This window comes from Gemmatimonadota bacterium, from assembly GCA_016712265.1.
Lineage (GTDB): Bacteria > Gemmatimonadota > Gemmatimonadetes > Gemmatimonadales > Gemmatimonadaceae > RBC101.
The window spans coordinates 288358-346028 of sequence record JADJRJ010000030.1 but is presented as its reverse complement, the minus strand read 5'-3'; the positions used below and the strand labels follow the sequence as shown (position 1 = coordinate 346028).

52 protein-coding genes and 1 tRNA gene (2 of these 53 only partly in view) are annotated in these 57671 nt (G+C 67.8%); 13 read left to right on the top strand and 40 right to left on the bottom strand.

The annotated features are described in order from the left end of the window. The 34 genes from IPK85_16775 to tilS all read right to left on the bottom strand — a co-directional run. A protein-coding gene (locus IPK85_16775; GenBank protein ID MBK8249033.1) for a UDP-N-acetylmuramoyl-tripeptide--D-alanyl-D-alanine ligase crosses the window boundary here: on the bottom strand, positions 1 to 620 show its 5' end (the start). The gene continues 760 nt to the left of window position 1, outside the view; only the first 620 of its 1380 coding nucleotides appear in the window; it begins with the start codon at positions 618 to 620; its stop codon lies off the left edge, out of view. Further along, positions 617 to 2083 carry a UDP-N-acetylmuramoyl-L-alanyl-D-glutamate--2,6-diaminopimelate ligase gene (locus IPK85_16770; GenBank protein ID MBK8249032.1) on the bottom strand — a complete coding sequence of 489 codons (1467 nt, stop codon included), beginning with the start codon at positions 2081 to 2083 and terminating at the stop codon, positions 617 to 619. Before IPK85_16770 ends, IPK85_16775 begins: the two co-directional genes overlap by 4 nt. Then, the gene (locus IPK85_16765; protein MBK8249031.1) at positions 2080 to 4110 is read right to left on the bottom strand and encodes a hypothetical protein; all 2031 of its coding nucleotides are present in this window, start codon (positions 4108 to 4110) and stop codon (positions 2080 to 2082) included. The genes IPK85_16770 and IPK85_16765 overlap by 4 nt, the downstream gene beginning before the upstream one ends. Then, positions 4100 to 4411 (bottom strand): hypothetical protein, encoded by a 312-nt coding sequence (locus IPK85_16760; protein MBK8249030.1) that lies wholly within the window; start codon positions 4409 to 4411, stop codon positions 4100 to 4102. Before IPK85_16760 ends, IPK85_16765 begins: the two co-directional genes overlap by 11 nt. Beyond that, entirely contained in the window at positions 4393 to 5304 is a 912-nt protein-coding gene (gene rsmH, locus IPK85_16755) for a 16S rRNA (cytosine(1402)-N(4))-methyltransferase RsmH (protein ID MBK8249029.1), read from the bottom strand. Before rsmH ends, IPK85_16760 begins: the two co-directional genes overlap by 19 nt. Positions 5305 to 5497: 193 nt before the next feature. Continuing rightward, a complete protein-coding gene (locus IPK85_16750) occupies positions 5498 to 7201 on the bottom strand; it encodes a tetratricopeptide repeat protein (GenBank protein MBK8249028.1) in 1704 nt (567 codons plus the stop codon). A gap of 61 nt (positions 7202 to 7262) precedes the next feature. Continuing rightward, a tRNA-Val gene (locus IPK85_16745) sits at positions 7263 to 7336 on the bottom strand. A 68-nt stretch (positions 7337 to 7404) separates the two neighbouring features. After that, positions 7405 to 7572 carry a hypothetical protein gene (locus tag IPK85_16740; GenBank protein ID MBK8249027.1) on the bottom strand — a complete coding sequence of 56 codons (168 nt, stop codon included), beginning with the start codon at positions 7570 to 7572 and terminating at the stop codon, positions 7405 to 7407. 76 nt (positions 7573 to 7648) lie between these two features. Then, positions 7649 to 8650, bottom strand: coding sequence for a hypothetical protein (locus tag IPK85_16735; protein MBK8249026.1), 1002 nt, complete (start codon positions 8648 to 8650; stop codon positions 7649 to 7651). Then, a complete protein-coding gene (locus IPK85_16730; GenBank protein ID MBK8249025.1) occupies positions 8587 to 9453 on the bottom strand; it encodes a tetratricopeptide repeat protein in 867 nt (288 codons plus the stop codon). The genes IPK85_16735 and IPK85_16730 overlap by 64 nt, the downstream gene beginning before the upstream one ends. After that, the gene (locus tag IPK85_16725) at positions 9450 to 9911 is read right to left on the bottom strand and encodes a purine-binding chemotaxis protein CheW (protein MBK8249024.1); all 462 of its coding nucleotides are present in this window, start codon (positions 9909 to 9911) and stop codon (positions 9450 to 9452) included. Before IPK85_16725 ends, IPK85_16730 begins: the two co-directional genes overlap by 4 nt. Beyond that, on the bottom strand, positions 9911 to 10417 hold the full coding sequence (locus tag IPK85_16720) for a chemotaxis protein CheW (protein MBK8249023.1): 507 nt from the start codon (positions 10415 to 10417) through the stop codon (positions 9911 to 9913). The genes IPK85_16725 and IPK85_16720 overlap by 1 nt, the downstream gene beginning before the upstream one ends. Positions 10418 to 10466: 49 nt before the next feature. After that, positions 10467 to 11558, bottom strand: a complete 1092-nt coding sequence (locus IPK85_16715; protein MBK8249022.1) for a response regulator — start codon at positions 11556 to 11558, stop codon at positions 10467 to 10469. After that, complete coding sequence (locus IPK85_16710; GenBank protein MBK8249021.1) at positions 11548 to 12033, bottom strand: chemotaxis protein CheD; 486 nt, start codon at positions 12031 to 12033, stop codon at positions 11548 to 11550. Before IPK85_16710 ends, IPK85_16715 begins: the two co-directional genes overlap by 11 nt. 3 nt (positions 12034 to 12036) lie before the next feature. Next, positions 12037 to 13644 carry a DUF4388 domain-containing protein gene (locus tag IPK85_16705; protein ID MBK8249020.1) on the bottom strand — a complete coding sequence of 536 codons (1608 nt, stop codon included), beginning with the start codon at positions 13642 to 13644 and terminating at the stop codon, positions 12037 to 12039. Beyond that, positions 13644 to 15425, bottom strand: coding sequence for an ATP-binding protein (locus IPK85_16700; protein MBK8249019.1), 1782 nt, complete (start codon positions 15423 to 15425; stop codon positions 13644 to 13646). The genes IPK85_16705 and IPK85_16700 overlap by 1 nt, the downstream gene beginning before the upstream one ends. Before the next feature lie 5 nt (positions 15426 to 15430). Continuing rightward, positions 15431 to 16039: a GTPase domain-containing protein gene (locus tag IPK85_16695; GenBank protein MBK8249018.1), complete on the bottom strand. Its 609-nt coding sequence runs from the start codon at positions 16037 to 16039 to the stop codon at positions 15431 to 15433. A 27-nt stretch (positions 16040 to 16066) separates the two neighbouring features. Further along, positions 16067 to 17212: a DUF4388 domain-containing protein gene (locus IPK85_16690; GenBank protein MBK8249017.1), complete on the bottom strand. Its 1146-nt coding sequence runs from the start codon at positions 17210 to 17212 to the stop codon at positions 16067 to 16069. After that, a complete protein-coding gene (locus tag IPK85_16685) occupies positions 17212 to 19911 on the bottom strand; it encodes a tetratricopeptide repeat protein (protein MBK8249016.1) in 2700 nt (899 codons plus the stop codon). Before IPK85_16685 ends, IPK85_16690 begins: the two co-directional genes overlap by 1 nt. Positions 19912 to 19919: 8 nt before the next feature. Next, entirely contained in the window at positions 19920 to 20540 is a 621-nt protein-coding gene (locus IPK85_16680; protein ID MBK8249015.1) for a chemotaxis protein CheC, read from the bottom strand. Continuing rightward, the gene (locus IPK85_16675; GenBank protein MBK8249014.1) at positions 20540 to 22402 is read right to left on the bottom strand and encodes a chemotaxis protein CheA; all 1863 of its coding nucleotides are present in this window, start codon (positions 22400 to 22402) and stop codon (positions 20540 to 20542) included. The genes IPK85_16680 and IPK85_16675 overlap by 1 nt, the downstream gene beginning before the upstream one ends. A gap of 14 nt (positions 22403 to 22416) precedes the next feature. Next, a complete protein-coding gene (locus tag IPK85_16670; GenBank protein MBK8249013.1) occupies positions 22417 to 22779 on the bottom strand; it encodes a response regulator in 363 nt (120 codons plus the stop codon). A gap of 39 nt (positions 22780 to 22818) precedes the next feature. Then, entirely contained in the window at positions 22819 to 23247 is a 429-nt protein-coding gene (locus tag IPK85_16665) for a purine-binding chemotaxis protein CheW (protein ID MBK8249012.1), read from the bottom strand. Beyond that, complete coding sequence (locus IPK85_16660) at positions 23244 to 24302, bottom strand: RluA family pseudouridine synthase (protein ID MBK8249011.1); 1059 nt, start codon at positions 24300 to 24302, stop codon at positions 23244 to 23246. Before IPK85_16660 ends, IPK85_16665 begins: the two co-directional genes overlap by 4 nt. Further along, positions 24299 to 24820 carry a signal peptidase II gene (gene lspA / locus IPK85_16655; protein MBK8249010.1) on the bottom strand — a complete coding sequence of 174 codons (522 nt, stop codon included), beginning with the start codon at positions 24818 to 24820 and terminating at the stop codon, positions 24299 to 24301. The genes IPK85_16660 and lspA overlap by 4 nt, the downstream gene beginning before the upstream one ends. Next, the gene (locus IPK85_16650) at positions 24807 to 25223 is read right to left on the bottom strand and encodes a TraR/DksA C4-type zinc finger protein (protein MBK8249009.1); all 417 of its coding nucleotides are present in this window, start codon (positions 25221 to 25223) and stop codon (positions 24807 to 24809) included. The genes lspA and IPK85_16650 overlap by 14 nt, the downstream gene beginning before the upstream one ends. A 2-nt stretch (positions 25224 to 25225) precedes the next feature. After that, positions 25226 to 28441 carry an isoleucine--tRNA ligase gene (locus IPK85_16645; protein MBK8249008.1) on the bottom strand — a complete coding sequence of 1072 codons (3216 nt, stop codon included), beginning with the start codon at positions 28439 to 28441 and terminating at the stop codon, positions 25226 to 25228. Continuing rightward, positions 28438 to 29268 (bottom strand): purine-nucleoside phosphorylase, encoded by an 831-nt coding sequence (locus IPK85_16640; GenBank protein ID MBK8249007.1) that lies wholly within the window; start codon positions 29266 to 29268, stop codon positions 28438 to 28440. Before IPK85_16640 ends, IPK85_16645 begins: the two co-directional genes overlap by 4 nt. Positions 29269 to 29285: 17 nt before the next feature. Beyond that, the gene (locus IPK85_16635) at positions 29286 to 29834 is read right to left on the bottom strand and encodes a DivIVA domain-containing protein (protein MBK8249006.1); all 549 of its coding nucleotides are present in this window, start codon (positions 29832 to 29834) and stop codon (positions 29286 to 29288) included. Then, positions 29834 to 30514, bottom strand: a complete 681-nt coding sequence (locus tag IPK85_16630; GenBank protein MBK8249005.1) for a YggS family pyridoxal phosphate-dependent enzyme — start codon at positions 30512 to 30514, stop codon at positions 29834 to 29836. The genes IPK85_16635 and IPK85_16630 overlap by 1 nt, the downstream gene beginning before the upstream one ends. 11 nt (positions 30515 to 30525) lie before the next feature. Next, a complete protein-coding gene (locus IPK85_16625; GenBank protein ID MBK8249004.1) occupies positions 30526 to 32412 on the bottom strand; it encodes a DUF2723 domain-containing protein in 1887 nt (628 codons plus the stop codon). A gap of 121 nt (positions 32413 to 32533) precedes the next feature. Then, positions 32534 to 34507 carry an ATP-dependent zinc metalloprotease FtsH gene (ftsH, locus tag IPK85_16620; GenBank protein MBK8249003.1) on the bottom strand — a complete coding sequence of 658 codons (1974 nt, stop codon included), beginning with the start codon at positions 34505 to 34507 and terminating at the stop codon, positions 32534 to 32536. A gap of 15 nt (positions 34508 to 34522) precedes the next feature. After that, positions 34523 to 35044 (bottom strand): hypoxanthine phosphoribosyltransferase, encoded by a 522-nt coding sequence (hpt, locus tag IPK85_16615; protein ID MBK8249002.1) that lies wholly within the window; start codon positions 35042 to 35044, stop codon positions 34523 to 34525. Between the two features lie 10 nt (positions 35045 to 35054). Then, positions 35055 to 36368, bottom strand: coding sequence for a tRNA lysidine(34) synthetase TilS (tilS, locus tag IPK85_16610; GenBank protein MBK8249001.1), 1314 nt, complete (start codon positions 36366 to 36368; stop codon positions 35055 to 35057). A gap of 86 nt (positions 36369 to 36454) precedes the next feature. Between tilS and IPK85_16605 the strand changes: the two genes are divergently transcribed. Next, positions 36455 to 36628, top strand: coding sequence for a hypothetical protein (locus IPK85_16605; GenBank protein ID MBK8249000.1), 174 nt, complete (start codon positions 36455 to 36457; stop codon positions 36626 to 36628). A gap of 159 nt (positions 36629 to 36787) precedes the next feature. Further along, positions 36788 to 39667, top strand: coding sequence for a hypothetical protein (locus IPK85_16600; protein MBK8248999.1), 2880 nt, complete (start codon positions 36788 to 36790; stop codon positions 39665 to 39667). A gap of 10 nt (positions 39668 to 39677) precedes the next feature. Here the strand turns inward: IPK85_16600 and cysN are convergent, their stop codons facing one another. Together cysN and cysD are read right to left on the bottom strand one after the other, a co-directional pair. Continuing rightward, on the bottom strand, positions 39678 to 41585 hold the full coding sequence (gene cysN / locus IPK85_16595; GenBank protein ID MBK8248998.1) for a sulfate adenylyltransferase subunit CysN: 1908 nt from the start codon (positions 41583 to 41585) through the stop codon (positions 39678 to 39680). Next, positions 41585 to 42484: a sulfate adenylyltransferase subunit CysD gene (gene cysD / locus IPK85_16590; protein MBK8248997.1), complete on the bottom strand. Its 900-nt coding sequence runs from the start codon at positions 42482 to 42484 to the stop codon at positions 41585 to 41587. Before cysD ends, cysN begins: the two co-directional genes overlap by 1 nt. Before the next feature lie 141 nt (positions 42485 to 42625). On the opposite strand from cysD, the gene cysQ reads away from it, so the two are divergent. Further along, complete coding sequence (cysQ, locus tag IPK85_16585; protein ID MBK8248996.1) at positions 42626 to 43405, top strand: 3'(2'),5'-bisphosphate nucleotidase CysQ; 780 nt, start codon at positions 42626 to 42628, stop codon at positions 43403 to 43405. Between the two features lie 22 nt (positions 43406 to 43427). On the opposite strand, the gene IPK85_16580 is transcribed toward cysQ, so the two are convergent. Then, positions 43428 to 44651: an aminoacetone oxidase family FAD-binding enzyme gene (locus IPK85_16580; GenBank protein ID MBK8248995.1), complete on the bottom strand. Its 1224-nt coding sequence runs from the start codon at positions 44649 to 44651 to the stop codon at positions 43428 to 43430. A gap of 166 nt (positions 44652 to 44817) precedes the next feature. Here IPK85_16580 and IPK85_16575 point away from each other — a divergent pair, with 166 nt between their 5' ends. The 5 genes from IPK85_16575 to IPK85_16555 all read left to right on the top strand — a co-directional run bounded on the left by IPK85_16575 (position 44818) and on the right by IPK85_16555 (position 49826). Beyond that, positions 44818 to 45378, top strand: a complete 561-nt coding sequence (locus IPK85_16575; GenBank protein MBK8248994.1) for a hypothetical protein — start codon at positions 44818 to 44820, stop codon at positions 45376 to 45378. Positions 45379 to 45486: 108 nt separating this feature from the next. Next, positions 45487 to 46590 (top strand): Re/Si-specific NAD(P)(+) transhydrogenase subunit alpha, encoded by a 1104-nt coding sequence (locus IPK85_16570; GenBank protein MBK8248993.1) that lies wholly within the window; start codon positions 45487 to 45489, stop codon positions 46588 to 46590. Positions 46591 to 46617: 27 nt separating this feature from the next. Next, the gene (locus IPK85_16565; protein MBK8248992.1) at positions 46618 to 46908 is read left to right on the top strand and encodes an NAD(P) transhydrogenase subunit alpha; all 291 of its coding nucleotides are present in this window, start codon (positions 46618 to 46620) and stop codon (positions 46906 to 46908) included. Between the two features lie 30 nt (positions 46909 to 46938). Next, complete coding sequence (locus tag IPK85_16560; GenBank protein ID MBK8248991.1) at positions 46939 to 48297, top strand: NAD(P)(+) transhydrogenase (Re/Si-specific) subunit beta; 1359 nt, start codon at positions 46939 to 46941, stop codon at positions 48295 to 48297. A gap of 44 nt (positions 48298 to 48341) precedes the next feature. After that, positions 48342 to 49826: a hypothetical protein gene (locus tag IPK85_16555; protein ID MBK8248990.1), complete on the top strand. Its 1485-nt coding sequence runs from the start codon at positions 48342 to 48344 to the stop codon at positions 49824 to 49826. Here IPK85_16555 and IPK85_16550 read toward each other — a convergent pair. Continuing rightward, positions 49823 to 51064, bottom strand: a complete 1242-nt coding sequence (locus IPK85_16550) for a glycosyltransferase (protein ID MBK8248989.1) — start codon at positions 51062 to 51064, stop codon at positions 49823 to 49825. The genes IPK85_16555 and IPK85_16550 overlap by 4 nt on opposite strands. Further along, positions 50967 to 53099 (bottom strand): S9 family peptidase, encoded by a 2133-nt coding sequence (locus tag IPK85_16545; protein ID MBK8248988.1) that lies wholly within the window; start codon positions 53097 to 53099, stop codon positions 50967 to 50969. Before IPK85_16545 ends, IPK85_16550 begins: the two co-directional genes overlap by 98 nt. 57 nt (positions 53100 to 53156) lie before the next feature. Between IPK85_16545 and IPK85_16540 the strand changes: the two genes are divergently transcribed. The 4 genes from IPK85_16540 to IPK85_16525 all read left to right on the top strand — a co-directional run bounded on the left by IPK85_16540 (position 53157) and on the right by IPK85_16525 (position 56596). Then, positions 53157 to 53957, top strand: a complete 801-nt coding sequence (locus tag IPK85_16540; protein ID MBK8248987.1) for an AAA family ATPase — start codon at positions 53157 to 53159, stop codon at positions 53955 to 53957. A 65-nt stretch (positions 53958 to 54022) separates the two neighbouring features. Then, entirely contained in the window at positions 54023 to 54961 is a 939-nt protein-coding gene (locus IPK85_16535) for a nitronate monooxygenase (protein ID MBK8248986.1), read from the top strand. Further along, positions 54958 to 56274: an amidohydrolase family protein gene (locus IPK85_16530; protein MBK8248985.1), complete on the top strand. Its 1317-nt coding sequence runs from the start codon at positions 54958 to 54960 to the stop codon at positions 56272 to 56274. The genes IPK85_16535 and IPK85_16530 overlap by 4 nt, the downstream gene beginning before the upstream one ends. Before the next feature lie 28 nt (positions 56275 to 56302). Beyond that, complete coding sequence (locus tag IPK85_16525) at positions 56303 to 56596, top strand: hypothetical protein (GenBank protein ID MBK8248984.1); 294 nt, start codon at positions 56303 to 56305, stop codon at positions 56594 to 56596. Here IPK85_16525 and IPK85_16520 read toward each other — a convergent pair. Continuing rightward, on the bottom strand, positions 56593 to 57384 hold the full coding sequence (locus IPK85_16520) for a helix-turn-helix domain-containing protein (GenBank protein ID MBK8248983.1): 792 nt from the start codon (positions 57382 to 57384) through the stop codon (positions 56593 to 56595). The two genes, IPK85_16525 and IPK85_16520, sit on opposite strands and share 4 nt — an antisense overlap. 132 nt (positions 57385 to 57516) lie before the next feature. Here IPK85_16520 and IPK85_16515 point away from each other — a divergent pair, with 132 nt between their 5' ends. Next, positions 57517 to 57671: the 5' portion of a hypothetical protein gene (locus tag IPK85_16515; GenBank protein MBK8248982.1), read on the top strand. The gene runs 22 nt beyond the window's last position; the window shows 155 of its 177 coding nt (coding positions 1-155); it begins with the start codon at positions 57517 to 57519; its stop codon lies off the right edge, out of view.

The window sequence follows — 57671 nt, the reverse complement described above, 5'->3', positions numbered from 1 at the left end:
TGCAGGACGCCGGCGAGGGAACCGAACCCCTCGAGGTGCTCCTCCCCGATCGACGTGATGACCGCCACGTCCGGTTCGACCAGGTCACGCAGGGCCGCGACCTCACCGGGGTGGTTCGTCCCCACCTCAACGACCGCGAGGTCGGCTTCAGGTGGAATTGAGAGCAACGTCAACGGGACGCCCACCTGGTTGTTGAGGTTGCCGACGGTCGCGTGGACGCGCAACTGCTGGCCCAGGACGGCCGCGAGCATCCCCTTGGTGCTCGTCTTGCCATTGGACCCCGCCACGGCAACCACACGCCCCCCCCAGGTCCGGCGCCACCAGCGACCCAGTGCGCCTAACGCGGCGGTCGTGTCCTCGACCACGAAGACCGGTACTCCGGCGCCCGCGGCGGCACGCGGGTCACTGACGACAAGCGCGGCCGCCCCGGCCTCTACCGCCTGGTCCACGAAGGCATGGCCATCAAACCGCTCGCCCACGAGCGCCACGAACAGGTCGCCTGCGCCGAGCGATCGGGTGTCCGTCGATACCGAGCGGAGCGGCGTGCCCCCTGCCGGCCTCGCGCCGATCAACAGCGGGCCGAGTGCCGCAACGACACGGTCAAGGCTCCAGATGCTCATGTGTGCCCCGCCAGTTCCCGGGTGATCACGGCTTCGTCGAACGGCAGCTTCTCCGTCCCGCGAATCTGGTAGGTCTCATGCCCCTTGCCCGCGAGTATCACGACGTCCCCATCCCCCGCGAGGGTCAGGGCGCGTGCGATGGCCGCGCGCCGATCTTCGATGCGCTCGTGGCGCCCCGGGGTCATCCCTGCCTCGATCTCCGCGAGAATCTGGTGGGGATCCTCGGTGCGAGGGTTGTCGCTCGTCAGGATCACCACGCCGGCAAGCCGCTCGGCGATCCCACCCATGATGGGACGTTTCCCTCGGTCTCGGTCCCCACCACATCCGAACACCACGATCAGCTTCCCGGGACAGAACGGCCGCACTGCCTGCAGGGCCCGCTCCAGTGCGTCTGGTTTGTGGGCATAATCGCGCAACACCACGGGCGACGTGAGGATGCGCTCAAGGCGGCCGGGCACCTGCGGGAGGGTAGACAACCGACCGGCGACGACGGCCGGGGACAGGCCGAGCCCCATGGCCACCGCCGCAGCGCCTAACGCATTGCTCACGTTGAAGTCCCCAATGAGCGGCAGCCGCACCGGCACGCGTTCCCCACCGGCCACCAGCGTCCACGCCGATCCCTCGGGCCCTGTGGCCAGCGCTTCCGCACGCACCTCGGCGTCCCCCGCCTGCAGGCCAAATCGCAGTACGCGCGGCGCCGGAGGAAGGTCGCGCCATTCCGCCGCATCCGCGTTCACGGCGGAGACGCCGTCCGGGGCAAGGAGCGCGACGAGTCGCGCCTTGGCGGCCAGGTACTGTGCCATCGAGCCGTGGTAGTCCAGATGGTCGCGACTCAGGTTGGTGAACACCGCCCCAGCAAAGGCAACCGCGTCCACGCGATGCTGGTCCAGTGCGTGTGAGGACGTCTCCATCGCCACCCAACGCACCCCGCGGTCCACGAGCGCCCGGCAGACCTCTTGCAGCTCGACCGGTCCCGGTGTCGTGAGCCCTGCGCCACCGGGCAGCGGTTCCCCCACGCTGCCCAGCAGCACCCCCAACGTCCCGATCGACGCCGCCGGGTGATCGGGGCAGTCGAGCAGGTGGCGCAGCATGGCCACCGTCGTGGTCTTGCCGGAGGTGCCCGTGACACCAACCATCCGCAGCGACCGCGCGGGATGCCCCCACGCGGCGGCGGCCGCGAGTGCCACCGCCCGGCGGGAGTCCCGCACGACGATCGCGGGAACGGTGAGCCCGGTCGCGTCTTCCACGAGCGCCAGTGCCATCCCGGCTGCGGTGGCCGCCGCCAGGTAGCTGTGTCCGTCCCCGGCGTGCCCACGCACCGCGGCGAAGGCGCCTCCGGCACACACACGGCGACTATCGTCGGTGAAGGCGGTGATGGTCGCCGGCAGTTCCCCGACAACCTCATGCACCAGACCCGCCGCGCCTAACGCGTCGAGGATCTCCGCGACAGGCCGAAGGGTCATGGCCGCGACAGGGCGACCTGCGTCCCGGGCGCGACCCGGGTGCCGGCCGCCGGCGTGACGCCTGCCGTTCCCCGTGCGAGGCGCACGACCAGCCCCGCACGATGCAGGCGTCGCACGGCCGCCCGCGTGTCGAGCCCTTCCACATCAGGCACCACAACATCCCCGCGCGGACGCGCGGGCGGGTCGATCGGCGCCGCAAGCCGGAACCGCGTGGTGACGGGCACCGTGTCCGGCGCTGCATCCGGGGCACCAACGGGTGCCGGCGCGTCTCCCCCCGCGGTGGCCACCTGCCCGGCGGCCGAAACCGTCTCCGGCGCCGGGCGTTGCGCGATCGCCACGCGTTGCTGTTGTGGGAGGAGGGCCGCCCAATCGAGGGACGCGTCCCGCGCCGCGAGCGCCCCCTCAATTACCGCCTTGGCGACCGGAGCGGCCACCTTGCCGCCGTAGATCGACTCCTCGCGCGGGTTGTCGATCTTGGCCAGCACGACCAACTGGGGATCGCGCGCTGGGAACAGGCCAACAAACGATGAGGTGTATGTGAAGGTCCCGTACTTCCCGTTCACCGTCCGGCGGGCGGTGCCCGACTTTCCCGCCAGGGGGAAGCTCTCGAGGCCGGCGTCTACGGCCGTGCCGCTGTCGACGACGCTCTCCAGCAGGGGCGTCAGCCGCGCGGCCGTACCGGGCGCGAAGACCCGACGCACCACGCGTGGTACGTGGCGCCACGCCACGCCACCATCCGGGGTCCGCACCTCACTTACCAGCGCGGGTGCCACCAACACGCCGTCGTTGGCCAACGTCGCGTACGCGAGGGCCAGCTGCATCGGGGTCACGGCGATCTCGTAGCCCATCGCCAGGGAGGCCCGAGACTGCGACGTCCAGCGCGACGGCTCCCGCAGGGTCCCCGTCGCTTCTCCCGGATAGGGTGCCCCCGTGGCTGTACCGAAGCCCAGGTCACGCAACAACTCGTACACCGTGCCATCGTCCAGGCGCGAGGCAAACTGCACCATGCCGATGTTGCTGGAGAACCGGATCACATCACGGAGGGTCATCACCCGCTCCTTGTGGGTGTCCGTGATCACCCGCCCGTGATGTTCCCACCGCCCATTGAAGGTCTCCACGACGTCATCGGGCTTTGCCTTGCCCTGCTCGAGCAGTCGCGCCGCAAAAAACGGCTTGAGGGTGGAGCCCGGCTCGTAGGGTTCCACCAGCGCCGTGGCGCCCCCATAGGCGTCGCCCGGCCGCCGACCCGACACACACAACACCTCGCCGGTCCGCGGTCGCAGCACCACCACGTCGCCGCCATCTGCACGCAACCGCTTGACGGCATCGGCCAGGGCCTTGTCGCAGATCGCCTGCAGCACCGCGTTGACGGTGAGGCGCAACGTGTGCCCGCGCCGGACGGTGGCGTCAAGCATTTCCGGCGCCTCAAAGAAGTGCCCACCCTTCCCGACCACGACGCGTGAGCGATCGGCCTCGCCTTGCAGCAGGGAGTCGAACATCGCCTCCAACCCGGCCCGCCCGCGACCATCCCGCCCCACGAGGCCCACCAACTGCCGCACCCCGGGCGATGGCAGGAACTCACGATCTGCGACGCGCACCTGCTTGACCCCATAGTGGCGGATCACCGGCGCCACCTTCGCCGGCAGGTACACCCCGCGCAACTCGATGTCGTTGGTGCCCGGCCCAATCGCCCGACGCACCTCGCGTTCCGGAATGCCGGCAGCGCGCATGGCCACGCCTAACGCCTTCAGGTCGCGTCGCTGCTTCTTGGCGACCGACAGCCGGACCAGCTCACGGCTATACGCCACCGGTACCCCCGTCGCGTCCTCGATATCGCCGCGCGGTGCAGGTTCGGCCACCTCCTTCACCTGATGGCGACGCGCCAACTGCACCCAGTGGTCGTTCTGAAAGAGCTGCACGCGCGCCGCCTGCCCAATGAGGGCCAGCGCGAACACCATGAGCACGGCGTGCAACAGGCGAATGCGTCCGGGGAGCGGTGGCAGTGTGGGGGTCGACTCAGGGATCACGGCGCACCTCACGCGGCAAGCGGATCAATTGGCCGTCCGACGGGCGACGCATCCCCAGGCGCTGGGCCACGATCGGCTCGAGCTGCGACAGACTTGTCGCTGCCCCAATGGCCGAGACCAGGCGCGCACGTTCGGCCACGAGACTCGCCCGCTTGCGGCTCAATTCCAGGAGCTCCCGTGCATTCCCCGCCCCCATGGTCCGACGCATGATCACGGCGCTCGCGACCAGGACGAAGGTCACGAGGATGACAGCGACACGAAAGCGGCCGCGCGGGCCGCCGGCTACGCGGCGCGCTGCCATGCCCGGAGTCGCGCACTGCGCGCACGAGGGTTCGCGGCGACCTCGCCATCGGACGCGGTGATCGCCTTGCGCATCGCCAGACCGCCGAGCGCCACCCCGCCGCAAGTACAGATGGGGTGCCGCGGCGGACAGGTGCACGCTCGACTCCACTCGGCGAACGCGCGCTTCACGATCCGATCCTCGCCCGAGTGATAGGTGATGACCAGGAACCGTCCACCGGGGGTCAGCCGATCTCTCAAGCTGGGGAGGGCCTCTTCCAGGCCGTCCAGTTCGTTGTTGATCGCGATCCGTATTCCCTGGAAGATCCGAGCGAAGTCGTTCGGCCCGGCCGTGGGGCCGAGGACCGCCCGGATGGCCCCAACGAGATCGTCGCTCACTCGGAAGGGGGCGCTGTCGCGACGGCGGACGATTTCCCGGGCAAGTCGACGCGCTCTGGGTTCGTCGGCAAAACGTCGCAACGCATCCTCGATCGCTCGTTCGTCCGCGTTGTTGAGGAAGTCTGCCGCCGACTCGTCGGCCCCTGGGGACATCCGCATGTCGAGCGGCGCGCCACGGCGAAAAGTGAAGCCGCGCTCCTCGGCGTCCAGCTGGTGCGAAGAGACGCCGAGGTCGAGGAGGATCCCGTCGAACGCTACCCCGTCGAGTGCGGGAATCAGGTCGAGATCGGCGTAGTTGCCGAGATGACAATCCAGGTTGGAGCCGAGTCGGGCGGTGGCGGACGCGATGGCGTCCGGATCGCGGTCGATCGCCGTCACCCGGACTCCTTGAGAGAGGAGGGCCGCGGTGTGCCCTCCCCCGCCCAATGTGCCATCGAGGACGTGCGTCGCGTTGCCCAACAGTTCCAGGACCTCTCGCGCGAGGACCGGCGCATGGTAGGTCGTCTCCCAGGTCATGCTCGCCGGTGTCGGTTCGCGGGCATGATAAGGCTTGTTAGGCGAACGCGTCAAGTGTGTGTGGGAGCAGGAGTTATGCACATGGGGTGCCTTGCCTGCAGACGCGCCACAGCCGGAAAACAGTCGAGCCCGCCGGATGCCGGCGGGCTCGACCTTGCTGCGTGTGCTACCGCCCGACAACCGGGCGCTACGGCTACTTGCAGTACGCCTTGATCATCTGGTCCGGATACGCGCTCAACTGCTGGAGCGACGGGAGGATCTGAGCGAGCTGCTCGGCGAACTGCCGCCCACCCTTCGGGAGGTTGATCTCGGCATCAACGATGTAGTTCTTTGCTTCCTTCGATCCATCGCAGCTCTTGGCGGTGTTGGCCTCCTGTAGCACCGCCGAGCCGATCTGGAACTGGACGTAGCCCATCAGGAAGTAGATGGCCTCGGAGGGCTGGATGGACTCCGCCAACTTGAGGATCTCGATGGCCCTGAGCCCGGTCTCCTTGTTCTTATCGGCTTCGAACTGCTTGCGGATCTTGTCGGCGATCGAGGTGGCGATGCCCGAGGTGGCCGTCTTGTCGTCGCCGGCTTCCTGCGCCGCCTTGACGGATTCGAGCGCCTTGTCGGTTTCGCCTTGCTCGCTCAGGATGCGAGCGATCTGCAGATTGACCGCCGGCGTCTTCGGGTTGATCGCGAGGAGCTTCTGGTACGCGTTCAACGCGACGGGCATCTGACCGGTCTGGCGAGCGAACTGGGCGATAAGTTGCCAGAAGGTCTCGTTGCTCGGGTACTTCGCCGCGCCACGCGAGGCGGCCTCGAGGGCCTTCGCCGTGTCGTTCGCTGCCTGGTACGCACCGATCTGCCGCTGGAAGAAGCCGGTGTCGGCCGCTGCCGTGTCGGTCTTGATCATCTCTTCGCCGATCGCCGCCGCCTGGGCGTAATCCTTGATGGCGATGTAGACGCGGTACTGCAGGCGAATGAGGTTGGGGTCGCCCGGGTTCTGCTTGACCGCTTCGTCGATGATCGGCTTCGCCACGGCAAACTGCCCGGTGCGCGCGATCGCCTCGACGGTGATCTCGATGAGGCGCACGTTCGTCGGGTCCGAGGCCAAGAGCTTGGTCAGCGTCCCGATGTACTTCTCGTCCAGCTTCTTCTCGTCGTACGCCGCGGAGAGCAGGAGCAGAGCCCGGCGGTTGTCCGGGTGGAGCTTCACGATTTCCTCACCGATCGCCATGATGGAGTCGGCGCCCCACTTCTGGGAATTGGCGAGCTCCAGTCGGCAGACCCGCGCCATGACGGAGTTGGGGTAGTCCTTGAGCCCCTTCGCCGCATCGGCCAGGGCGCCAGGATACTGATTCTGACGCCACTTGAGGACACAGCTCTTGACCTCATCTACCGGCTTGCGAGCAGCGTCGATGGCGTTGGACACGAGCTTGGCGACGTCGCCGAGCTTGGGCCCGGAGACCTTCGGGAGCGGCTGCACCATCCCGTCACCGCGGACGAGCTGGTAGAAGCCCTCGAACTCGTACCCGGCGTCGGTCTTGTTGATTGTGCCCTCGACGTACTCCTCGGCACGGATCAGGTTGGCCAGCTGCTTGGAGTCGTTCGGATTGAGTGGCTCGGTCTTGGAGTACCCGGACTGCTCAAGGGCATTGTCGATGTCGCTCTTGACGATGACCCAGAGCGTCCGGCCCATGAAGTCGCCACCCATGCGCTCGCGAAGCTGGTCCGCGAACTGCCATCCCATGTTGCGCTCGTTGCTGCGGAACACCGGCACCATGAACCGGGGGCCCGGCGTCTGGCCGCGCTGAAGCTGCTGTTGCTGGGCGGGAAGAACGTTCGCCGCGCCGAGCAGGACCAGCCCTGCCAGGACCCTCGACGACGTTGCCGCAAGCTGCCGTGCCTTCACGTTCAGACCTCCGAAGGGTTGGGTATCGTACACCGGGTCTTCCCGGTGGGGTCCAGCGAGGTGGGCGAAGAGGGACTCGAACCCCCGACATCCTGCTTGTAAGGCAGGCGCTCTAACCAACTGAGCTATTCGCCCCCGCACAGAGTCCGGGTACAGCTAAATGCGCACGTGCACCTGCCCCCACCCATGCCGCCCCGTGAGAATCACTTCAGGATGGCCAACGGCACCAGGACACAGTAGCCGATGACCAGCAGGATCGGGGCGATCGTCTGCCCCCCCCGCCATAAATCCGCAAACCCCAACAGGATCGCCGCGGCGGCGAGCCCCCAAAACAAAAGCGGCCGCGAACGCGGCACGTCTGACTGAGCCATGGCGGGGAACGATACGGCGCGTTTCCGCGACGTGTCAAGCACCCGCCTCACGTGCAAGCCCTGATGTCACATTAAGTTACGATGAATGCGGCCCGTCACCCGGACGCTCGCTCACCGAGGCCAGCAGGGCCTCGATTACGGCCTCCCGCTCCCGCCGCGCCGCCTCGGCCTCGGCCGCCACCAAGGCCGCCATTCGCGCTCGGTCCCGCCGACGCCTGACCACCCACAGTGGGCCGACCAGCAGCAGCAGCATGGTCACCCCGACCGTCACGTCCGCAAACAGCGCCACTGCCCCATACCGTCGTCGCGTGTTCTTCGCCCAAAGCGTCTCGAAGGACCCGGTCGTCAGCCCGTGCGCCGCTCGAAGGGCCCGATCGAACGACCCGGACTCCTTCCAACGGGCCATGAACGGTGCCAGTCCGCGGCCTGGATCGATCGCCGCCAACTCCGCAACTGCCCGAAATGAAAGAGCATACGCCGCGTCGGCGGATCGACTTCCCGCGTGGAACCCGGAGTCCAGCGCCGCCAGGGTCCGGTTGCGGCCCAGGGCAAGCCCGAGGTTCGCGGCGATGACGTGTTCGCGGTCCCACTCCCCGGCTGCGAACGAGGCGTACCCCTCGTCGAACCATCGAGGCGCCGCGGACCCGAGAAACTCGAAGAGCGCGAGGTGCGCCAGCTCGTGCCGCAGGACTCGCACGGGGTCGCCGGCCGACGACGGGGCCGACGCGCCCTGCATCACGATCCGCCGTTCCCCGGGAAACGCGAAGGCTGCCCCCCATTCCGGCGCTCCGCGTCCCACCAGGGTCTCAAAGGTGGACTTGTCGGGTGCCACGATCACCAGGACGGAATCCCGGGGCCGTGGGAGGCCCGGGAAGGTGTCGTTGGCGACCGCTCGTGTGAGGAGGGTGCGGGCAAGGACGGAGTCCGACGGCCACGCATCAATAAAGAAGCGACCCTCGGAGATGCGAGTCGGCGCGAGCTGTCCGGCGACGTCCGCGGCCAGCGCCGCAAACGCTATCGCGGCGGCTCGCCCCCAGCGTCGACACGCGACAAGACCTCGGCGCAACGCTTGGCCCATGGATTGAACTTGTTCGTTGCTGCTCCGTCCCGCCACGCGGACCGCGCTCCGTCCCGGTCACCCCCGAACCATAGCGCACGACCCAGCTCGTGCCAGGCCTCCACCAGGTTCGGTCCAAGTTTGAGACTTTTGCGGAAGAACCCCACCGCGTCCTCGTACATCTCGCGCTCGAGGTAGAGCAGCCCCAGGTAGTAGTGCGCGTAGAGCGTGGCCTTCTTGTCGTTGTCGAGGCGGATCGCCTTGGACAGGTGCTCGATGGCCTCCCCGAAGATGCGCTTCTTCAGGCAGATGTAGCCCACGTTGATGCGTGCGAGTGAGTTCCCCGGCTCCTTCAACAGGACCCGCTGGAAGTGCAGCAGCGCCTCGTCATATTGCTCGCGCAACATGAGCGTCCAACCCATCAGGGAAAGGGCCTGCGGATCATTTGGCGCCAGCTCCAACGCGCGCGACAGCGCCGCTTCGGCGCCCGTGTGATCGCCCAGCGAGATGAGGCTCCAGCCTTTCTCGATGTAGGTCGACGCGTTGAGGTGGTCCTCGCGACTCGGGGTCGGCATGGGCGCCGTCGCCATGGGGGCGCCCGCATCACCGCCGTCCTCCAGCCGCTTCCACACCTGCACCAACTCCTTGACCTGCCCCTTGATCGCCTCCAGGGTGTGCACATCCCGGTCTATCGCGCGATACAAGGCGATGATGTCGGCCTTCAATCCGTCGCGACGTGCAAGCGCGTCCGGCGCCTGAAGGGCGGCCTCCAACGCCTGATATTCCTCCAGGCGAGCCTCCGCGGCCACCACACGCGCCGTCATGAAACCGATGCGGCCGGCGTGCGCGTCGCCGCCAACAGCGCGGCGGCATCCACCAGGAGGACCACGTCCCCGGATCGTCGGAGGGTGCCCAGAAATACGAGGGAACCCTCCCCGCGATGCAGGGCTGCCGGCGCAGGTTCGACATCCGTCGCCTCCACGCTCCGGACCTCCAACACCTGATCGACCACGAACCCCATCAGTCCACTCGACTCGCGAACGAGGAGCACCCGGGCGGTGTCCGCGCGCGGGGTCTGGTCACCACCGAAACGGTCTCGCAGATCCACCACCGGCACCAGACGACCCTCAACGTCGATGACCCCCGTGAACTCGTCGGATCCCATCGGGATCGGGCGCGGCACGAGATGGCGAATGACCCGTTCGATCACCATCACGTCGATGGCATAAAACTGCCCGGCGACGCGGAAGACGACGACGCGGGCCGGTGCCTGGTCGAGCATCAGCGCGTGCCTCGGACAGCCGCCGCAGCCGCCGCCACCACGGCCCGCGCGTCCAGGACGCAGGTGAGGGCCGCCCCATCCCAGTGCACGGCCAGCAGGAACTCGTCTGCCTCATATGGCGGATTGCTCAACTCCAGCAGCTCGATCTCGGACACGTCGTCGACATCGTCCACGAGGAGTCCCAGGCGATCGGCACCGCGACGCAGGACGAGCACGGTGCGGGGATGTCCGCCTTCCACACCGAGCAACGGCCCGGCCGATACCACCGCCATGACCTGTCCCGCATATCGCGCGGCGCCGGCCACGGATGGCGCGCTGCCGGGAATGGGCTGGATTTCCGGCGCCTCCAACACCTCCTCGACCGCCCGCACGTCGAGCGCAAATCGCTCGTCACCCACCACGAACACGAACAACTCACCGCGCCCCGTGCGGGCGCGGACCCGATCGCGAAATCGGACCGGATGGGACTCGTTAGGTGTGATGGGAACGCGAACCGGAGTCAACATGCCATGCAGCGTGGTGGTCTATCCAAGGACCGATACGCACACGTCTGCGTCACGCGCGTCGTGACGATTGGGGTGAGCCCGCGCACATGGTCGAAATGGCCGCCGCCAAGCGGTCCAGCGGACCACACCAATCGGCCCCGGCGACGTCCAGGGCGGCCTGCGGCATTCCCCCGATTGCCGCCGACTCCGGCGACTGCACGAGCACACGTCCACCTGCCTCGCGCACGAGACGCGCACCGTGCGCTCCGTCACGTCCCATCCCGGTAAGGATGACCGCGTCCACCTGGGCCCCAAACGCGCCGACGGCGCTCGTGAGCAAGGGGTCCGCCGCCGGGCGAATCGGCCCGCCAATCTCCGGCGCACGGCGCAACCGCGTCATCCCGTTCACCCGGGTGACGACCCACTGCGCTCCGCCGGCGAGGACCGACCACTCGCCGGCGAACAACGGGCATCCTTCCGTACACTCCGTCACACGACCTTCGGCGACCTCGTCGAGTCGCCGGGCGAGGGTGTGCGTGAAGCCGGCCGGCATGTGCTGGACGATCACACCGGCCGTCCCGTCCGGCAGGGCCAACGTCGAACAGAGTTCAGTGAGGGCCTTGGGGCCACCGGTAGACGTCGCGATGACTAACAATCGCGACGCCGGAACCTCGCGGTCCCTCGCCTCCCGAACGCGGGGAGCGGTGCCGCGCCGCCACGGTCGCCGGGGCACGACCTTTGGCGGTTCGAGATGGCCGTGGGTCGCGGCGCGCAGCGCCTGCAACACCCGAGTGCGCAGCGTGTCCACGTCCAGCGTGGTACCTACCGAAGGCTTGCGAACGAAATCCACGGCGCCCAGCTCCAGCGCCTGGACCACGAGGTCCTCCCCTCGCCGTGTGATCCCGCCGCTCACAATCACCACCGGCCGTGGAGACTCGCTCATGAGGTACCCCAGGGTCTCGAGTCCGCTCAATCCAGGCATCTCGATGTCCAGGGTCACCACGGCAGGATCGAGGGCGAGGCAGGCGGTGATGGCCTCTTCTCCGCTTGATGCCTCGCCCACCACGTCAAAGTCGCCGCTCTCCGCGATGATGTCCGCTACCAAGCGGCGGATCAGCGCCGAATCGTCAACGACAAGGACTCGGGGGCGGTCAGATGACACGGCGGCCGAGGCGAAGGGACACGACGTCCACGCGTCCCGAGGGCGCATGGAAATACACGCTCCGCCCGTGCTCGCCACCGACATCCTCGCCGACGACGGGAATGCCGGCGGTCGCCAGCGCCGCGCGTACGGCGTCGGCGTTGCGCTCTCCCATGTTCACACCGCCGGGAGCGAGTGCGGCGAACATGGCTGCCCCCCCCGCAATCCGGGCGACGAGCCCCGCCCCGGCCCCGGCCGCCTGCATTTGCGCGACGAGGTGCGGCACCGCGGTATTCGCACACTTGCCGGGTCGGCTCGTGTCACGGGTCAATGCGGTGTCGGGCAACAGGACGTGTGCCATCCCGGCGACCCCGTGAACCGGGTCATGCACCATGACGGCGACGCAGCTGCCAAGTCCAACGGCGGAGAGCACCTGCTCGCCGGACGCCACGGCCACCCCCGCGACCGGGACGTGCAGACCGAGAGCATCGGCCATGGCTCAGCCGCGTGCGGTGACCGCGGGGACAGACCCGGACAACCGTTGCGGATCGAGGGTCCGCGCCCGCTGCCAACAGCGCGCCGCGTCCTCGCGCTCGCCACGGGCCGAGCGCAGCGTACCCAATTGATGCCACGTCGCCGGACCGAGATCCGGATCGAGGCGAACCGCGCGCGCCAGGGACTCGAGCGCTTCCCCGTCGTTCCCCAACGCATGATGCAGGTCGCCCGCATTGCGGTGCAGTTGTGGAAGCGAGGGACCATCCACAAGGGCTCGCTCGATGACGGCCAGCGCCTCGCGTTGTCGCCCGGCGCGCTCCAGCAACACGGCGAGGTTGTTGGCGAGGGGCGCTGCCGTCGGCCACGCCGCCAGTCCCTGGGTCGCGAGGTCGATGGCCTCGTCCAGCGCTCCGGTCCGCGCCGCGGCCAACGCCGACAAGTGATACCAGGTGACGGGGAGCGCTCGCACGCGTGCGTCCCTGATCCCCTGCAGCAACGCGCGCGCCTCCGTCACCTCGTCGTTGCGAAGGAGGAGCCCCGCCAGCTGCAACACGACCCCAAGGTGGCGCGGCGCCTGGGCGTACGCGGCGCGCGCGGCCTCACGCGCCTCATGCGGTCGGCCGAGGTTCTCCAGGGCGAGGGAGAGGTTCGCCTGCGCGGTGGCGCGTCGCGGGCCTCGCGACACCAGGGCGCGAAACTGGGTCACGGCATCGGCGTACCGGCCATCGCGCATCGCGCACAAGGCGAGGTGAAACTCGCTCACGTCGTCCTCGGCGCGCAGCTCCAACACCCGGCGAAACTCCCGCGTGGCTTCGTCGAACATGCCACTCTTGTAGAATGCCACGCCCAGGTTGCGGTGTTCAGCGACGCGCGCGTCCACGCTTACCTGTTCCGAGGCCTGACGCTTGCCCACCCGGTGAATGAAGCCTGCGGTGGCGAGACCAAACAACGCCTTGCCGACCTCGAACTCCTCGAGCCCCGAGCGCTCCACCAGCGACTGCACATCGCGCGTCCCGTCCAGCAGGGGCACGAGGGCATCCTGTTCCGGCGTGAGTTCGACGGCGCTCGCGGCGAGGTGGGCCCGATCGAGCGAAAAGATCGAGTCGAACCCGGGGACCTTCTTCTCGATCTGGCTCCATTCATCCACCCGCCGCGCCCCTTCGAGCAGGAGCGACTCCGGGTTGATCGAGACCACGAAGTCCTGCTCGTCCGGATGGATGTCGGGCTCGAACGAAAAGGTGCCCTGCGTCCAGGTGAAGAGGTGGTAGACCGCTTCCTCGATTTGTCGCTTGATGTGCTGGTGCAACTCCTCACGACTGATCAGGTCCAGGGCGATGAGGATTTCCCCGAGGCGGCGCTCCGGTGCTTCCCCCTGCACCGTGATCGCCCGGTCCAGTTCCTCGCGCGTGAGCTGCCCATTCGTCACCAGCAGGTCGCCGAGGCGATCGCGACGGTTGACGATCGAGGCGAACGCGATGCGTCCCTGGTTGAAGTAGATCGAGCCAAAGGCCTGCTTGTGCGCCAGCGACAGGCATCCGGTCTTTCGACCCATGCTGAGGAGCTGGAGGACATCCGGTAACGACGCCTCGCGGAGGGAGCCCTTGATCGCCATCAGGCCAACTCCTCGAGCAGGCACTCTCCGAGGTCGGGCCATCGCAGGACCAGCTTCTCGCGATCGCGCCACCAGGGGTCGCCTTCGTCGGTCCCCACCGTCTCGGAGCGGCCCGCCCATGCGACCATCTCGGGCTCGGGGATCACGTCGATGTTCGGGGCCGCCGCCTCGTCCCCCTCAGGCACCGGCGTGAACCGACCCGCGGCCTCCGCCGGGGACGCCGGCGCCGTGAAGACGCGGGCCCCGGAGTCGAGGACGGCGCGAAGGCGTGGCGAGACGGCGCCTAACGCGGCCACCTCCCGGTCGCACGACAGCACCACCGGGCGGCCATCGCGACGCAAGGCGTCGGCGAGCGTGGCCAGCTCCTGCTGCACGCGCTCGCGCCCGTCGAGCTGCTGCACGTCTTCCACCAGCATCGCCTGCACCGACCGGTACCGGGCGTGCCACCGATCGATCGTACCCTCGGTGACCGCCGTGAGGATCTCCCGCGCCAGGCCGTCCGCTGAGACACACGCGATCACGCCGTCCGACGCGGCGACCTTGAGGGCGTTCCCGATCCCGTGCACGAGGTGCGTCTTCCCGGAGCGCGCGGGACCGATGACGAGCATCAGGTGCCCCACCCGCGCCGGATGCAGCACCAGGAGCTGGGCCGACGCCAGCGCGGGCCGGTTGGCTGCGGTCCGCGGAAAGTCCTGCAGTCGCCACTTGGGGTCGGGGCCTGCGGGAGGCGCGAGGCGCGCAGCGGCCACGGCGACGCACTGCTCGGCTTCCTGCAGACGGTCCGGATCGCGAAAGAGCGGTTGACCGGCGTACGTCGGGTCCAGGCGTATGGCTTCACGTTCCAGCGCCGCGAGACGCTCGGTCACCACGCGGAACGCAGTGTCCAACTCGTCGACGTTGGGTGGTTCGTCCAGCGCGAGTGCCTGTTCCAGGATCGCGGTGCGGTACCCGAGCCCCGACCACACCGCAATGCGCTCGGCGAGATGGGTGCGCCACGCCTCGACCGAGGCGGCCACGCTCGACGTCACGTCCTCGAGGAACGTCGTGAACTCGTCCGGCCGCGCGGGAATGCGCGCCTCGCCGAGCACCGACCAGACGTCCTGCGGAGTGAGCGGATGCCCCTGGGCGCCCTGCTGTGCGAACAGGCGGTTCAGTGCCCCCTGCAATTCCCGCACGTTGGACATGGCCGACCGGGCCAGCTCCTCGATCACCCCCGCAGCCAGGTCGAATCCGCGGGTTTGCGCGATGCGTCGCAAGATCTCCACGCGCGACTCGGCGTCCGGTGCGCCGATCTCGGCGACCAACCCGCCGGAGAGCCGGTTGAGCAGGCGGGCGTCCAGATCCGGGATGTCCTGCGGCGGACGGTCGGCGGCCATGACCACCTGACGTCCACTGGCCTGCATGCTGTTGATGATCCGGAGGACCTCGCTCTGGGCGTCGGCTTGTCCGGCCAGGAGTTGGGCGTCGTCCAGGCAGAGCACCTGCACACGCTGGAATCGCCCCTTGATGGCGTCTGACCGCCCCGTCTGACTGGCGGCGCGGAGGTCATCGAGGAACTCCTCCATGGCCAGGTACTCCACCGCGAGCCCTGGGTGCGCAGCCCCGACGGCCTCGCACACCGCCTGGAGCAGGTGGGTCTTGCCACGCCCCGCCCCTCCGTGGACAAACAACGGATTGTAGATCGCGCCCGGTGCGTCCACCACGGCACGCGCCGCGGTCACCGCCAGGCGATTGGCGGCGCCGACGACCAGGGTCGCGAAGCGGGTGGCAGGATCAACCATCGACCTCAGGGGATCCCGGCCGCAGCCGGGGCACTCAATCGCTGCAGGACCAACTGCGACACCTTGCGCAGCGTCTCGAACACGCCGACCCCGTGCAGGGCATCCGCGGCAAAGCGCGGCACCTGCCGGAAGTTGAGGACGTCGTCGAGCTCCCCGGGGCTCAGGATGAGGTCCCCGGGAAGGTCCTGCTTGTTGTACTGGAGGACGAGTGGGAGGGCGCGCGCGTCAACGCCCTGCTCCGCGAGGACCTCATGCATGTCCCGCAGGCTCTCCAGGTTCTCGTCCTGCTGGGGGCGCTGGCTGTCCGCAACAAAGACCACGCCGTCCGCCCCTTGCAGCACCAGCTTGCGGGTGGACCGGTAGTAGGTCTGGCCCGGCACCGTGTAGAGCTGGATCCGCGTGTTGAAGCCGGAAATCCGCCCAAGGTCCAGCGGCAGGAAGTCGAAGAACAGGGTGCGTTCGCTATGCGTCGCCAGCGAAACCATCGACCCGCGACGCTCGATCGGCACGCGATCGTAGATGTAGTGCAGGTTGGTGGTCTTGCCGGACCGCCCCGGACCGTAGTACACGATCTTGCAGGTCAGCTCCCGCGCCGCGTAGTTCACCAGTGGCATGGGGCCCTCCCGGCCATCGCCGACGCGCTACGCATCCACGGCCTCCAGCATCGCGGCCAGCTGCTCTGCGTGCGCCACGGCGTCGCGAGCCTGCTCGGCAACGCGCGTCCCTGGTGCCGCCGCGATGACCCGTTTCCACCAGGCGATGGCTTGGCCGATCTCCCCCCGCCGCATGCCGAGCCGAGCCAGTTCCATCATGACGCCGGCATGCTGTGGGGCGGCGCGATGGGCGAGACGCAGCTGTTCCTCTCCCTCCACTTCGCGTCCCGTGCGCAGGAGCGCCCGAGCCAAGAGGAACCGTGCCTCGGGGTCTTCCGGAACCAGGGCCACCGCCGTGACGGCGTGGGAGATCGCCTGTTCGTAGTCCTCGCTCTGGAGGGCCTCTCGAGCGTCACCCAGCACAATGGCGAGTTGGGACTGCGCGCCAGGGGGCGTCAACGAGCGGCGGGGCTCGCGCACGACGATTACCCCCGTCGTGACGAGACCAAATGCCGTACGGGCCACATCAAACTCGCTGCGGTGCAGCGCCGTGGCGACCTGCCGCAAGTCGCGCTCGCCGTCCATGGCGGCGAGCACCTCCCATTCGGAGGGCTGCAGGTCCAACGGTGACGCGGTGCCATCCGGCGCCAGGTCGGCCAACACCGGGAGCAAGCCGAGGTGCGGGATGCGCTGCTGGATCTGCGTCCACTCATCGAGACGCCGCGCACCTTCCATGAGCAGCGATTCCACGGCGAGCGCCGTGACCCCATCGGCCACGTGGTCCTCGTCGTCGGCATCCGTGAAGGAGAAGAACCCTTCCTGCCATGACAACAGCTCGAAGGTGACGGTCTCGACCTGCCGGCGGATGTAGCGGTCCAGCTCACGACTCGTCAGCACGCCCTGCTCCACGAGGATTTCCCCGAGTCGCCGGTGTGGCTGCACGGCGTCCTGGGTCGCACGAGCCGCCGCCAGCTCTGCTTCCGTGATGCGTCCATCGCGCAGGAGGACGGTCCCCAGGAGGTGGGGGTTGCTCCGGATGGTCGCGGCGACCACGCGGCCGCGGCGGAAGTGCACCTGGCCCTCGTTGTCCCGCAGGGCGGATGACACGCGCAGGCATCCGGTCTTTCGACTCAAGTCGAGCAACTGGAATACATCGTGGATGCCGAGTTCGCGCAGCGGGCCCTCGATCGCCATCAGCCCCTCCCCGCGAGGCTCATCGCCTCACCGACGAGCCGGGCACGGCGCTGCACGGCAATCGCCCTCGACTGCTCCGCGCGCCGGGCGTACGGACTGGACGGCTCTGCAGCGAGCAGGCGGTCCCACTGCGCGATGGCGCCGGCAAAGTCGAACGTGGCGACACGCAGGACGCCATCGAGGTACAGGGCGACGGCATGGTCGGGATCAAAGCGGAGCACGCGATCCACCGCGATGCGCGCATCAACCCGACGCTCGCACACCGTGAGCGATTCCGCGAGCGATGCCAGCACGTCCAGTTGCCACGGGCTCGAGAGCAGGACGTCGGCGAGGGTAGGAATCGTCGCCTCGGCCCGTCCGTCGTCACGCCGAAGGCGCGCAAGGGCCAACGTCGCCCCTACATGTCCCGGCTCGCGCTGGCACGCCTCGCCTAACGTGTCCTCGGCCTCCGCGCGACGGCCGGTGGCGTCCAGGAGCTGTGCAAGGTCGACGCTCACATCCACCGGGGCCAGACCGGTCGCCTGCGCGGCGCCCAAGGCCTCAATGGCAGACGAGGCGTCGCCGAGCGCGGCGGCAATGTGCGCGATCGACCGCAGGATGACCGGATCGCCGGGCGCCCGCGTCCAGGCGCGCGCAAGGGCCGCCCGTGCCTCATCGCTTCGGCCCTGGGCAGCATGCACGGTGGCCACCGCGGTCAGGGTCGCGGCGTCCAGGTCCTCGCGCGCACCCAGCAGCGCAACGAGCGCGACCGCATCCTGTTCGCGGTGCGCCACAACCAGGGCGCGCAGTTCGCCGGCCATGGCCTCGCTGTGGCCCGGCGCAGCGGCCTGCGCGGCGCGAAAACGCTCGACCGCCTCTCCTGCCATTCCCTGTCCGAGGAACGCCTCACCCTGGAGCACGAGGGCGTCCGGGCGTGAGCCGTGCGCGGCGATCGCCTCGCGAAGGGTGGCGTGTGCCGCCGAAAAGTCGCGACGCCCCAGCGCCTCACGCGCCGTGGCCAACAAGTCCTCCGCACCGCCGGGTGACGCCGGGCCGTTGGCCAGTTCGGCAAACGGCTCGTCGAGGTCGTCGGGAGTGAATGCGAAACCGGTGACGCCCCGCTCCACCGCGGCGACTTCAGGTGCCACGTGGAAAAGTGGCGTCTCATGCGCGAAGTCCACGGCAAGCTCGAACCCTTGCGGGGTGTAGAAGCTGTCGATCGCCATGGCACGATGTGTGGCCCGCAGGGCGGCGTCGTGCTCGCCCAACTGGGACAACGCGAAGCCGAGGTTGTAGTGTGCCTCGGCATACGCCTCGCGCGCCTCGATGGCTCGCGAGAATGCGTCGCGGGCCTGCGCGTACCGCTTGAGCCGGGTGAGGACGAGCCCCACCCCATTCCATGCGACCGGGTGCTCCCCCGCCTGTTCAATCAGCACCCGATAGTTGGTCAGCGCGGCCGCCGGTTGGTCCTGCCGCACGCAGATGAGCGCGGCATTCAGGCGGGCGCGGGCGTTTCCAGGTTCTGCGACGAGCACCTGCCCGAGGGTGGCTGCCGCTGCGGTGGGGTCGCCGGCGTGAAAGGCAGCGACCGCGAGGTTGTTGCGGGCGGAGAGCGCGGCCGGGTCGGCGTCCACGGCACGCCGATACGAGTCCAGTGCCTCCGGGTATCGCCCCAAGTGATGCAACGCCACGCCGCGCTCGTTCCAGTAGCGGGCGCGACCTGGAGCCGCCGCGAGCAACTCGTCGTACAGCCCAACCGCGTCGTGCATCTCACCGCGAAGCAAGGCCAACTCGGCCATCGCCGGCAGGACGACGTCGCGATCCTCGCCACCCTCCAGGGCCAGGCGATACTCCCGGTCGGCTTCGGCCAGGTATCCCTTCTGCCGAAACGCGAGGGCAAGGTGGTAGTGCGGCATCGGCGTTCCGCCCGGGGGGGTACCCAACCCGCGCGCGGCCTTCACCTCGGCCGCCCGCTCCCAGGAGCGCGCGTCAAAGCGTTCGAGCGACAGGTTCGCCCGCGCACGACCTAACGACGGATTGAGTCGCATGGCGCGCTGGCGTGCCGCCATCGCCCCCTCGTGATCGCCGAGGTCGCCGCGGACAAAGCCGAGCAAGTACCAGGCATCCGCGTCGTCCGCCGCAAGCGCCACACAGCGTTCCAGCGACTGACGGGCGACCTCGTTGAGACCGCGGTGATAGGCCACCTCACCGCGTTGCAGGAGCGCGGCCGGATTGTCGGGGGCCAGTTCGAGCGCGTGCACCAGCCACCGCTCGGCCGCTTCCAGGTCCCCGCTCTTGAGCTCGGCGGTGGCCACCTGTCGGATGACCTGGATGTCGTCCGGTGTCTCGCGGAGCAAGGTGCCAAAGGCATCGAGCGCACGTCCGACATCACCGAGCAACAGGCAGGTCCGACCGAATTCCCAGCGCGCGTACCGATCGTCTGGCGCTGCCTCGAGCCGCGCCGACAACTCCTGCACCCGGCGATCGTAATATCCGCTGGTGAAGTACACGATCTCGAGGTTGCGTTGCGCCACGGTCATGCGCGGGTCCAGTTCCAGGGCGCGGGTGAACATGGCCACCGATTCGTCCACCAGCCCACGCGTGAAGTACAGGACCCCGAGGTTGTTCGCGGCGCCAGCGTCATACGCGTCGATCCGGTCCGCGAACGAGCGGAGGATCGCCAGATCGCGGTCCGACGGCGTGGACGTGCTCGCGATCACCGCCGCCCTCAGTCCAGGCGGACGGCGCGAAGGATCGCGCGCAACGAGGCGAGTTCCGGCAGGAGGAGGAAGAAGCCGCGCAGGCGCTCTCCCGCATCGTGCATGACGAACTCAGTCTCGACGCAGAAGACCATGTCCTTGTCCGCCCCAAACTGCAGGTAGGCGGTCGTGAGCACCGCCTGCGCCATGTCGATCGCGAGCGACGGTGGCGATGGCAGGAGGGTGATCCCCATGAACTCACTGAGGGCGTTCATGTACGCCGCGCTCAGGATGTTGCCGGCTTCCTTGATCGCCGATTCCTCGAGCGCGCTGAGGGTGTCGCCGGTCGACCCCGGGCGTTTGAGCATGAGCCCGGCCAACCGAACAGCGGTCGGTCGCGGAAAGACGAGGAGCGTTCGGCCCTGCAGGTCGCCCTTCATCTCCATGAGGACGGCCGCGACGGGCTCCACGGGGTCACCCACGTGCGTCGGGATCTCGTCCAGCGCGGCGATGTTGATGGTCGGGACGGAGATCATGATCGTCTGTCCCGTCATCTGGGACAGCGCCGTCGCGGCGTGGCCGGCCCCGATGTTGGCCACTTCTCGCAGTGCATCGAGCTGCACGGGTCGAAGGCTGAGGAGCTCTTGCATCATTGTCCTTGTAGGAGTCCACCCGCATCCACGATCAGCGCCGTCGAACCATCGGCCAACACCGCCGCACCGCTGATGGCCGTCGACATGCCCCGCACGGCATCGAACGACTTGACGACCAGGTCCTGTTGGCCGGAGAGTCGGTCGACCAGGACCGCCCCGGCCCGCTCCGCCGCCTCGACAATGACGACTTGCGACCCCTCCGGGTCCCGCCCGGGGGCCCCCACCAGTTCGCGCAGCGACCAGAGGGGGAGCACGCGGTCCCGTCGCACGAACACCGGGCGCCCACGCACCCGGCGAACCACGCCGGCCGTGCGCTGCACCGTCTCCGTGATGTGGGTCAACGGCAGCGCGTACGATTCCTCACCACACGAGGCGATAATGGCCGGAACGATCGCCAGGCTGAGCGGCAGGCGTAGCTCAAACACCGTGCCCCGTCCCTCCACCGTGGAAAATTCGACGGTTCCCCCCAGCGCCCGAATGCGGGACACTACGGCGTCCACCCCGACCCCGCGACCCGAAACTTCGGTGACCCGCCCGGCGGTGGAGACGCCCGGTCGCGCGATGATGCGCAACAGGTCACGGTCGGCGAGCTCCTCCTCATCGGCGGAGACCCAGCCCATGGTCCGCGCACGCTCCAGCAGACGCGCCCGATCCACGCCTCGTCCATCATCCACCACCGTGATCACCACGGCCGTGCGCTCGCGCCGCGCCTGCAGCGTCACGCGCCCTACGCGCGGCTTGCCGGCCGCGAGACGCGCTGCGGGGTCTTCCAGGCCATGGTCCACCGCGTTGCGCAGGAGGTGCACGAGGGGATCCGCCACTTGTTCGAGTAGCGCGCGATCCAGCTCGATCTCCCGACCCTCGATGACCAGGGTCGCCTCCTTGCCGACCGTCCGCGCCGCATCCCGCACCACGCGGGGAAACCGGTCGAACACCTGCCAGACCGGGACCAATCGCGTGCCGAGCACCGCGTCCTGCAGCTCGCCCACGAGGTGATGCACGTCGTCGACCACGGCGTCCAACTGCGAGTTGCCCACGCGGGACGCCGTGACGTGCAACCGCCCACGCAACGTCACGAGTTCGCCGGCAAGGTTCATGAGCTGGTCGAGGCGTCGGGCCTCGATGCGCACATACGATTGCAGCGGGGCCGTGAGCTGCCCCTCCTGCCACGCTGCCTCGGCGGGTGGGGCATCCGGCGCATGAAGCGCGCCCACCTCCACCTGCGCGATGAACCCGCATGCGCGCACGGCAGCGACAATCGTCTCGGCATCCTCCACCGAGACCAGCTGGGCCACCACCCGACCGTCGAATGCCTCCGAGGCCATCACCTCAGCCGGTGGCACCACATCGACGACGGCGCCTAACGTCGCCAGGCGGCGCGTGACCAGCGTCGTCCGCGCACCCGGGAGCGGCGTCCCCGGCTCATACGTCCAGGTCACATCGCGGGCACCGGCACGCGCCGCGCGACGCAGTGCGGGCGACGCCGCCGCCGGTGTTCCGGCCCGACCGAGGCGACCCAGCAGCGCGGACGTGTCCAGCGCACTGCCGCCCTCCGTCGCTGCCGCGACGAGTTGCTCCAGCGCGTCGGCGCCCTCAAAAAGGAGGTCGAGCGTCTCCCGGTCCATGCCGCTCGCACCAGCCCGGACCGACTCGAGACGGCTCTCGATCGCATGGCTGAGCTCCGCGACCGGGGCATATCCCATGGCGCCCGCCATCCCCTTGATGGTATGGACGGAGCGAAACAGCGCATCCACCTGGTCCTGCTGCTCGGCGTCAGCCTCGAGCCGCACCAACGCGTGCTCGATCGCCGTCAGGTGATCACGGCTCTCGGAGACGAACAGGTCGCGATACCGCGACACGATGGCGTACCCGCTTAACCCAGGACGCGCTGGACCGCTTCGAGCACCCGACTCGGCTGGAACGGCTTCACGACAAAGTCGCGCGCGCCCGCCTGGATCGCCTCGACGACCAGCGCCTGCTGGCCCATGGCGCTGCACATCAGGACGCGGGCGGCCGGGTCGCGCTGGGTGATCGCGCGCACGGCGTCGATTCCCCCCATGTCCGGCATCACGATGTCCATCGTCACGAGGTCCGGCTTGAGTTCCTCGTATCGCTGGACAGCCTGCGCGCCGGTTTCCGCCTCGCCGACGATCTCGAACCCTGCTTGCGACAGGATGTCGCCCAGCATGGTCCGCATGAAGATTGCGTCGTCACAAATCAGTACTGAGTGGCTCACGGTCGGTCCCCCCGACGGCGACCGCGACGACGCCCTGCCCTATGCGAGCGACTGCGTCGCGAGTTCACGCACGTCAACCTCAAGGACGACCGCGTCGCCGAAATGTCCCACCTCGCGGATGAGCCCGCCGGGACCCTGCCGCACCAGGAGCGCATCGGCCTCCTGAGACGGGGCGTCGACGGCGATAACCTCCCGCACCTCGTCCACCAGAAGCCCGAACAACCGGGAGTTCACGGCGAGCACGACGACTTCCCCACCATCCGCGGAGGTGGGAACCCCTCCCAGACGCACGGCCAGGTCAACGACCGGCAGGAGCTGTCCCCTCAGGTTGATGAGCCCCCGCACCTCGGGTCCGGCCCCCGGTATCCTGGTGGTTGGAAGCATGGCCGTGATTTCGCGCACACACGTCGAGTCGAGGGCGTAGGCGATTCCCCCGCTGGCCACCACGAGGAGCTGGCGACTCGTCATGCGCCCGAGTCGACAGGGACGGTGCCCCCCGACATGGCGCTGCTCCGCCGGGGATGGGCCTCGTCCTCATCGTAGAAGCCAAGGTCATCGAGCGGATCACCGGCGTCCAGGACCGCGGGGTCGCGAGCGACGGCCGCCAGGGTTTGGCGGAGATCCGCCGGAAGCGGCGACCGAAAGTCCAATTCGATCCCGGTGACCGGGTGCTTGAATCGGAGACGGGCCGCATGAAGGAAATGGCGACCCGCCGGCAGCTTGACCAGCCGACGGCCGCCACCGCCGCCGTACACATCGTCGCCCACCACGGGGTGCCCCAAGTGCGACAGATGCACGCGGATCTGGTGGGTGCGACCCGTGTGCAGGTGGGCACGGAGCAGGTCGACGCTATCGTAGCGGGCGAGCCGCACAAAGGTGGTTCGCGCCGACTTCCCGGTTCGCACCACGGCCATGCGCTGCCGGTTGCGTGGGTCGCGGGCGAGCGGCTGGTCCACGTCGATGCGATCGTCATCCACATGCCCCCATGCGAGGGCCGCATAACGACGCACGATCTCGCGCCGCATGAGTGCGTCACCGAGGACCCGATGGGCGCGTTCCGTCCGCGCGATGAGCAGGAGGCCGGAGGTGTCCTTGTCGAGACGGTGGACGAGACCCGCACGATCCGCACCGCCAAGGGAGGAGAGCGGGCCACCTCGTCCGGCTAGCGCATTCACCACCGTACCCTCCCAGTGCCCCGGGGCGGGATGCACCACCATGCCAGCCGCCTTGTCGATGACCAGTAGCTCGTCGTCCTCGTAGACCACGACCAGTGGGAGGTCCTGCGGGACAACCTCCCGCCCGACGGGCGCCGGGACCTCGACCAGCACCACGTCCCCGGACAGGGGACGATACGCCGCTTTCTCCCGGCGCTCGTTCACGAGGACGCGTGCTTCGGCGATCCAGGTCGCCGCCTGCGTGCGCGAGACATCCAGGTGACGAGCCACCAACAGGTCGAGGCGGACATCGCTGTCCGCCTCGACGGAGATCGTGTGTCGCGTGCCCGCCCCGGGCACCGGGCTCATGTGGTTCCGGGCTGCCCGGTGCCTAACGCGGCGGCGCGTGCCGCCGCCTTGTCTTCACCCCAGAGAACGAGGGCGAGGAGCACCGCGCCGACCGACACGGCCATGTCCGCGACGTTGAACGTCGGCCAGCGGGAGGCGCCAATGCCGACGTCGATGAAGTCCACCACCCCGCGCGGGGAGATGACGCGGTCCACCAGGTTGCCCAGGGCCCCCGCCGACACGAGCGCGACCGCGAGGGTCCGCCAGCGATCCGAGGAGCGCGTCTCGCGATAGAGATTGGCGAGGATGAACAGGGCGCCGATGGTGAGCGCCATGAAGATCCAACGCGAGTACGGCCCGAGGTGGAGGCCAAACGCGGCACCCGGGTTGTAGACCAAGGTCCAGCGCAAGGCGTCGCCGACCACCTCGCGCGGGACGTAGAGCACCAGCGCCTGCTCGGCCATGGACTTGGTGATTCGATCCGCCACGACGAGCACCGCGACCAGCGGGACGAAGATGGCCGCCTTACTTCTTGCCATCTTCCTCTTTCTGCTTGCACTTGATGCAGTAGCGCGCATGCGGGAGCGCGTCGAGTCGCTCGAAGGCGATGTCTTCGCCGCACCCGTGGCACTTGCCGAAGGTCTCGGGCGACTTGTAGAGCCGGCGCAGCGCCTGGTCGATGTGCCAGAGGAACCGACCCTCCTGACTCGCGAACAGGAACGCCTTCTCGCGCTCCATGGCGTCGGTGCCCTGGTCGGCCATGTGGAACGAGTAGGCGCTGAGGTCCCCATCCGCCGACTGCGGTGTGGCCCCGAAGACGTCGTCGTAGTGCCCGAGTTCCTTCATGACCCGACGGCGCTCCTCGAGCAAGCGTTTCTCGAAGTGCGCCAGGTTCTTCTTGTTCATCGGCTTCGGCTTCTTGGCACCGACTGGAGTCGACATCGTTACTGATCCACGATGAGGGCGACGCGCACCTGGAGTCCATCGAGCTCCACGGATTGCGCCGCGACGTGACCTGGAGCGTGGGCCTCCCCAAGCTGCAGGTGGGCCGCCAGGACCTCTCCAGAAATCCACCCAATATACTCCGAAGCGGCCTCTTCGATCTCCGGATCCCCCCAGACCCACAGGCGAATCCGGTCCGAGACGGCAAATCCCGAGTCTTTGCGCATGCGCTGGACGCGACTCACGAGCTCCCGCGCCAGCCCCTCGCGCCGGAGCGCCGGGGTGACCGAGGGATCCAGGGCGACAAAGCGGCCATCGGCCTCCTTGACGAGGAGGTCACCCACCGCGCGGCGCACCACCGTCAGGTCGTCCGCCTCCAGGGCAGCCTCGGCGCCCTCGACCACGATCGTCACAGTTTCGCCACGTTCGAACTGGCGGACCGCCTCGGACGACAGCGCCTGGACGGCCTTCGCCGCCAGTGGCGTCGCCTTGCCGAATCGCTTGCCTAACGCCTTGAAGTTCGCCTTGGCTTCCAGGGTGACCAGCTGGTCCCCCGAGGAGGCCAGCACGACCTGCTTGATGTTGAGCTCCGTCGCCAGGATGGACAGGAGCGGTTCCACGTGGACGGCGCGTGCGGCGGGCACGACGCACACGGCATGTCCGAGCGGACGACGGACGTTGACGCCCGCCTCCTCCCGGGCCGCGCGACCCAATCGGGACAACTCGCGCACCTCCGCCATGGCCACCTCGAGGTCGGCGTCGCGATGGGGCGTGACGGACCGGTAGTCGGCGAGGTGCACCGAACCGCCGGTGAGTTCCCGGTAGATCCAGTCGCTCACAAACGGGGCGATCGGGGACAACAGGCGACAGGTGGTGGCGAGGACCTCATGCAACGTCGCGAACGCTGCACGGTTGTCCTCTCCCGCCACCTCGTAGAAGCGCGCCCGACACTGGCGGACATACCAATTGGAAACATCATCGACCACAAACTGCATGATGCCGCGCGAGGCGGCCGTGGCATCAAACGCCAGGAGCGCCGCGTCCACGGCTGCCTCGACGCTGCCGAGTCGAGCCAGGATCCAGCGATCCATGGCGGGGCGGTCGGCCACGGCGGGTGCCGGCTGCCCCGACGTCCAGCCGTAGTTGGCGTACTGCGCGAAGATCCCGGAGTAGACGTTCTTCAGGGTGACGAGGAAGCCCGCCGCCGTGTCGCGAATGACCTGCTCGTCGAAGCGCTTCGACACGCCAAGCGAGGACGACGCCACGAGGAACAAGCGCACCGCATCCGCCCCGTGTCGCTCGACGACCTCGAACGGATTGACGGTATTCCCCCGCGACTTCGACATCTTCTGGCCGTTGGCGTCGGTCACGAGGTCGTTCACCACCACGGTGCGGAACGGCGCCGTCTCACGCGGCCCCGCCCCCTTCCCGAAGGTGTTGTTGGGGAGGGCATCACCGAGCGCGGTGCTGATGGCGATCAGCGAATAGAACCACCCACGGGTCTGGTCGAGGCCCTCGGCAATGAAGTCCGCCGGAAACTGCGACTCCACGATCTCGCGATTCTCAAACGGGTAGTGCCACTGGGCGAACGGCATTGCCCCGGAGTCGAACCAGGCATCGATGACTTCCGGCACCCGGACCATCGTCCCCGGACAGCGGGTGCACGGCCAGGTCCACTTGTCGATGAAGGGCTTATGCGGATCAAAGTCCGGCGGGAGTGGGTGCCCCACCCGTTCCGCGAGCTCGGCGTATGACCCGATGACGTCGCGGTGCGCCGTCTCCCGGTCGCAGACCCAGACCGGCAGTGGCGTCCCCCAATACCGATCGCGGGAAATTGCCCAGTCGACGTTGTTCGCGAGCCACTCACCAAAACGACCGGTCCCGATCTCCTCCGGGTGCCAGTCCATCCGCCCGTTCCGGCGTAGCATCTCGTCGCGCAGCGCCGTCGTGCGTACGAACTTCGATTCGCGCGCGTAGTAGATGAGTGGTGTTCCACATCGCCAGCAGTGCGGGTAGTCGTGCATGGCCACCTGGGCCTTCCACAACGCGTCCCGCCGCCGCAGCTCCTCGATCAGGATGGGGTCCGCCTCCTTGATCCATTTGCCGCCGACCAACGGCACCTGGTCTTCAAAGGCCCCCCGGGCGTTCACCGGTTGCAGCATGGCCAGGTCATGCGCCTGCCCCGTGGCGTAGTCGTCCACGCCGAAGGCCGGCGCCATGTGGACGATCCCGCTCCCATCGGTCGCCGTGACAAACTCCGCCGTGACGACCACCTCATGGTCTCCCGCTCCCGACGGAATCGGCACCAGGTCCAGGGGTCGACGATAGCGCTGGCCGGCCAATGCGCGCCCATCCATCTGCCACACCACGTCCCATCGATCCTGGTAGTCCGCACCCAACACCGCAGCAGCGCGCGCCTCCGCCAGGATCAGCGTCCAGTCGGTGGTCCCCTTCTTCTGCAGCTCCACGTAGGCCAGGTCCGGATGGACCGCGAGCGCCACGTTGGACACCAGAGTCCACGGCGTGGTCGTCCACACGAGCAGGCGGCGGCGCACTCCACCGTCATGCACGAGGTCCATCGTCACGTAGATCGAGGGGTCCTCGACCTCCTTGTAGCCCAGCGACAACTCATGGGACGACAGTGCCGTCCCACAGCGTGCGCAGTACGGAAGGATCTTGTGGCCGCGATAGAGGAGCCCACGCTCGTGTATCACCTTGAGCGCCCACCACTCGCTCTCGATGTACTCGTTCGTGTACGTGACATACGGATGCTCGTAATCCATCCAATGCGCAATCCGCTCGCACAGCCGTTCCCAGTCCGCACGGTAGGTCCACACGCTTTCGCGGCACCGCTGGTTGAACGCCTCCACCCCAAGGCGCTCGATGTCCTGTTTGCCCTTGATCCCCAGCGCCTTCTCGACCTCAATCTCCACCGGCAGGCCGTGCGTGTCCCACCCGGCCTTGCGCGGCACATGATGCCCGTGCATCGCGCGGTGGCGACAAAACAGGTCCTTCACCGTGCGGGCAAAGACGTGGTGGATCCCGGGACGACCGTTGGCCGTCGGGGGCCCATCAAAGAAGATCCAGGGCGTGCCCGCGCGGCGTTGCTCGAGTTGCTGCTCGAACAACCGCTCGGTGCGCCACCAGGTGAGGACCTCTTGCTCGAGGTCGTCGGCGCGACGATCGGGCGCCAGCAGGCGGAACCGCGCCTCGGTCACAGCTTTTCCACCACGGCGGCGATGAGGGCGGTCAAGTGCGGTTCCGCCCGACCGGCCACCGCGATGATGTGCTCGACACTCGCCGGCTCCAGCGCGTCCGGCAGGCACATGTCGGTGATGATGGAAACGCCGAGCACCTTCATCCCGCCGTGCACCGCGACAATCACCTCGGGGACAGTCGACATGCCGACCACATCGGCGCCGATACCGCGCAAAAAACGATACTCGGCGCGGGTCTCCAGGCATGGCCCGGTGACCGCGACGTACACGCCTTCGCGCAGGGTGAGCCCCAGACGCCGCGCCTCCGCCCGCGCGACATCGCGCAACCCGCGATCGTACGGGTCCGACATGTCCGGAAAGCGAGGGCCGAGTCGGTCATCGTTACGACCGATGAGCGGATTGTCTCCGAGCAGGTTGATGTGGTCCGCGATGAGCATAAGGTCGCCCGCCGCCCACAACGGATGCATCCCCCCGCACGCGTTCGACACCACCAGGGTCGACGCGCCTAACGCACGCAGGACGCGGACGGGAAAGGTGACTTGCTGGAGAGAATACCCCTCGTAGCGATGAAACCGCCCCTGCATCGCGATGACCGACTTGCCACCCAGGGTGCCGCAGATCAAGCGTCCCGCATGCGACTCCACCGTGGAGAGGGGAAATCCGGGGATGTCGCGATACTCGATCGTGGTCTCGGCGGCGATCTGCTGCCCCAACCCGCCGAGGCCGGTCCCGAGGATGATGGCGACGTCCGGCGTGCGCGCAAATCGCGCACGCACCGCGGCGGCCGCGCGTTCGATCGCCTCGAACGTGTGTGGTGTCGTGTCCATGAGTGGGGTTGGTGTCGTCAGTCCTTGTCGAGCGAGTCCAGCCAGGCCGGGGCAGCGGTCGTCCCGGCAGGCGCATCGGGCGCGGCGCGCAGCACCGGGGGTGCCATGGTCTCGGCCGCCTCGACGTCGGCCAACTGCCGTTCGATCATTGCACGCAGCTGGAGCAAGTACGAGCGCCGCTGGCGCTGCATGGCGTCCAACTCGGTCTCAATCTTGCTCAACTCGCCCCGGCCCTGCGCGGCGAGGCGCTCCGCCTCCGCGCGCGCCTCGCGAAGTATGAGCTGCGCTTCGCGTTCGGCTTGTTCGCGCGTTTCCGCGCGCAGCTGCTGCGCGGAAATCAAGGCCTCGTTGATCGCCTTGTCGCGCTCGCGGAACGCCCGCAGCTGCTCATGGAAACCCTGCGCACGACCCTCCAGGCCTTGCACCTGTTTGGTGAGCCGCTCGACCTCGGCGGCGACCTGTTCCCGGAACTGGTCGACCCGCGCGCGATCGTACCCGCGCAGGGCCGACCCAAAGTCGTACCGCCGAATATCGAGCGGTGTGAGGTGAAAGGACTCGTCGGCCATCAGTGGCGTGCTCCGAATAGAATGGTTCCCAGGCGAATCATCGTCGCCCCTTCCTCGACCGCGACCTCGTAGTCGCCTGACATCCCCATGGACAGCTCGGACGCATCGAGCCCACCCTGACGGAGCAGGTCGCGCGCGTCGCGTGCCCGCCCGAATGCCTCCCGCAGGACGGTCTCGGTCGCGCCCAGCGGCGCCATCGTCATGACTCCCTTCACGTGCAGGCCTCCAAGCCGGGAGAGCGCTTCTGCGTGCGTCGCGAGCTCCGCCAGGGAAAATCCCCCTTTCGACTCTTCCCCGGTGGTGTTCACCTGGATCAGAGCCTGAACCGGCACGCCGCGCGCCCTGCCAACCTCATCGACCGCCTGCGCCAGGCGGAGGCTGTCCACCGAATGCACAAGGTGGAATCGCTCCACATGTCGTGCCTTGTTCCGCTGCAAATGCCCGATGAGGTGCCACTGAACGGGAACCGTCACCTGCCCCATCTTGTCGAGCGCTTCCTGGATCCGGTTCTCGCCGACCGACGCGAGCCCGGCATTCCAGGCGGCCACCACGGCGTCGGGACCGTATGTCTTGGTCACCGCCACGATCTCGACGTGCTGACCGTGGCCACCCCGTTGCACCGCCGCGCTCACGACCTCGCGAATGGCGGCGACCCGCTCCGGCAGTCCCGAGAATGGCATAACGCGTGAAATTACCTGTAGTTACAGGTCGATTCAAGTAAGCCGGACTCGTCCTCGCCACCGAGCGCCTGACGAGAAATCCAGACCTCGGGACACCGCAAGAGGCGCCAGACGTACTCCTCCGTCGGGTCGGCCCCGCGCGGCACCTGGGCGCTGGCGGCCACCCCCAGGACCAGTGCGCGGGCTCGCATGACACTGGCCGAATCGGCGGACAGGGCGCTCCCGGAGCGTTCGAACAGGTGCCCTCGGAAGCGCCATCCCTGCCCGCCGGAAATCGCCTCTCGCTGGGAGACACCAAGCGCGGTTGACACGACGAGTGGACGACCCAACGACGTCGTCGCGAGTCCGATCCGCCGGAGCGCATCTGCCGTGGACACCCACCCCTGTTCATCACCTGCGACAAACAGCTGGTGCCGATCCCGGAGCTGGGCGCGGTACCAGTCCGCCGGCAGCAATGGCACGACCACGGTCACGACGTCGCGCCGGACGCCTTCCACCTCCTGGAGGTACCAGGTGGCATAGGCATCGTTGTCGCCCGCGAGCAGCAGAACGGAGTTAGGTGGAGAACCGTCGAGCATCGCCAGGCCCAAGGTGCGGGCCAGCGGGGCGCGCGCGGGATCGCGTCGGGAGGTCGCCCCCACGTTGGACACGGCGAGCAAGCCAACGACGCCGAGCGCGGCGAGCGGCACGCGGTGCATGGCGCGGTGCAGCCCGACGGCGACCCAGGCGCCCCACGCCACAAAAAAGGGCGCGAAGAAGTAGTCTCGTTCCCGCGCCTCCCGCAACGCACCGTCCGGCACTACCCCCCAGCCATACGAGGGACCCGCCCGGAGGTTGAGCACGGCGACGACCCCAAGTGACGTGCACAGCACGAAGAGCAGCACGGCCCGGAACGTCCGAGGGTCCGCCTCACGATGGCTCCGGGCCCCGAACAGCCCGAACATGACCAGGATCAGGGTGAGCGGGGTGCGACGCCAACTTGCGCCGACAGCGTCGGACCACCCGCGGGCATACTGCCAGTCGAGGTATTGCAGGATGTTTCCGACCTGTAGCCACGGCGGCGCTCGTCGCGGCAACAGGCCGGGCACGTCGTACTGGGAGCGCGCGACCACCGCCTGGAAGCGTGACCAGGTGGACGGATCCCCCTGGTTGATGACCGGATCTCCCGTGGCGACGACGTACATGACGCCGAGGAACGAGGCCCCGAGGAGCAACGCCATGGCACCCCACCGAACCACCTCGGGACCCTCCCCGCCGCCGCCGTGCGATGCGGCGAACAGCAGCACCCCCAGGAGGGCCGGCGCCCAGGACACCGTTCCGACCGCGACGCCCAACAACCACACGCCGGCGCCGGCACTCACCCGCCGCCACGACACGCTCCCACCGAGGTCCGTCGCGGCGAGGAGAACGGCCGCGGGACCTGCGACGAGTGCACTCATGTGCAGCGGGACGGCAAGACCAAAGAGGAAACACATCAGCGCATGATGGCGACTGGACCATCGGGTGCCGGCGCGGTCCGCGACCCACAGCATCAGCGCCATCAAGAGCAAGGCCCAACCGTACACCTCGGTCTCCGTGGCGCTCGACCAGACGGTAAACCCGACGCCACCGACCACGGAGGCCACCAGCACCGCCAGCGGGCCGTGGGCGCGGGCGACGACGGTCGCCACGAGTCCGCACCCCGCGGCGGTCGCAACGGCGGACGCCAGGTTGACCGCGGTGGCGAACGGCAGCAACGGACTCCACAAGTTGGCCCAGGCCCGCGCCGCAACGACGAACAGCGGCGTGCCGGGTGGGTGTGGAACACCGAGCGTGCGGATGGCCGCCAGGAACTCCCCAGCGTCCCAGAGGGTCACGCCGGGCGCCAGGGTCGCGCCGTAGGCCACGAGCAGGAGCATCCCGCCCACCCAACCTGGGTGGGCTCGCCCCCACGCACGAACGGCAGGCCACATGGCCCCAAACGTAACGCCCCCACGCCGGGTAGCGCGGGGGCGTTGCGGATGCCGTTAGGCGCTGGCCCTACGCCGGCGACGGTTCCGGACCGCCAAGGAGCGGGGGGACCACCGGCTTGAGCGGAGGAAGCACCGTCGTCGGTGGCGCCGACGACACCGTCGGTGGCGCTGGAGCACGCGGCGGCAGGACTTCCCCGCGATTCAAGACGTCGAAGTCCTCGCGCGAGAGCGTCTCCCGCTCGAGTAGCGACTTGGCCACGGCATGCAGCAGATCGATGTTCTCCGTCAGCACCGCCGTGGCACGCTGGTAGGCGGCATCGATCACGCGCTTGACCTCGGTGTCCACCAGTTCAGCCGTCTGTTCGGAGACCTCGCGGCGACTCATGAGCTCGCGACCGAGAAAGACTTCCTGTTCGTTCTCCCCAACGAGGATCGGCCCGATGCGATCGGACAGCCCCCACTGCGTCACGTAACGGCGGGCGATCCCCGTGGCCTGCTGGATGTCGCTCGCCGCGCCGGTGGTGACCCGCTCACGGCCGAAGATGATCTCTTCGGCCACGCGGCCGCCGTAGGCCATCACCAGCCGCGCCTCGATCTGTTCGCGCGTGACGGACACGCGGTCGTCCTCGGGCAGCGTGAAGGCAAGGCCCAGCGCCCGCCCGCGTGGGACGATAGTGACCTTATGCAGCGGATCGTTGCCCTTGACCTTCACGGCACAGACCGCGTGGCCGGCCTCGTGATAGGCGGTGAGGCGACGCTCCTCCTCCTTCATCACGAGCGACTTGCGCTCGGCGCCGAGCATGACCTTGTCCTTGGCTTCCTCGAAGTCGTTCATGAAGATGCGGTCGTGCCCGCGGCGGGCCGCGAGCAGCGCCGCCTCGTTCACGAGGTTCGCAAGCTCGGCACCCGCCATGCCCGGCGTGCCGCGCGCGACCTTGGTGACGTCCACATCGTCGGCCATGGGCTTATTGCGCATGTGCACCCGCAGAATCCCTTCCCGGCCACGCAGGTCGGGGGCATCCACGACGATTTGCCGGTCGAACCGGCCCGGTCGCAGGAGCGCCGGGTCGAGCACGTCGGGTCGGTTGGTAGCCGCAATCAGGATCACGCCTTCGTTGGACTCGAAGCCGTCCATCTCGACGAGCAGCTGGTTGAGCGTCTGCTCACGCTCGTCGTGCCCGCCACCCAGCCCCGCACCGCGGTGCCGGCCGACCGCATCAATCTCGTCGATGAAGATGATGCACGGCGCGCTCGCCTTGCCCTGCTCGAACAGGTCACGGACGCGTGAAGCCCCAACGCCGACGAACATCTCGACGAAGTCCGACCCCGACATGGAGAAAAACGGACGACCGGCCTCGCCGGCGACCGCGCGCGCGAGCAAGGTCTTGCCCGTCCCCGGCGGGCCCACCAGGAGCGCGCCCTTGGGGAGCCGCCCGCCAAGCTTGGTGAACTTCTGCGGGTCCTTGAGGAACTCGATGATCTCCTGCAGCTCGACCTTGGCCTCGTCGCACCCGGCCACGTCGGCAAAGGTCACCTTGGGGGTGTCGCCAGTGAGCAGCTTCGCCTTGGACTTCCCGAACGAAAAGGCCTTGTTCCCACCCGCCTGAATCTGCCGGAACAGGAAGATCCACAGCCCGATGAAGATGACGTACGGCAGGACGGCGAGCAGGAAGCCGGCGAGCGAGGCCCGCTCCTCCTGGGCGTCCACCTGCACGTTCTTCTCCCGCAACGCGCGCAGCTCGTCTTCCGAGTCCCGGACCGGGAGCTTCGTCACGAACTTCGTTGACGAACGCTGGTTCAGCTCGACCTTGGACTTGAACTCCCCCGTGACCTGCTTGCCACCCTGAATGGTGGCCTTGAGGATGTTGTCCTTTTCGAGCTGGGCGCGGTACTGCCAATACTGGATCGCGACCGGGGCATCACGGCCCGACCCCGACAGCTGGATGATCGCCACGGGGATCAGGATCACGAGGATCCAGAACGACAGGCCCTTGGAGACGCTGCCCCACGAAACGGGCTTCTTGGGAGGGATGGCTGGCATGTAAGTCCAGATGAGCTACTGCAAGGATGCTACGTACGGTAAATGCCGAAAGTTCTCCGCATGATCCAACCCATACCCCACAAGGAACTCGTTGGGTGCATCGAACCCGAGAAACCGGGGGGGACTCGTCAAAAACGTGCGGTCGTGCTTGTCGAGTAAGGCACAAACTTCTATGGAACGGGGTCCGCGGCCCTTGAGGATCTCGATCACCCGGGCCAGGGTCCGGCCCGAGTCCACGATGTCCTCCACCAAGAGGATGTGCTTCCCCGCCAGCTGCGTCTCGGGATCGTACACGAGCTTCACGTTCCCGCTGGAGACCATCTCGTTCCCGTAGGATGACACGACGAGGAAGTCCACTTGTAACGGCCGCCGAATCGCGCGGACCAGGTCAGAAACGAAGATGAAGCTCCCCTTGAGCAGCCCCAGGACGAGGAGCTCGCCCTCTGGGTACGCATCCGTGATCTGCTCGCCCAGTTCCCGCGCGCGCTGCGCGATCTCCGCCTCGGTGAACACCACCCGGCGGACGGTTCGCCCCAACAGGCGAGGATCAGCGATCGATGAAGTCACAACGCACCAGTCGAAACACCCCTCCGGGTGATGCGGGCGCCGCGGGAGCGCGGCGTGTTCCAGGAACCCAGACAATCTCGCCGTTTGTCTCGACCACTGGCCACCCCTCTCGTGCAGAAGCCGGAACACCGGCCTCCGCGAGAAATCGTGCCACGAGCCGTGGCGCGTCGCAGCCGGGCCCCCGCCACCGATCCCCTCCGCGCCAGGGACGCAGCAGCCAGGAGACGCCCTCCTTTGGTGCCGGCCACCCCCACGCCCCCCAAGTGTCGGCCACCCCGCGGGCTTCGCACACGGCAAACCTCCACGGGCCTACCCGCACCGTCCCTTCCGCCAACTCACGTGGCGCCCAGGTCCCGCGCTGGCGATGAATGCAGACGAAGTCCGACGTCCGTGCGACGGAGACACGGCCGGACAACTGCACCTCGTCACCCGCCATCATGACGCCGAGCTCGCCAAGCCGCTCGTAACCGCGGCGGTCGAGCACCACGCCGGCGCGCTGCAGGATCGCCCCCCAAACCAGCGCGCGCCCGGCCGCAGGCAGGGTCAGCAGCGACGGATCGACGCGGACCACCCCCCCAACGATGCCGCGCTCCAGCGTGGCAACCGTACGGTCAAGCTCCGCACGCAGCGTGGCCGCCCGCGCGCTGAGCTGATCCATATCTCGCGAGAAGGTGGCATGCACCGCCTCCAGTGCAGGCAAGAGGTCCCTTCGCACTCGATTGCGAAAGAAGGACGGGTCCGCGTTCGTGGGGTCTTCGATCCAACGGATGCGGTGCGCCGCGGCGTAGGAGGCAAGGGTCCGACGGTCGACCGCGAGGAACGGACGCCGGAGCTGCACTTCGGGACGCGGAGAGAGGCGGAGCCCCGCAAGGCCTCGCGCCCCGGCCCCACGCAATGTCCGCATCACGAGGGTTTCGATGTGATCGTCGTGGTGGTGCGCCGTGGCAATGAGCGCGTGCTCCCTCGCGGCCACCTCCAGAAGAAACGCCCAGCGTGCCTCGCGCCAGGCCGCTTCCGACCACCCCCGCCCCCCGGACGTCCCGCCGATGAACTCCAGGCCGACGGCCTGCGCCGTTTCCCTGACAAGCCCAACTGCCTCCCGCGAGTGTCTGCCGGTGCCGTGGTCGAACGAGGCCACCACGATCCGACTCGTTCGCCGGGGGTGGTTGGCGGCGGCATGGAGCAGGCACATGGAGTCGCGACCACCTGAGACGGCGAGCACCACGGGCGCTCCTTCGTCGATCAGGGGATCGATCGCGGCTCGCACCTTGGTGGCGGCGTCAGTCCTGGGCACGGGCGCAATCTACCCGACTGCACTACCACGGCGTCCAACCGATTCTTAAGATTCCCGCTGCACCCGCACACTGCCAGGAGATACTCGTGGAGACGCACGGACCGCTCGGCACACTCTGGGTTGGACTGGGACTCGGGGCCTTCTTCCTCGCGCTCACCTGGGTCAACCTCCTGCTCGGCCACTTTCTCACCCCGCTCTTCCTGATCCCGTTGACGTGGGTGCAGGACGCGATGGCTGAGCGCAAGAAGAAGTCGGCGTAAGGCTGGTCGTGCCGGTGTGACGAGGACGGGGCTGTGGCCCCGTCCTTTCTTGTTTGCGGGATCCAGGTCACAGGCCACGCGTGATGTTTGCGCAGCCGCCTAACGGTCGTGGTCGGTAACTTCCGGCAGCCTGTTTTCCTGTCCCAGCTGCCCGAATCCATGCCTCGCCTGAACCGCGCGTTGTGCGTCCTGCTGGCTGCCTTTCCATTCGTGGCACCACGCGCACAATACCTGACGCGTCCCGCCCAGGATTGGGAGACCATCGTCACCCCGTCCTTTCGCATTCACTTCCCGGCGGAGATGCGCGCCTGGGTGACCCCGATCGCGAGCCGCATGGAGGCGTATGCCGCCGCCGTGCACAACCTCGTGGGGAGCAAGCCGGACAAGCCGACCACAGTCCTCGTCGAAGATCCGTCGAATACCGCGAACGGCTTCGCCGTCCCGCTGCTCGACGGCCCCACGATCTTTCTCTGGCCGACGCCACCGTCCCCCGGGCCGACGTTCGGGACCCACCGCGGGTGGGGCGAGATACTCGCCGTACACGAGTACGGTCACATCGCGCACCTCACGGTGGCGCCGCGCAATGGTGCGGAGCGGCTCCTGTGGCGCTTTGCCCCGTCACGCATCGGCCCGGTGGCCCGCAAGTCGCCCGCATGGGTGATCGAGGGGTACGCGACCTACATCGAAGGCCGCCTCACGGGGAACGGCCGCCCAAGCAGCGTGGGCCGGGCGGCCGTCCTCCGGCAGTGGGCGCTGGAAGGACAGCTCCCGAAGTACCGCGAGCTGTCCTCCCCCGCCCCATTCCTGGGAGGGTCCATGCGGTACCTGGTGGGCTCCGCGTTTCTGGAGTGGCTCGCGGCGCGAAAGGGAGAGGAATCGCTCACTCACCTGTGGCGACGCATGAGCGCGATGCAGCGGCGTTCGTTTGCCGAAGCGTTCCGCGGTGTCTATGGTGCCTCCCCGGACGAACTGTACGGGGCGTTCTACACCGAGGTCATGGAGAAGGCGTTCGAGGCGCGGCGCACCCTGACGCAGGCTGGGCTGGCCGAAGGCCAGCTGGTCCAGCGACTCGCGTGGGGAACGGGTGAACCGGCGGTGTCCAAGGACGGGCAGTTCGTCGCGACGGTCGTGCGGTCACCGAACGCGCCCGGCCGCGTCGTGGTGTGGAGCACCGCGACGGAGGGACTGGACAGCAGCGTGGTATGGGCGCGCCGGCGGGCGCTGGAGCGCGACCCGCGCGACGTCCTTCCGTTTGATTCCTTCCCCGCACCCAAACGGTCCATAGCTACGCTGCGGGCGGCCCGCGGACGCGCCGCCGACGCGCCGCGCTGGCTGGCCGACGGGGAACGCCTCCTCGTGGTGCGCGACGAGCCGTTAGGCGACGGCGCCTCGCGCCCCGATCTCTTCCTGTGGAATCGACGATCCGGACGCCTGCGCCGCGTCACCCATGGCGCGGGGATCCGGACGGCCGACCCCTTCCCCGACGGCAAGTCCGCTGCGGCGGTGCGTTGTGCGGGTGGGATCTGTGACCTGGTGCGCGTCGACCTGGAGCGTGGCACATGGACGCGGATCACCGCGGGAAGCCCCACCGTGGTCTGGCACCGTCCGCGCGTGTCGGCCGACGGCCGGCGCATCCTGGCCGGCGTCCACCGGGACGGCGCGTGGGGGGTCTCCGTCATCGACGCGCTGACCGGCGCGGAGACGCCGGTGCGTTACGCAGACGGTGCGGCACGATATGCACCGGCGTGGGCGCCGGATGGTCGACTGGTCGCGGTGAGCGAAGCGGGTGGCATCACGAACCTTGAGCTGGCCGACCTCAGCGGCCAGAACACGCAGACGCTGACGCGCGTGACGGGAGCCGTGGCCGGTCCCGACGTGGCCGGCGACGGGCAGGTGTGGTTCCTCACCTTGCATGCACGCGGCTATGACCTGCGCCGCACCTCAATCCGCAGTGCGCAGCGGGTCGTCGCGCTCGATGCGCGTCTGTCGCCGAGCGCTCCACGTCCGGGTGGGGGCGGCATGACGTTCCGCAGCGTCGACAGCGTCCGGGCCAGCGACTACGGACTCGGGCCGCGCGGGTGGCGCCTGCTTCCCGGTTTTAGCTTCGGGCCGGATGGTGACCTCGCCAGCCTCATGCTCGCCTCGGTGGACCCCGTGGGGCGCTGGAGCACCGTGCTCCAGGGTGCGCACGGGCAGCGCGGCGCCTGGCGTGGTGGATCCGCCTGGACGGCGCTGCGCACCGGGCGCGTCGAGATCGAGGGCAGCGCCTGGTATGGCGACCATGCGCCGTCCAGGCAGCGCTCGGGCAGCTACGCCTCGTTGAACATCGACTCGCGCTTCACCGGTGGGGGGTTGGCCTTTCGGTCACAGCGGGAGAAGGCGGCCTACGGCTGGACGGCACGAGCGGGCGGAAGCGTCGGCAAGGTAGACGGCAACCAGCTCGACGGCGCCTCGCGGGCGATGGGGTTTGGGGAGGCACGTCTTCGGTTGTCCGTCCCGATGTGGAGCTGGACCCTGACCCCCACGGGGGCAATATCCGAGTCCCGGGGCAGCACCCGCGGCGAGTCGTGGGTGCGGCGCATCCTCAGCGCCGGAGTGACGTTAGGCGGGGCGCGCCGGTCGCTGCGCGTCGACGCGTTCCGCGGTGAGGTGGACGCTCCGGACGCTGGGGAGTTTGGCCGCGCCTTTGAGCAGTTTGCGGTGGGCGGGGCCCCCATGCCTTTTGTGGACTCGGCCTACCTCAGCCAGCGGGTGCCCCTGCCCTCCGTGCCTGTAGGGTACGCCCAGGGCCGCAAGGTCGAGGGGCTGCGGGCAGCCATTCGCGTGGCCGGACTGCAGCCATGGGCGATGTGGGTCGCCGCGGGCGACACCATCACGAACTACCAACGCACCTTTGGCATCGAGGACGAGTGGCGCTGGCCGGCGATCGGGTTCGCCCGACTCCCGGCGGTGCGGATTCGCGCCGGAATCGGGTACTCCCTTGATCAGCCGTACGACGAAAAACTGCGCCCCTACGTGAGCGTCACATACCGTCCATAGGGGCGCCGGCTCACGCCTCGAGCAGGCCGAGCGACCGGAGTTTCTCGATCACCAGGTCCGCAGCCTGTTCAGGCGTCGTCTCCACGGTGTTGACCCTGAGGTCCGGCGTTTCGGGCGGCTCGTACGGCGAGTCGATCCCGGTGAAGTTCCGCAGTTCCCCGCGTCGAGCCTTCTTGTAGAGCCCCTTCACGTCGCGCGACTCCGCGACGTCGAGCGGCGTGTCCACATGGATCTCGATGAATTCGTTCTCGCCGAGGAGAGTGCGGGCCATTGCGCGTTCGGACCGGAACGGCGAGATGAATGCCGTCAACACAATGAGGCCGGCATCGACCATCAGCTTGGCGACTTCGGCGACGCGTCGGATGTTCTCCACGCGGTCCCCTTCGGTGAAGCCGAGGTCCTTGTTGAGTCCGTGGCGGACGTTGTCGCCGTCGAGCAGGTACGAGTGGCGCCCGAGCGCGTGCAGCTTTTTCTCCACCAGGTTGGCGATCGTCGACTTGCCGGCGCCAGACAATCCGGTGAACCAGAGCACGACCGGGTGCTGCCCCTTGAGTCGAGCCCGTGCCTGCTTGTCGATGTCGAGGTGCTGCAGGTGAATGTTGTGTGACCGACGCAGGGCGAAGTGGATCATGCCCGCGCCGACCGTGTTGTTGGTCATCCGGTCGATCAGGATGAAGCCGCCGGTATCCTTGTTGGCCTTGTACGGATCGAAGGCGATCGGTCGGTCGATCGCGATGTTGCACACGCCAATTTCGTTGAGCGCCAGCGCCTTGGTCGCCAGATGCTCCATGGTGTTGACGTTCACCTTGTACTTGGCATCGGTGACCGTGGCACTGACGGTGCGCGCCCCGATCTTGAGCAGGTACGGCCGCCCGGGGAGGAGTGGCTCATCGGCCATCCAGACCACGGTGCACTCGAACTGGTCCGCGACCTCGGGTGGTGCGTCTGCTGTGGCGATCACGTCGCCGCGCGAGATGTCGACCTCATCGGCGAGCGTCACGGTCACCGACTGACCGGCCACGGCCTCGTTCACGTCACCCGCGGGCGTGACCAACCGCGTCACCACGCTCTCGCGGCCCGAGGGGACGACGCGGATCCGGTCGCCGGGGCGCACCACGCCCGCCGTGACTACTCCGCAATACCCGCGGAAGTCCAAGTTGGGGCGGTTGACCCACTGCACCGGGAGTCGGAACGGTTCGGCCTGCAAGCGGTCCTCGTCGACCTCGGTGGTCTCGAGGAACTCCATGAGGGTCGGCCCCTGGTACCACGGGGTGCGCGTGCTGCGCTCGACCATGTTGTCGCCGCGCAACCCCGACAGCGGGATCGCGGTGATGTGCTCCAGCCCGATGCGTGCTGCAAACGCACGGTAGTCGGCCTCGATGGCCCGGAAGGTCGCCTCGGAGAAGTCGACGAGGTCCATCTTGTTGATGGCCAGCACGACGTTGCGGATCCCGATGAGGCTCACGAGGTAGCTATGGCGCCGCGTCTGCGTGAGGACGCCCTTGCGTGCGTCAATCAGGATCACCGCCGCGTCCGCGGTGGACGCCCCGGTGATCATGTTGCGCGTGTACTGCTCGTGCCCCGGCGTATCGGCGACGATGAACTTGCGGCGGTCGGTGCTGAAGAAGCGGTAAGCGACGTCGATCGTGATCCCCTGCTCGCGCTCGGCCGCCAGCCCGTCGACGAGCAGCGCAAAATCGATCTCGCCGCCCTGCGTGCCGAACTTTTTCGAATCCGCCTCGATCGCCGCGACCTGGTCCTCGAACAGCATCTTCGATTCATACAGCAGGCGGCCGATCACCGTGCTCTTGCCGTCGTCCACGGATCCACACGTGATGAAGCGCAACAAGCCCTTGCGCTCATGCTGGTGCAGGTACGCCTCGATGTCCGTGGCAATCAGGTCCGATACGTGCGCCATCAGAAATACCCCTCCTGCTTCTTCTTCTCCATGGATGCCGCGGTATCGTGATCGATCATACGGCCCTGCCGTTCAGACGTTCGGGCAAGCAGCATCTCCTGGATGATCGCGACCAGGGAGTCCGCATTGGACTCGATCGCACCCGAGAGCGGGTAACACCCCAGGGTCCGGAAGCGAACCTTCTTCAGCATGGGGACTTCGCCGGGCCGGAGGCGCATGCGGTCGTCGTCCACCATGATCAGGGTGCCATCGCGGTCCACCACCGGGCGCTCCGCCGCGAAATACAACGGCACGATCGGAATCTGCTCGAGGTGGATGTACTGCCAGATGTCCAGCTCCGTCCAGTTGGACAGGGGGAACACGCGGATCGACTCCCCCTTGTGCTTGCGCCCGTTGTACAAGCGCCAGAGTTCGGGTCGCTGGAGCTTGGGATCCCAACGGTGCTGTGCGCTGCGGAATGAGAAGATGCGCTCCTTGGCCCGCGACTTTTCCTCGTCGCGCCGAGCCCCGCCGAACGCCGCGTCGAATCCATGCAAGTCGAGCGCCTGCTTGAGCCCCTGCGTCTTCCACATGTCCGTGTGGATTTGCGACCCGTGGTCGAACGGGTTGATCCCCAGTGCGGCAGCCTCGGGATTCTGGTACACGAGCAATGGCATCCCCATCTCCCTGGCCATGCGCTCGCGCAGCTCGTACATCGCCCGGAACTTCCAGGTGGTGTCGACATGCAGGAGCGGAAACGGCGGCACAGAGGGGAAAAACGCCTTCCGGGCCAGGTGCAGCATCACCGCGCTGTCCTTCCCCACGGAGTACAGCATGACGGGGTTGTCGCTCTCGGCGATCACTTCCCGCATGATGTGAATGCTCTCGGCCTCGAGACGCTGCAAATGCGTGAGCTTCATGAACGAGCCATCGAATTCAAGTCGTGTACCAGGTGAGCAGGTCTCGTGAGACATGAAGGGGAGGCAATGCACGTGCCAGCCCCCCGACGCGCAGGCCCCCGAGTATCTTGGGCAGTCCCTTCGTCGAGAGGCAGGCACGAGATGGACGAACAACGGGTCGCCGACGTCAGTTGGCAGGCCGCAGTCATCGCGACCGCCCGAGAGGCGGGGGCCGCGATCATGGAAGTCTACTCGACGGAGTTCGCGGTTCGGGGGAAATCGGATTCCTCGCCCGTCACCGAGGCCGATGAGCGCGCCGAGGCCATTATTACCCGTGCGCTGGGCCACCTGACCCCCGAGGTGCCAGTGGTCGCCGAGGAGGCCGTCGCCGCCGGTGCGGCGCCCCAGGTGGGGGAGTGGTTCTGGCTGGTGGACCCCCTGGACGGCACCAAGGAGTTCATCAGCCGGAATGGCGAGTTCACAGTGAACATCGCGCTTGTCCGCCATGGTGAACCGGTCTTCGGGGTGGTGCTCGCCCCCGCCCTGGACCGCCTATTTGTCGGGGTCGTGGGGCACGGGGCCTTGGTGGAGGAGGGTGGCACACGGCGTCCCATCCGCTGCCGCGAGGTTCCAGCGTCCGGTTTGGTGGTCGTGGCGAGTCGATCCCACGGTGACGCCGAGGCCCTCGACCGCTTTCTGGACGGCCGGCTGGTCGCCGCGACCATCAACGCCGGCTCCTCGCTCAAGCTGTGCCTGGTGGCGGCGGGTGAGGCCGATGTGTATCCCCGGCTCGGTCGGACAATGGAATGGGATATCGCCGCAGGGCACGCCGTCCTCGCGGCGGCCGGCGGCCGCATCCGGACGTTGGCCGGTGAAGCCTTGACCTACGGCAAGCCGGGCTTCGACAACCCGCATTTCGCCGCCGAAGGGCTGGTCACCTGACGTCGCGCTCCCGCGCCGTCGTTCACCCGGTGGACGCGGCGGCGGTCCCCGCGGTGCGTCCGGTGGCCCACGCCCACAGGAAGTTGTACCCGCCGATCGGCCCGAAGGCGTCGAGCAGCTCGCCGCACAGATAGAGCCCCGGGTGGCGGCGGCTCTCGAGGGTGCGAGGATGCACCTCGCCTAACGATGCTCCGCCGCCCGTCACCTCTGCCTTCCGGTAGCCGTCGTCCCCTGTGCACGGCAGGACGCCCCGCACCAGGGTCTCGATGATCCGGGCCTTTTCCTCGCGCCGCAACTCGGCCAGCTGTCGCGCGGGATCCACCGCGGCGCGGTGCAGCAGCGCCGCCGCGAGCCGATCCGGCAACTCCGCGCGCAGCGCGCCGGTCACGGTGCGCGCCCCGTGAGGCCGCAACGCCGCCTCCCATTCTGCGTCCCCCAGCGTGGTCCATTGCACGTGAACGGTGGCGGGTCCGCTGTGGCCACGATGGGCGCGCGATACCACGTGCGACACATCGAGCACCGACGGACCGCTGTACCCCTGATGCGTGAAGAGGAATCCCCCACTCGACGCCGCGACAAATCGATCGCTTTTCGCAACCAGCGAAACCGCGAGCGACACTCCCGCAAGATCGGCAAAGGTGCCATGGGCATCCAGCAACGGCGTGAGCGCCGCGTAGGTTGGATGCACGACATGCCCCAGGCGGCCGAGGAGATCCAGCCCCATGCCGTCGCTTCCCGTATTTGGCACAGAGCGTCCTCCCGTCGCCAGCACCAGGGCGTCGGCCTCGAGCGACGCCCCGGTATCCAGCGAGACAAGCCATCGTCCGTCGCGCGGCGCAGCGTCGACCATCCGCGTTTGCATGATCATGCCGACCCCACATGCGCGCGCGTGATTCAGCAGGCCATCCCGAATGTCCCGCGCCTTGTGGGAGGCGGGAAAGATCTTGCCACTCGCTACCTCCTCGACGAGGGGGATGCCGATGGTGTGCTCGAAAAACGCTCGCTGCTCGTGCAGCGGCCATGCCCGGAGAAACTTGCGCAGCGAGTGGGGTGAGGAGTCGGTCACGAAGCGTGATTCATCCGCGACCATGGGCAGGACGTTGCATCGCCCACCGCCGCTGATCAGGATCTTGCGACCGCCATCTCGGGTCCCCTCGACGAGCACGGTCTCGGCACCCGAGGCCGCTGCAAAGATGGCCGCCATGGTACCCGCTGCCCCCGCCCCGACGACGATCACTTTCTTCATTTCGATTCCTGACCGTGTGAGGGCGGCGGGACAGTTGCGCCGCGCGTCGGAAGGGTACACGGTGGCCGCGGCGCGCGCGTCTGCTTTGAAACGGTTCGGCCCGGTCGTGGCTTTCGCAGCGGCCCCCGCCGGTAGTTTTCAGCAATCCCACTCACCGGAGGGCGCCTTGCGCTTGACCACCATTGCGGTTGCCGCCGCGCTCGCCGCGGCCCCCCTGCCGGGGCAATCACCCCCACCGCCGTCGGTCGACACCATCCCACGCCCTGCGGCCCGTCCCACCGACGTGGGCTCGGTGGACGCGGTCATCGCGGCCCTGTACGACGTCATCTCGGGACCGGCTGGACAGGTGCGCGACTGGAATCGTTTCCGGTCCCTGTTCGTCCCGCACGCCCGCCTCGTCCCGACAGGAGTGGTACCGAGCGGCGGTGCCCGGGCGGTGGTGCTGGGGGTCGAGGACTACATCAAGCGCGCCGGCCCCGGCCTGGAGTCGTCCGGGTTTTTCGAGATCGAGGTCCACCGAGCCTCGGAGGGCTACGGAAACATCGCCCACGCCTTCTCCACCTACGAGTCGCGGCGCACGGCCGATCGGGCCGAGCAACCGTTCGCCCGTGGGATCAACTCGATCCAGCTTCTTCGCGATGGCACCCGTTGGTGGATCGTGACGGTGTATTGGGATGCGGAGCGCCCGGGCAACGAAATCCCCGCGAAATACCTGCCACGACCCTGAGACACGAGGCGATAGCGGTTTTTCGCCCGAAAAACATGCGGGATCCTGCGCCTTGTATTCCCGTGACCGGGAGTGGAATTTGCGCCGTCCTTCCATCGGGTAATTCGCATGCGCATAGGGGTCCCCCGGGAGAGCGTTCCTGGTGAGCACCGGGTCGGTCTTGTCCCGGAGAGTGTCTCGCGGCTGAAAAAAGCCGGCGTCGACGTCCGGGTCCAACGCGGGGCGGGCACGCCGGCCAATTACCCGGACGAGGCGTACGCCGCGGCCGGGGCCGAGCTGGTTGACACCATGGAGGGCGCGCTCTCCGACGCCGACGTGGTGGTGAAGGTGCAGCGGCCGTCACTGGCTGAGTGCGACCTGTTGCGTCAGGGTGCGATCCTGATTTCGCTCCTCCCGGTCGCGACCTCGGCGGACATCATCGCGCGGCTGACGTCGCGCGGGGTCACCGCCCTGGCCCTGGAAAAGGTGCCGCGCATTACGCGCGCGCAGTCGATGGACATCTTGTCGTCGCAAGCGACGATTGCCGGCTACAAGGCGGTGCTCATTGGCGCGTCCCAGAGTTGCAAGCTGATGCCGATGCTCACCACGGCCGCGGGCAACATTCCGCCCGCGAAGGCCTTTGTGATCGGCGCCGGTGTCGCCGGGCTGATGGCGATCGCGACGGCGCGGCGGCTGGGCGCACAGGTTTCGGGCTTTGACGTGCGCGCGGCCGCCCGCGAACAGGTGCTCTCGCTGGGAGCGACCTTCGTTGGCCCGGAACCTTCGTCGGACGCAGAAGCGGCTGGTGGATATGCACGCGCGCAGACGGATGAGGAGCGCGCCAAGACCATGGACGCGCTGGCGCAGCACCTGAAGGATCAGGACCTCGTGGTGACCACGGCGCAAATTCCCGGCAAGCAGGCGCCTCGACTGATCACCGCCGCGATGGTCGCCACGATGAAGCCGGGGGCGGTGATTGTTGACCTGGCCGCCGAGACCGGCGGCAATTGCGAGGGGACCGTGGCCGGCGAGGTCGTGCAGGTGCAGGGCGTCACGATTGTTGGCGCCGTCAACCTCCCCAGCACGATTCCCTTCCATGCGTCCGTCATGTTCTCCAAGAACGTGCTGACCCTCCTGCAGCACCTCATCAAGGACGGCGCGATCGCGATCAACCTGGATGACGAGATCACCGGCCCGATGTGCCTCACGCACGCGGGGCAGTCCCGCGCCTGACCCTGACGACGCCCAACTCCATCCCGCATGTCTGACGCTCTCATTACGGGCATCGTGGTCTTCGTCCTCGCGACGTACCTCGGTGCCGAACTCATCGGGCGCGTGCCGCCCACGCTGCACACTCCCCTCATGTCGGGAGCCAATGCGATCTCGGGGATCACGATCGTTGGTGCGCTCCTCGTGGCGTCCGCCGGCCTCGGGTGGATCTCGAACGTGATCGGCTTCCTCGCCGTCGTCTTTGCCATGATGAATGTCGTGGGCGGTTACGCGGTCACGGACCGCATGCTCCAGATGTTCCGCAAGGAGGACAAGCAGTGATCCCCGCCTCTCTGGAACGACTGATCTACCTTGGCCGCGGCCGGCATCTTCATCACCGGTCTCAAGCAACTGCAGAACCCGGCGACCGCACGGCAGGGGAACCGTCTGTCAGCGGTCGGGATGTTGATCGCAATTGCCGTCACCGTCCTGCAGATCGAGCTGCTGTCGCCCGCGGCGATGTTTGCCGGCCTCATCGTCGGCAGCGCGATCGGCTGGTGGATGGCGCGCTCGGTCCAGATGACGTCGATGCCGCAGATGGTCGCCATCCTCAACGGGTTTGGTGGCGCGGCCTCACTGCTGGTCGGCGGCGCCGAGTTCCTCAAGTCGGAGCTCCGCTCGGAGGTGATTCCCGTCGACACGGGTGTCACCATCCAGCTGTCGGTGTTGATCGGCGCCGTGACCCTGACCGGCAGCATCATTGCGTGGGCCAAGTTGCAGGAGGTCATGTCGGGAAAACCCATCACCTTCCCGGCCCAGAAGGCGCTCAATGCCCTGCTGTTCCTCGCCGTGATCGGCCTGTCGATCTACCAGCTCACAACGACCGAATCGCTGCTGTGGCCGTTCTATGCCGTCGTGGGCATCTCGCTCCTCCTCGGCATCCTGCTCGTCATCCCGATCGGCGGGGCGGACATGCCGGTGGTGATCTCCCTGCTGAACTCCTACTCCGGGATCGCCGGGGCGATGACCGGCTTCGTGATTCGCAACGACGTGCTGATCGTCTCGGGGGCGCTGGTGGGATCGTCGGGCATCATCCTCTCGCAGATCATGTGCAAGGCGATGAACCGTTCACTGGCCAACGTGCTGTTCGGCGCGTTTGGCGGAGCAACCGCGACATCAGCCAAGAGCTCCGCCGGACTCACGGTGAAGTCCATCGCGGCTGAGGACGCTGCCATCCAGCTCGCCTATGCGACCAGCGTGATCGTGGTCCCGGGGTACGGCATGGCCGTGGCCCAGGCGCAGCACGTGGTGCGCGAACTGGCCGAGCTCATTGAGAAGAAGGGCGGGACCGTGCGGTACGCAATCCATGCCGTCGCGGGTCGCATGCCCGGGCACATGAACGTGCTCCTCGCCGAAGCGAACGTGCCGTACGACAAGATGCTCGCGATGGAGGACATCAACACTGACTTCGACAACTGCGACGTCGCGATCGTCATTGGGGCAAACGACGTGGTGAATCCCGCCGCTCGCACCGACCCGTCCTCGCCGATTTTCGGAATGCCGATCCTCGACGTGGACAAGGCGAAGAGCTGCATCGTTCTCAAGCGCTCCATGGGTGCCGGCTTCGCCGGGATCGAAAACGAGTTGTTCTACGCGCCGCGCACGTCCATGCTCTTCGGCGACGCCAAGAAGAGCATCTCGGCCCTGGTCACCGAGATCAAGCAGCTGTAGAGAGCAGCGGCGTTCGCCCGGACGCCGCCCCTCTGCCTTCCTTCATGGCACCCGCGCCCGCCCTCCTCACCACAACGGACCCTGTCTCGCAGGGCATCGTCGCGGTACTCCTCATCGCGCTCTTCGGTGCGCTGGTGATCGAGACCGCTCACCGCGTCCTCATCGCGCTGGGCGCTGCGGCGCTGTTGTTCCTCATCACCTACGCGACGCCCTACCACCTGATGCCGTTCGAACGCGTGGCACACGCGCTCGACCTCAACGTGCTGGCGCTGCTCACCGCCATGATGGCGCTCGTTGGAGTGTTTCGCACCTCTGGTGTGCTCGACCGCCTGGCGCGCAGCACACTGGCGCGGGCCGGCGGCAACCCCAGGCGCCTGCTCACGATCATCATTTGGTCGACGGGCGTCGCCTCCGCTTTGCTGGACAACGTCACCACCGTGGTGTTCCTGACACCCCTGGTCATTGCCTTCGCGTCGCAATACGGCCTGCGCGCGCGCGTTTACCTGCTGCCGATGGTGATGGCGTCGAACATCGGCGGGACAGCCACGCTCATCGGTGACCCTCCCAACATCCTGATCGGATCGGCCACAGGCCTCTCGTTCACCCAGTTCCTGGTGACCTTGACCCTCCCCTGCGTCGCCCTGCTGGCCTGGCTCGATCTCTTCGCCGGGCGTGTCTACCGAGCTGACCTCGCGTCCGCGCGCGCGACACTGGCCAGTGCGCCACTCCCATCGGCAACCGAGCCACTCGCGCTGGATCGCACCCTGGCACGAGGTCTCGCCCTCATTTCCCTCGGGATCCTCGCCGGCTTCTTCACTCACCATCTCACACACATGCCGGTCGCGATCCCGGCAACGATTGGGGCAGCCCTTGCGCTCGCCCTTCAGGATTGGCGGTACCTGCGCGTGAGCAAACCCACCCACGAAGAGCGGATCCACGGGATCCTCGAGATCACCGAACGCGACATTGAGTGGCCGACGATCGCATTCTTCGCGATGCTCTTCATCCTGGTCGGTTCAGCCGTCGATACGGGACTGATTGGCCGGGCCGCGAACGGGCTCCAGGCCGGAATCGCAGGAATGGAGAGCGGGTTGGGACTCGGGCCGGAAGGGGCCGTGCTGGCAGCCGCACTCCTGATCCTGGTGGTCTCCGCGGTGATGTCCGCCCTCGTCGACAACATCCCGTTTGTCGCCGTGTCCATTCCGATCGTGGCCCAGTTGGTCAGCTCGATGCAGGGTCCCACCGAGGTGCTCTGGTGGTCGCTGTCCCTCGGCGCCTGCCTGGGCGGAAACGCCACGGTCATCGGTGCATCGGCCAACGTCACGGCCACCGGACTCGCGGAGCGGGCGGGAGAGCGTATCACCTTCCGCGACTTCGCCGCATTTGGGCTCCCGGTGGCCTCCCTTTCGATTGCCCTCAGTGCGGTGGTCCTCAGCCTCATGACGTTCGCCAGTGGGATGGCCGAGGATGCCTTTAGCGTGGTGGTTGCCCTGGTGATGCTCGCCTTGCGGCGCCGAGTACACGCCTAACGACGCAGCACTCGGCCACGCCACTGCGTCGGCCGCCGCACCGTGGACAGGAGGAGCCGCACGGCCGCCACGGGATCGGCCAGGGGAGACAGCAGGAACCCCCCGGAGTGCTGCGCGTAGCTCCCCCAGAGCGCGCCGAGCATCAGGATGCGAATCCCGAGGAGCGCCCCCGGCACCCAGAACGCCGCCTCCTCCACACGCGCACCCGTGGCCAGGGCCGTCGCGATCAGCGGAAGGGGCAACCCCTGCACCAGCCATATAAACGCGACGTCGAACCCATGCCGTAGGCGCGTGCTGGCATCCGACAGGTCGAAGGAGCGCCCCCACTCACGCCACATGTGCCCGAGCGACTCGTAGGCACGCACGTCGTAGAGGCGTGCACCATCGAGGAAGCCGACGGAGACCCCACCCTGCGCAAGGTGCCGCGCCAGCGAGACGTCGTCTGCCCACGAATCCCTCGCGGCCGCATATCCCCCAAATCGCCGCAGCGTCTCCGCCCGCGCAAGGAAGCACTGGCCATTCGCCATCACCCGATGCGCCGGAGGACGACGTCGACCGGCGGCGCCAAACCGGTACACCAGGGTCAGCAACATCGAGGGTTGCAGCCACTGCTCGGCGGCGGTCATGCGGGCGAAACGCGGCGCGAACGACAGCACGTCGTCGCCGGATTCTCGCGCCGCCGCCACGACCCCCGCGGCCAGGCCCGGGCGCGGAGAGGTGTCCGCGTCGATCCCGAGGATCCACTCACCGGTTGCCTCGGAAAGACCGTGTTGCAGGGCCCAGACCTTCCCGACCCATCCCTCGGGCAAGGGCGGGTCGGTCAATAGCCTGATCCGCGCGTCTCGCCGCGCGGCGTCAGCCACCAGGGCCCGCGTCCCGTCGGTCGACCCGGAGTCGATGACGAGAATTTCGTGAACGGGAGATCCCTGTGCCGAAAGCCCCGCCAGGCATGGGCCGATGCGCTGCCCCTCGTTGAAGCATGGGACCAGGACGGAAACGCTCGTGTCCGTCAGTCCCTCGGGAACGGGCGCGACCGGCGGACGCCGAAACGCCCCGGGCAGCAAGCGAGCCAGGAGCAGCACCAGGGCTGCTCCCTGCACCATCACCAGCGCATCTATCGCCGTCGTGACAAACGACAACTTACATCGCGGCTGGCTTGAGCCAGTGCAAAAACCACTGCCGCAAGCGCCCCAACCGGTCCACGAGCAGCCACGGCTCACCGTTCCGCGACAGGTCATGCGTGGACCGCGGATACCGCACCATCTCGACCGGCGTCCCCTGCTTCTTGAGCCCGACGAACCACTGTTCGGCGTCGGTCATCGGCGTCCGGTGATCCTCCTCCGACTGCACGATCAAGGTTGGGGTCTTCACCTTCCGGATGTACCGGATGGGCGACAGCGTATCGTACATCACCGGATTATCCCAGGGCTTGCCCATGAACTCGAACTCGGTGAGCCCCTGGGCGTCTGACGTGCCATACCAGGACCACCAATTGGAGATCATGCGGTCCGCCTGTGCCGCCTTGAAGCGATTCGTCTTCGCGGTGACCCACGCCGTCATCACGCCACCGTAGGACCCACCGGTCACGCCCATGCGCGTGGAGTCGACGTCCGGACGCCGAGCCACGATGTCCATCGCCTTCATCAGGTCCTGGTAGTCCTCGGCGAACCACCGCCCTCGCGTGGCATAGGTAAACTTTGCACCGTAGCCGGAAGAGCCGCGGGGGTTGGTGAACACGACGAACATCCCGGCCCCCGCGAGGTTCTGGAATTCATCGAACCAGTTCTCGCCGTACGCTGAGTGCGGGCCACCATGGATGTACAGCACCGCGGGGTACTTTCGCCCCGGGGTGTACCCGTGTGGCTTCATCAGCCACCCTTCGATCTCCAGGTTCCCCACACTCGTGTAGGTGAAGCGCTCCGCATCAGAAAATGCGACCTCGGCGCGCAGAGCGTCGTTGAATCCCGTCAGCTTCCGCTCCACGGATCCGTCGGTGCCCGCGATGTACAGCTCGGTTGGCCGGTCCATGCTGGTCGCCACAAAGGCGACGCGCTGCCCCGCGGCATCGGTGCTGAACCCGTTCAAGCGCCGACGACCGCCAATGACCTCGCGGATCTGCCGCGTGGCCGGATCCACGACGTGATAGCCGCTGCGCCCGCCAATCGCCGCCCACATCGCAATCTTGCCATCGGGGCGCCACGCATACCCGTCCGGCTCATACTGCCAGTCGCCCAACACGTTCGTAGGCGTTCCGCCCGCGACCGGCACGACGTACAGCCGCTGCGACGACACCCGCGTCGGCGAAGCGACGAAGGAGATCCACTGGCCGTCGGGCGACCAAGCGAGGTCGCCTTCGCTCCCCATCGCAGTGGTCAGGCGGCGTGGCGCCCCGCCGGAGATCGGGATCACAAACACATCAGCGTCGTTGCGCGGCGCCTCATCTCGCTTCGCGTCGTACGGCAGCTCGGCGAGGGAGTCGCGCTCGGCCTCCACAACGGAGTCCGGCCGCATCGCGGGGTCTGCCGTGTACGCGATCCACTGTCCGTCGGGCGAGACCACGGCGCCGCGACGCGAGTACACCGTGCTGTCCACCAGGCGCTTCTTTGAGCCTTCCGCGAACGACTGCATCCAGACCTGCGTCGGCCGATACACGCGAGCATCACGTGGCCCTGGCAGAAAGCCCGGGCCATTGGACTTGTAGCGCATCTCCGTGATGTGTCGACCATCGAAGCGCTTCGGGTCGAGCGGCGCGGTGATCGAGCCATACGGGGCACGGGCCATCGGCGGCATCGCCGCCTGCGCATCGCCACGCGACGCCGTATCGCCGGTCGTCGCCTCACTCCAGACGGCGAACAACTTGTCCCCGGGCATCGAGCCGGCCGGATACCGATCAACCTCCACCGCTTCGCCGCCCGGCTGGTCCATGCGGACCCCCCAGGTGCGGGCTCGTGAGCCCGGGCGCTGCGAACTGAACAGGAGCCATGCCCCGTCGGGCGACCAGCGCGGCGCCGAACTTTCGTATCCACTGCTTGTGAACCGCTGCGGCGCTCCGCCGTCCGTGCCCACCACCCAGATTTCCGAGTGGCGACGGTTCTCCGCTTCGCGGACCGTCGTGACGGTCATCGCCACGCGCTTGCCGTCCGGTGACATGGCCGGCGCGCCGACGGTGACCACCTTGTACCAATCGGCTGGGGTAAAGGCGCGCCCCTGTGCGCCGAGCGCCATGGCGCCGAAGAGAGACAGGGAGGCGGTTGCGATGAGGCGTGCTGTCATGTGAGGTTCTCCACGTGGCTTTCGGTGCGTCAGGAGTGGCGCGGGAATGTACGCTGGATGATCCATCTGCACAGCATCGCGCGCCGGGACGGGGACACCCCCCAACGGTTTCCGTTCACGGTACCGGTTGTCCGGGAGCTCGAGCATCTGGCCTTCTCGACCCCCGTGACCTTCTTCGTTGGGGAGAACGGCTCCGGAAAGTCCACGGTCCTCGAGGCGATCGCTGCGGCCGCCGCGTTGCCGACCATCGGGGCTCGCGATACGCGCCGCGACCCGACCCTGGTGGCACAGCGCGAACTGGCGGATGCGCTCCGGCTGTCGTGGGAACGCAGGGCCACGCGTGGGTTTTTCCTTCGCGCCGAGGACTTCTTTGGCTTTACGCGATCGCTGGCGAAGATGCGCGCGGAACTCCTCGCCGAGCTGGACGAGGTCGCGGTGTCCTACGCGGGGGCGTCACCCAAGGCGCGCCAGCTCCGCGAGGGGCCCCTCCGCGCGTCGCTCGGCGCTATGGAGAGTCGGTACGGTGCTGACCTGGACGCCAACTCACACGGGCAGAGCTTCCTCACCCTCTTCCGCGCGCGGTTCGTTCCCGGAGGGCTGTACCTGCTAGACGAACCCGAGGCTCCGTTGTCTCCCCAGAGCCAGCTCGGGCTGATGGCGATGATGAAGGACATGGTCGCCCAGGACGCCCAGTTCATCATCGCCACACATTCCCCCATCCTGCTGGCATTCCCGGGCGCGACCATCTACTCCTTCGATCTGTCGCCGATGGCCGCGGTCTCCTACGACTCCCTGGAGCACGTGAACCTGACGCGCGACTTTCTGGCCGCCCCCGACCGCTTCCTTCGCCACCTGTGACCGAGCCCCCCGCGACACCCTTCACCCGGAACGCCGGGGTCGAACTCCCGGTCATCTGCGGACCGATGTATCCGTGCAGCAATCCGGAGTTGGTTGGCGCGGTCTCGGCGCATGGTGGGCTGGGCATCTTCCAGCCGATCTCCCTGACCTACGTCCACGGGCACGAGTTTAGCGCCGGCGTGCGGCTCATGCAGCAGCTCGCTGCGGGGCGGCCGATCGGGATGAACGCCCTGATCGAGGCCAGCTCCCGCACCTATCACGAGAAGATGGTGCGCTGGGTGCACGAGGCCCTGGAGCTCGGCGTGCGGTTCTTTCTCACTTCGCTCGGGAATCCGCGCTGGGTGGTGGATGCCGTGCACTCGGCCGGTGGGATCGTCTACCACGACGTGACCGAGCTGAAATGGGGAAAGAAGGGCGCGGACGGTGGCGTGGACGGCCTCGTCGCCGTCAATCGCCGCGCCGGCGGCCACGCCGGGTCTCGAAGTGCGGAGGCCCTCTTTGACGAGCTGGCCCCGTTGGGGCTGCCCATCGTCTCTGCCGGCGGCCTCAGCACCGGCGCAGACGTTGCCCATGTATTGTCTCTCGGCTACGCAGCGGCGCAACTTGGCACGCGGTTCATCGCCACCGAGGAGTGCACGGCGCACCCCCGGTACAAGCAGGCCATCGTCGAGGCCACAGAAGCGGACATCGTCCTCACCGAGCGCCTCACCGGCGTGCCCGTGGCCGTGATCAACACACCCTACATCCAGCGGATGGGACTCCAGGCTGGCCCGGTAGCGCGTTGGATGCTCCGCGGGCGACGTACAAAGCACTGGATGCGTACGATCTACGCCCTGCGATCCGTGGTGGCACTCAAGGCATCACACAGTCGCGGGAGCGTCTCGCGCGATTACTGGCAGGCCGGCCGCAGCGTCGCCGGGATCGACCGGGTGCTCCCCGTGGCCGACGTGATGCACGAGATGCGCAACGCCCTCCTCTCCCTCTCCACCCCTGGTGCCGCATGAGACGCCGACTGGCGGTTGCGCTCCTCTTCCCCGCCCTCCTGACGGCGCAGGCCCCGACCGTGGCCATTGTCGGCGGGCGGGTCATCGATGGGTACGGCGGCCCGCCAATCGAGAACGGGGTCATCCTGGTGAGTGGCGAACGCATCACGCGCGTGGGGCGTGAGGGCGACGTGCCCATCCCGGCGGGAACGCGTATCGTGGATGCGAATGGCATGACGGTCCTCCCGGGGCTGATCGACATGCACGTCCACCTGCACATCCTTGGGCACGGCGACTACAAGCGGTGGGACCAGCTCTACGGCACCCGGGACGCGACCCTGGTGATGCCCATCGCGGCTCGACAGCTCCTCAACGCCGGGGTGACGACCGCGCGCGACCTCGGCGCGCGACTGGACGACATCCTCGCGGTCAAGCGACGCATTGCCGCCGGTGAGATTCCCGGCCCCCGGTTGTTTGTCTCTGGCCCCTTTATCCAGCACGCTCCCTACGAGGCATACGAGCAGGACTTCCGCTGGGGGGTGAACGGCGCCGAGGACGCCAGGACGAAGGTCCAGCGCATCATCGACGCGGGGGTGGATTTCATCAAGCTGATCGACCAGGACCAGATGACCCGGGAGGAGGTCCGGGCGGTCGTGGAAACGGCGCACCGCAACGGCAAGCCCGTGGTCGCCCACGCGCATCGCATGGAGGAAATTCGCATTGGCCTCGACGCCGGGGTGGATGGGTTCGAGCACACGGGCCTCGGCACGGCACCGGGCTATGCGCCGGATGTCCTGCAACGACTACGGGAACGCAACAGCGGCCTGTATTGGACTCCCACGCTGTCCCCACTGTTCACACTGTATGAAAGCGGAACGCTCTTTCCCGAGCGACTGGATGACCCGGCGTGGCGCGAGTTCATGCCTGCCGAAATGGCAACGGAAATCCGCACGTCCCTCACGGCGATCACGCAACTCCCGTATTACGCCCTCTTCCCCTCGCGCATCCCGATTCTGCCCCAGAAGTTCGCCCAACTGCGCGAAACAGGGGTGCGGCTGATGATCGGGACCGACGCGGGAATTCCCGCCATGTTCCACGGCGATGCCACGTGGCGGGAGATGGCGAAGTGGAGGGAGTTGGGCGTCCCGCCGATGGAGATCCTGCAGTCGGCCACCCTGTGGCCCGCCCGTTTTCTTCGGGCGGAGGACCGCATCGGGGTCCTGGCTCCAGGTCGGTACGCCGACATCATTTTTGTGCGAGGCGACCCACTGCTGGACATGACCGTCATGCGTGACGTCCGGGCGGTCTTTCAGGGCGGTCGCCGCATCCGGTAAGGGGCCAATGCTTCTGGAAGTCCGACCCGTGGGGCGCAAGACGCCGCTCGATGGTCGCCTCGACATTACCGAGACGACCTATCGTCGGCTGCGCATGATCGGCGACCGGCTGCAAGGTCGGGTTGGGGACTCCGCCGCCCCCGCGACCCTGGAACGACGGTCGTGCCAGCGGTGCGCCACGCATGGCGAGGGCGGCGGGGAGCACCTCTTCGTGGCGTGCGAGGCCTTTCGTGCCCTGGTTCCAGGGGAGCACTGCGTCCTGGAACTCGCGGAGGACGCCGTCACCATCGAGGTGTCGCGCCCCCACCCCTTGTCGCCCTAGGACGCTTCCTGTCGCGCCCCGGCGCCCTGAAGCTCCCGCTTGAACGCGTGGAGGATGCAGCGCAGGCCACCGTTCTCCCGCACCTCGCCGGTGCGCAACCCGGTATAGCGCTTGACCATGTTGCGCATCGACGTCCCCGAGGGAAAGTCGAGCATCAGGGCGACTTGTTCGACCGTGCGGCCCGGATCCTCCAGCATCTGCGCGGAGATGAGCAGGCGGCACCAGGCAATCACCGTACTGGGCGTCGGCAGTCCGGCGGCGCTGAGTCGGTCCACGAGGGTCTTGCGATGGACGTTGAGTCCGGCCGCGACCTCCTCCACCGTGAGTGCGCGCCGCCCGTTCTCCAGGCAGAATCGGATCATGACCGCGACGTTCTGCGGGACGAGTTCGGCCAGCTCATCGTACACCGCGAGCGCGGAGCGTCGGCTCACGGCATCGCGCAGGGACCCTTCCAGACGGCCGTGGACGTCGTCCAGCTCGCGCAGTACCAGGTCGCTGACCCCGGCCTTGGCGAACTCGAGCATGTCCCGTGAGGCCATCGGCGACATGACCCAGTAGAGCATGACCGGCACACTCGGAAAGTCGGCCGTGAGGCGTCGCACCGTCTGCAGTGTGCTCTCCCCCCAGGGATCCCTCAGGTCAACAACCGCGACTTCGACGAGGCCGTTCTCCGCGAGCGCAAGCAGTTCGGATGGACGGTCACAGACATGCAGGTGACCCCACCCCCTGACGGCCTCAGCCAATCGCACGCGCGCAGTGGTGTCCCAGACGAGGGCGCCGACAATCATGGTGCCTGGTAGATCCCGTGATCGAAAAGGTTACACCATGTAAGGGAGGTGCCCATTGGGTGTCTGCCGCGCCATTGGCGCGCGGCTATACTCGCCGGTGAGCACCTCTCCAACCACGACGAGGATTCCCCAATGACCCGCTTCGCCCGTTTCGCCGCTTTCGTTGTTGCCGCCGCCGGCCTCGCCGCCTGCTCGTCGCCGATGGAGCCGACCGCCCCGAAGGGCTTCGTGAACCCGAACGTCAACTTCGTCAACCCGAACGTGAACTTCGTGAACCCGAACGTGAA

Bases quoted from the DNA above. Each gene is read 5' to 3' on its own strand.
- cysN (MBK8248998.1), bottom strand. From the start codon at position 41,585: ATGGCGCACGTATCGGACCTGATTGCCACGGACATCGAGGCGTACCTG.
- ftsH (MBK8249003.1), bottom strand. From the start codon at position 34,507: ATGCCAGCCATCCCTCCCAAGAAGCCCGTTTCGTGGGGCAGCGTCTCC.
- IPK85_16550 (MBK8248989.1), bottom strand. From the start codon at position 51,064: ATGACCTGTCGCGGAACGGTGAGCCGTGGCTGCTCGTGGACCGGTTGG.
- IPK85_16705 (MBK8249020.1), bottom strand. From the start codon at position 13,644: ATGGCGATCAAGGGCTCCCTCCGCGAGGCGTCGTTACCGGATGTCCTC.
- IPK85_16555 (MBK8248990.1), top strand. From the start codon at position 48,342: ATGGCACCCGCGCCCGCCCTCCTCACCACAACGGACCCTGTCTCGCAG.
- IPK85_16700 (MBK8249019.1), bottom strand. From the start codon at position 15,425: ATGGTTGATCCTGCCACCCGCTTCGCGACCCTGGTCGTCGGCGCCGCC.
- IPK85_16580 (MBK8248995.1), bottom strand. From the start codon at position 44,651: ATGAAGAAAGTGATCGTCGTCGGGGCGGGGGCAGCGGGTACCATGGCG.
- IPK85_16735 (MBK8249026.1), bottom strand. From the start codon at position 8,650: ATGGGCCAAGCGTTGCGCCGAGGTCTTGTCGCGTGTCGACGCTGGGGG.
- IPK85_16725 (MBK8249024.1), bottom strand. From the start codon at position 9,911: ATGCTCGACCAGGCACCGGCCCGCGTCGTCGTCTTCCGCGTCGCCGGG.
- IPK85_16535 (MBK8248986.1), top strand. From the start codon at position 54,023: ATGTATCCGTGCAGCAATCCGGAGTTGGTTGGCGCGGTCTCGGCGCAT.
- IPK85_16650 (MBK8249009.1), bottom strand. From the start codon at position 25,223: ATGTCGACTCCAGTCGGTGCCAAGAAGCCGAAGCCGATGAACAAGAAG.
- IPK85_16540 (MBK8248987.1), top strand. From the start codon at position 53,157: ATGATCCATCTGCACAGCATCGCGCGCCGGGACGGGGACACCCCCCAA.
- IPK85_16635 (MBK8249006.1), bottom strand. From the start codon at position 29,834: ATGGCCGACGAGTCCTTTCACCTCACACCGCTCGATATTCGGCGGTAC.
- IPK85_16730 (MBK8249025.1), bottom strand. From the start codon at position 9,453: ATGACGGCGCGTGTGGTGGCCGCGGAGGCTCGCCTGGAGGAATATCAG.
- cysD (MBK8248997.1), bottom strand. From the start codon at position 42,484: ATGAAGCTCACGCATTTGCAGCGTCTCGAGGCCGAGAGCATTCACATC.
- cysQ (MBK8248996.1), top strand. From the start codon at position 42,626: ATGGACGAACAACGGGTCGCCGACGTCAGTTGGCAGGCCGCAGTCATC.
- IPK85_16570 (MBK8248993.1), top strand. From the start codon at position 45,487: ATGCGCATAGGGGTCCCCCGGGAGAGCGTTCCTGGTGAGCACCGGGTC.
- IPK85_16530 (MBK8248985.1), top strand. From the start codon at position 54,958: ATGAGACGCCGACTGGCGGTTGCGCTCCTCTTCCCCGCCCTCCTGACG.
- lspA (MBK8249010.1), bottom strand. From the start codon at position 24,820: ATGGCAAGAAGTAAGGCGGCCATCTTCGTCCCGCTGGTCGCGGTGCTC.
- IPK85_16640 (MBK8249007.1), bottom strand. From the start codon at position 29,268: ATGGACACGACACCACACACGTTCGAGGCGATCGAACGCGCGGCCGCC.
- IPK85_16545 (MBK8248988.1), bottom strand. From the start codon at position 53,099: ATGACAGCACGCCTCATCGCAACCGCCTCCCTGTCTCTCTTCGGCGCC.
- IPK85_16680 (MBK8249015.1), bottom strand. From the start codon at position 20,540: ATGCAAGAGCTCCTCAGCCTTCGACCCGTGCAGCTCGATGCACTGCGA.
- rsmH (MBK8249029.1), bottom strand. From the start codon at position 5,304: ATGACCTGGGAGACGACCTACCATGCGCCGGTCCTCGCGCGAGAGGTC.
- IPK85_16665 (MBK8249012.1), bottom strand. From the start codon at position 23,247: ATGACGAGTCGCCAGCTCCTCGTGGTGGCCAGCGGGGGAATCGCCTAC.
- IPK85_16760 (MBK8249030.1), bottom strand. From the start codon at position 4,411: ATGGCAGCGCGCCGCGTAGCCGGCGGCCCGCGCGGCCGCTTTCGTGTC.
- IPK85_16740 (MBK8249027.1), bottom strand. From the start codon at position 7,572: ATGGCTCAGTCAGACGTGCCGCGTTCGCGGCCGCTTTTGTTTTGGGGG.
- IPK85_16625 (MBK8249004.1), bottom strand. From the start codon at position 32,412: ATGCTCCTGCTCGTGGCCTACGGCGCGACCCTGGCGCCCGGCGTGACC.
- IPK85_16695 (MBK8249018.1), bottom strand. From the start codon at position 16,039: ATGCCACTGGTGAACTACGCGGCGCGGGAGCTGACCTGCAAGATCGTG.
- IPK85_16690 (MBK8249017.1), bottom strand. From the start codon at position 17,212: ATGGCGATCGAGGGCCCGCTGCGCGAACTCGGCATCCACGATGTATTC.
- IPK85_16710 (MBK8249021.1), bottom strand. From the start codon at position 12,033: ATGGCCGATGCTCTCGGTCTGCACGTCCCGGTCGCGGGGGTGGCCGTG.
- IPK85_16660 (MBK8249011.1), bottom strand. From the start codon at position 24,302: ATGAGCCCGGTGCCCGGGGCGGGCACGCGACACACGATCTCCGTCGAG.
- IPK85_16770 (MBK8249032.1), bottom strand. From the start codon at position 2,083: ATGACCCTTCGGCCTGTCGCGGAGATCCTCGACGCGTTAGGCGCGGCG.
- IPK85_16720 (MBK8249023.1), bottom strand. From the start codon at position 10,417: ATGTTGACTCCGGTTCGCGTTCCCATCACACCTAACGAGTCCCATCCG.
- IPK85_16520 (MBK8248983.1), bottom strand. From the start codon at position 57,384: ATGATTGTCGGCGCCCTCGTCTGGGACACCACTGCGCGCGTGCGATTG.
- IPK85_16600 (MBK8248999.1), top strand. From the start codon at position 36,788: ATGCCTCGCCTGAACCGCGCGTTGTGCGTCCTGCTGGCTGCCTTTCCA.
- IPK85_16630 (MBK8249005.1), bottom strand. From the start codon at position 30,514: ATGCCATTCTCGGGACTGCCGGAGCGGGTCGCCGCCATTCGCGAGGTC.
- IPK85_16565 (MBK8248992.1), top strand. From the start codon at position 46,618: ATGTCTGACGCTCTCATTACGGGCATCGTGGTCTTCGTCCTCGCGACG.